Source organism: Streptomyces sp. NPDC056160 (assembly GCF_042268205.1).
GTDB lineage: Bacteria > Actinomycetota > Actinomycetes > Streptomycetales > Streptomycetaceae > Streptomyces.
This window is the reverse complement of sequence record NZ_JBHJUW010000051.1, coordinates 1-51,947: the sequence shown is the minus strand read 5'-3', so window position 1 is coordinate 51,947 and position 51,947 is coordinate 1. Positions and strand designations below refer to the sequence as shown.

At 72.0% G+C, this 51,947-nt stretch carries 52 protein-coding genes and 1 pseudogene; 32 read left to right on the top strand and 21 right to left on the bottom strand.

What is annotated here, in order from left to right; translation table 11 throughout:
• The first annotated feature begins 416 nt into the window (after positions 1 to 416).
• From gap to ACFC02_RS20405, 5 genes are all read left to right on the top strand, one after another.
• Positions 417 to 1,424 carry a type I glyceraldehyde-3-phosphate dehydrogenase gene (gap, locus tag ACFC02_RS20425; protein ID WP_376358894.1) on the top strand — a complete coding sequence of 336 codons (1,008 nt, stop codon included), beginning with the start codon at positions 417 to 419 and terminating at the stop codon, positions 1,422 to 1,424.
• 164 nt (positions 1,425 to 1,588) lie between these two features.
• Positions 1,589 to 2,800, top strand: coding sequence for a phosphoglycerate kinase (locus tag ACFC02_RS20420; RefSeq protein WP_376358891.1), 1,212 nt, complete (start codon positions 1,589 to 1,591; stop codon positions 2,798 to 2,800).
• Positions 2,801 to 2,805: 5 nt separating this feature from the next.
• On the top strand, positions 2,806 to 3,582 hold the full coding sequence (tpiA, locus tag ACFC02_RS20415) for a triose-phosphate isomerase (protein WP_376358888.1): 777 nt from the start codon (positions 2,806 to 2,808) through the stop codon (positions 3,580 to 3,582).
• A gap of 107 nt (positions 3,583 to 3,689) precedes the next feature.
• Entirely contained in the window at positions 3,690 to 3,926 is a 237-nt protein-coding gene (gene secG / locus ACFC02_RS20410; protein WP_360962631.1) for a preprotein translocase subunit SecG, read from the top strand.
• Between the two features lie 209 nt (positions 3,927 to 4,135).
• Entirely contained in the window at positions 4,136 to 4,471 is a 336-nt protein-coding gene (locus ACFC02_RS20405; protein ID WP_003957010.1) for an RNA polymerase-binding protein RbpA, read from the top strand.
• 252 nt (positions 4,472 to 4,723) lie between these two features.
• On the opposite strand, the gene pgl is transcribed toward ACFC02_RS20405, so the two are convergent.
• Genes pgl through tkt form a run of 5 tightly spaced genes read right to left on the bottom strand, consistent with a single transcriptional unit; the run spans position 4,724 to position 11,341 of the window.
• Complete coding sequence (pgl, locus tag ACFC02_RS20400; RefSeq protein WP_376358884.1) at positions 4,724 to 5,506, bottom strand: 6-phosphogluconolactonase; 783 nt, start codon at positions 5,504 to 5,506, stop codon at positions 4,724 to 4,726.
• Entirely contained in the window at positions 5,503 to 6,561 is a 1,059-nt protein-coding gene (gene opcA / locus ACFC02_RS20395) for a glucose-6-phosphate dehydrogenase assembly protein OpcA (protein WP_376358881.1), read from the bottom strand. The genes pgl and opcA overlap by 4 nt, the downstream gene beginning before the upstream one ends.
• Positions 6,558 to 8,081, bottom strand: coding sequence for a glucose-6-phosphate dehydrogenase (gene zwf, locus ACFC02_RS20390; protein ID WP_376358878.1), 1,524 nt, complete (start codon positions 8,079 to 8,081; stop codon positions 6,558 to 6,560). Before zwf ends, opcA begins: the two co-directional genes overlap by 4 nt.
• A 4-nt stretch (positions 8,082 to 8,085) precedes the next feature.
• On the bottom strand, positions 8,086 to 9,204 hold the full coding sequence (gene tal, locus ACFC02_RS20385) for a transaldolase (protein ID WP_376358875.1): 1,119 nt from the start codon (positions 9,202 to 9,204) through the stop codon (positions 8,086 to 8,088).
• Between the two features lie 34 nt (positions 9,205 to 9,238).
• On the bottom strand, positions 9,239 to 11,341 hold the full coding sequence (gene tkt, locus ACFC02_RS20380; protein ID WP_376358872.1) for a transketolase: 2,103 nt from the start codon (positions 11,339 to 11,341) through the stop codon (positions 9,239 to 9,241).
• 433 nt (positions 11,342 to 11,774) lie between these two features.
• Between tkt and ACFC02_RS20375 the strand changes: the two genes are divergently transcribed.
• From ACFC02_RS20375 to ACFC02_RS20365, 3 genes are all read left to right on the top strand, one after another.
• Positions 11,775 to 12,728, top strand: a complete 954-nt coding sequence (locus ACFC02_RS20375) for a heme o synthase (protein ID WP_376358869.1) — start codon at positions 11,775 to 11,777, stop codon at positions 12,726 to 12,728.
• Between the two features lie 122 nt (positions 12,729 to 12,850).
• Complete coding sequence (locus ACFC02_RS20370; RefSeq protein ID WP_376358866.1) at positions 12,851 to 13,183, top strand: hypothetical protein; 333 nt, start codon at positions 12,851 to 12,853, stop codon at positions 13,181 to 13,183.
• 84 nt (positions 13,184 to 13,267) lie between these two features.
• Positions 13,268 to 14,374: an amidohydrolase family protein gene (locus tag ACFC02_RS20365; protein ID WP_376358863.1), complete on the top strand. Its 1,107-nt coding sequence runs from the start codon at positions 13,268 to 13,270 to the stop codon at positions 14,372 to 14,374.
• 33 nt (positions 14,375 to 14,407) lie between these two features.
• On the opposite strand, the gene ACFC02_RS20360 is transcribed toward ACFC02_RS20365, so the two are convergent.
• The 4 genes from ACFC02_RS20360 to ACFC02_RS20345 all read right to left on the bottom strand — a co-directional run bounded on the left by ACFC02_RS20360 (position 14,408) and on the right by ACFC02_RS20345 (position 18,134).
• Positions 14,408 to 15,421 (bottom strand): heme A synthase, encoded by a 1,014-nt coding sequence (locus tag ACFC02_RS20360; RefSeq protein WP_376358860.1) that lies wholly within the window; start codon positions 15,419 to 15,421, stop codon positions 14,408 to 14,410.
• Positions 15,422 to 15,492: 71 nt separating this feature from the next.
• The gene (locus ACFC02_RS20355) at positions 15,493 to 16,278 is read right to left on the bottom strand and encodes an ABC transporter permease (RefSeq protein ID WP_376358857.1); all 786 of its coding nucleotides are present in this window, start codon (positions 16,276 to 16,278) and stop codon (positions 15,493 to 15,495) included.
• A gap of 88 nt (positions 16,279 to 16,366) precedes the next feature.
• Positions 16,367 to 17,290 carry an ABC transporter ATP-binding protein gene (locus tag ACFC02_RS20350; RefSeq protein WP_376358855.1) on the bottom strand — a complete coding sequence of 308 codons (924 nt, stop codon included), beginning with the start codon at positions 17,288 to 17,290 and terminating at the stop codon, positions 16,367 to 16,369.
• Between the two features lie 31 nt (positions 17,291 to 17,321).
• Positions 17,322 to 18,134, bottom strand: coding sequence for an aminoglycoside N(3)-acetyltransferase (locus ACFC02_RS20345; protein WP_376358852.1), 813 nt, complete (start codon positions 18,132 to 18,134; stop codon positions 17,322 to 17,324).
• A gap of 161 nt (positions 18,135 to 18,295) precedes the next feature.
• Between ACFC02_RS20345 and ACFC02_RS20340 the strand changes: the two genes are divergently transcribed.
• The 11 genes from ACFC02_RS20340 to dapD all read left to right on the top strand — a co-directional run bounded on the left by ACFC02_RS20340 (position 18,296) and on the right by dapD (position 26,908).
• Entirely contained in the window at positions 18,296 to 19,036 is a 741-nt protein-coding gene (locus ACFC02_RS20340) for a helix-turn-helix transcriptional regulator (RefSeq protein WP_376358849.1), read from the top strand.
• A complete protein-coding gene (gene sufB, locus ACFC02_RS20335; RefSeq protein WP_376358846.1) occupies positions 19,033 to 20,454 on the top strand; it encodes a Fe-S cluster assembly protein SufB in 1,422 nt (473 codons plus the stop codon). The genes ACFC02_RS20340 and sufB overlap by 4 nt, the downstream gene beginning before the upstream one ends.
• A 58-nt stretch (positions 20,455 to 20,512) precedes the next feature.
• A complete protein-coding gene (gene sufD, locus ACFC02_RS20330; protein WP_376358843.1) occupies positions 20,513 to 21,736 on the top strand; it encodes a Fe-S cluster assembly protein SufD in 1,224 nt (407 codons plus the stop codon).
• Entirely contained in the window at positions 21,733 to 22,056 is a 324-nt protein-coding gene (locus ACFC02_RS20325) for a non-heme iron oxygenase ferredoxin subunit (RefSeq protein ID WP_360962584.1), read from the top strand. The genes sufD and ACFC02_RS20325 overlap by 4 nt, the downstream gene beginning before the upstream one ends.
• A gap of 7 nt (positions 22,057 to 22,063) precedes the next feature.
• On the top strand, positions 22,064 to 22,828 hold the full coding sequence (gene sufC, locus ACFC02_RS20320) for a Fe-S cluster assembly ATPase SufC (RefSeq protein ID WP_037860799.1): 765 nt from the start codon (positions 22,064 to 22,066) through the stop codon (positions 22,826 to 22,828).
• Positions 22,825 to 24,081 carry a cysteine desulfurase gene (locus ACFC02_RS20315; RefSeq protein ID WP_376358838.1) on the top strand — a complete coding sequence of 419 codons (1,257 nt, stop codon included), beginning with the start codon at positions 22,825 to 22,827 and terminating at the stop codon, positions 24,079 to 24,081. The genes sufC and ACFC02_RS20315 overlap by 4 nt, the downstream gene beginning before the upstream one ends.
• An 11-nt stretch (positions 24,082 to 24,092) precedes the next feature.
• Positions 24,093 to 24,560, top strand: a complete 468-nt coding sequence (gene sufU / locus ACFC02_RS20310) for a Fe-S cluster assembly sulfur transfer protein SufU (protein WP_360962577.1) — start codon at positions 24,093 to 24,095, stop codon at positions 24,558 to 24,560.
• Positions 24,557 to 24,889 carry a metal-sulfur cluster assembly factor gene (locus ACFC02_RS20305; protein ID WP_102928049.1) on the top strand — a complete coding sequence of 111 codons (333 nt, stop codon included), beginning with the start codon at positions 24,557 to 24,559 and terminating at the stop codon, positions 24,887 to 24,889. Before sufU ends, ACFC02_RS20305 begins: the two co-directional genes overlap by 4 nt.
• Positions 24,890 to 25,002: 113 nt before the next feature.
• Complete coding sequence (locus ACFC02_RS20300) at positions 25,003 to 25,323, top strand: DMT family transporter (protein WP_376358833.1); 321 nt, start codon at positions 25,003 to 25,005, stop codon at positions 25,321 to 25,323.
• The gene (locus tag ACFC02_RS20295; protein WP_376358830.1) at positions 25,323 to 25,877 is read left to right on the top strand and encodes a TetR/AcrR family transcriptional regulator; all 555 of its coding nucleotides are present in this window, start codon (positions 25,323 to 25,325) and stop codon (positions 25,875 to 25,877) included. The genes ACFC02_RS20300 and ACFC02_RS20295 overlap by 1 nt, the downstream gene beginning before the upstream one ends.
• A 44-nt stretch (positions 25,878 to 25,921) precedes the next feature.
• Positions 25,922 to 26,908 (top strand): 2,3,4,5-tetrahydropyridine-2,6-dicarboxylate N-succinyltransferase, encoded by a 987-nt coding sequence (gene dapD, locus ACFC02_RS20290; RefSeq protein WP_376358827.1) that lies wholly within the window; start codon positions 25,922 to 25,924, stop codon positions 26,906 to 26,908.
• 60 nt (positions 26,909 to 26,968) lie between these two features.
• Here dapD and ACFC02_RS20285 read toward each other — a convergent pair whose 3' ends face one another.
• Positions 26,969 to 27,472 carry a hypothetical protein gene (locus ACFC02_RS20285; protein ID WP_376358824.1) on the bottom strand — a complete coding sequence of 168 codons (504 nt, stop codon included), beginning with the start codon at positions 27,470 to 27,472 and terminating at the stop codon, positions 26,969 to 26,971.
• A 16-nt stretch (positions 27,473 to 27,488) separates the two neighbouring features.
• Positions 27,489 to 28,454 carry a 4-hydroxy-tetrahydrodipicolinate synthase gene (dapA, locus tag ACFC02_RS20280; protein ID WP_376358822.1) on the bottom strand — a complete coding sequence of 322 codons (966 nt, stop codon included), beginning with the start codon at positions 28,452 to 28,454 and terminating at the stop codon, positions 27,489 to 27,491.
• A gap of 114 nt (positions 28,455 to 28,568) precedes the next feature.
• Between dapA and ACFC02_RS20275 the strand changes: the two genes are divergently transcribed.
• From ACFC02_RS20275 to ACFC02_RS20255, 5 genes are all read left to right on the top strand, one after another.
• Positions 28,569 to 28,763 carry a hypothetical protein gene (locus ACFC02_RS20275; RefSeq protein ID WP_376358820.1) on the top strand — a complete coding sequence of 65 codons (195 nt, stop codon included), beginning with the start codon at positions 28,569 to 28,571 and terminating at the stop codon, positions 28,761 to 28,763.
• Positions 28,760 to 29,491 (top strand): hypothetical protein, encoded by a 732-nt coding sequence (locus ACFC02_RS20270; protein ID WP_376358817.1) that lies wholly within the window; start codon positions 28,760 to 28,762, stop codon positions 29,489 to 29,491. Before ACFC02_RS20275 ends, ACFC02_RS20270 begins: the two co-directional genes overlap by 4 nt.
• A 54-nt stretch (positions 29,492 to 29,545) precedes the next feature.
• Complete coding sequence (locus tag ACFC02_RS20265) at positions 29,546 to 29,998, top strand: phage holin family protein (RefSeq protein ID WP_376358814.1); 453 nt, start codon at positions 29,546 to 29,548, stop codon at positions 29,996 to 29,998.
• Positions 29,995 to 30,414 (top strand): DUF3618 domain-containing protein, encoded by a 420-nt coding sequence (locus ACFC02_RS20260; protein WP_376358811.1) that lies wholly within the window; start codon positions 29,995 to 29,997, stop codon positions 30,412 to 30,414. Before ACFC02_RS20265 ends, ACFC02_RS20260 begins: the two co-directional genes overlap by 4 nt.
• A 131-nt stretch (positions 30,415 to 30,545) precedes the next feature.
• On the top strand, positions 30,546 to 31,265 hold the full coding sequence (locus ACFC02_RS20255) for an antibiotic biosynthesis monooxygenase (protein WP_376358808.1): 720 nt from the start codon (positions 30,546 to 30,548) through the stop codon (positions 31,263 to 31,265).
• A 39-nt stretch (positions 31,266 to 31,304) separates the two neighbouring features.
• Here the strand turns inward: ACFC02_RS20255 and ACFC02_RS20250 are convergent, their stop codons facing one another.
• The gene (locus ACFC02_RS20250) at positions 31,305 to 33,140 is read right to left on the bottom strand and encodes an endonuclease/exonuclease/phosphatase family protein (protein WP_376358805.1); all 1,836 of its coding nucleotides are present in this window, start codon (positions 33,138 to 33,140) and stop codon (positions 31,305 to 31,307) included.
• Between the two features lie 307 nt (positions 33,141 to 33,447).
• Here ACFC02_RS20250 and ACFC02_RS20245 point away from each other — a divergent pair, with 307 nt between their 5' ends.
• Positions 33,448 to 34,947 carry a hypothetical protein gene (locus tag ACFC02_RS20245; protein WP_376358802.1) on the top strand — a complete coding sequence of 500 codons (1,500 nt, stop codon included), beginning with the start codon at positions 33,448 to 33,450 and terminating at the stop codon, positions 34,945 to 34,947.
• Between the two features lie 157 nt (positions 34,948 to 35,104).
• Here the strand turns inward: ACFC02_RS20245 and ACFC02_RS20240 are convergent, their stop codons facing one another.
• Positions 35,105 to 35,551, bottom strand: coding sequence for a nuclear transport factor 2 family protein (locus tag ACFC02_RS20240; protein ID WP_376358799.1), 447 nt, complete (start codon positions 35,549 to 35,551; stop codon positions 35,105 to 35,107).
• A gap of 152 nt (positions 35,552 to 35,703) precedes the next feature.
• Between ACFC02_RS20240 and ACFC02_RS20235 the strand changes: the two genes are divergently transcribed.
• Positions 35,704 to 36,288 carry a TetR/AcrR family transcriptional regulator gene (locus ACFC02_RS20235; RefSeq protein ID WP_376358796.1) on the top strand — a complete coding sequence of 195 codons (585 nt, stop codon included), beginning with the start codon at positions 35,704 to 35,706 and terminating at the stop codon, positions 36,286 to 36,288.
• Positions 36,289 to 36,357: 69 nt separating this feature from the next.
• Here ACFC02_RS20235 and ACFC02_RS20230 read toward each other — a convergent pair whose 3' ends face one another.
• The 7 genes from ACFC02_RS20230 to ACFC02_RS20200 all read right to left on the bottom strand — a co-directional run bounded on the left by ACFC02_RS20230 (position 36,358) and on the right by ACFC02_RS20200 (position 43,885).
• Entirely contained in the window at positions 36,358 to 37,569 is a 1,212-nt protein-coding gene (locus ACFC02_RS20230; RefSeq protein WP_376358897.1) for a TerD family protein, read from the bottom strand.
• Positions 37,570 to 37,779: 210 nt separating this feature from the next.
• Positions 37,780 to 38,769 carry a zinc-dependent alcohol dehydrogenase family protein gene (locus ACFC02_RS20225; protein WP_376358793.1) on the bottom strand — a complete coding sequence of 330 codons (990 nt, stop codon included), beginning with the start codon at positions 38,767 to 38,769 and terminating at the stop codon, positions 37,780 to 37,782.
• Positions 38,766 to 39,590 carry a carbohydrate ABC transporter permease gene (locus tag ACFC02_RS20220; RefSeq protein ID WP_376358790.1) on the bottom strand — a complete coding sequence of 275 codons (825 nt, stop codon included), beginning with the start codon at positions 39,588 to 39,590 and terminating at the stop codon, positions 38,766 to 38,768. Before ACFC02_RS20220 ends, ACFC02_RS20225 begins: the two co-directional genes overlap by 4 nt.
• Entirely contained in the window at positions 39,587 to 40,525 is a 939-nt protein-coding gene (locus tag ACFC02_RS20215) for a carbohydrate ABC transporter permease (RefSeq protein ID WP_376358787.1), read from the bottom strand. The genes ACFC02_RS20220 and ACFC02_RS20215 overlap by 4 nt, the downstream gene beginning before the upstream one ends.
• On the bottom strand, positions 40,522 to 41,895 hold the full coding sequence (locus ACFC02_RS20210; protein ID WP_376358783.1) for an ABC transporter substrate-binding protein: 1,374 nt from the start codon (positions 41,893 to 41,895) through the stop codon (positions 40,522 to 40,524). The genes ACFC02_RS20215 and ACFC02_RS20210 overlap by 4 nt, the downstream gene beginning before the upstream one ends.
• A gap of 112 nt (positions 41,896 to 42,007) precedes the next feature.
• Positions 42,008 to 42,778, bottom strand: a complete 771-nt coding sequence (locus ACFC02_RS20205; RefSeq protein WP_376358781.1) for a DeoR/GlpR family DNA-binding transcription regulator — start codon at positions 42,776 to 42,778, stop codon at positions 42,008 to 42,010.
• Positions 42,779 to 43,075: 297 nt separating this feature from the next.
• The gene (locus ACFC02_RS20200; protein WP_376358778.1) at positions 43,076 to 43,885 is read right to left on the bottom strand and encodes an NAD-dependent epimerase/dehydratase family protein; all 810 of its coding nucleotides are present in this window, start codon (positions 43,883 to 43,885) and stop codon (positions 43,076 to 43,078) included.
• Between the two features lie 241 nt (positions 43,886 to 44,126).
• Here ACFC02_RS20200 and ACFC02_RS20195 point away from each other — a divergent pair, with 241 nt between their 5' ends.
• A complete protein-coding gene (locus ACFC02_RS20195) occupies positions 44,127 to 45,068 on the top strand; it encodes a 5-dehydro-4-deoxyglucarate dehydratase (RefSeq protein ID WP_376358775.1) in 942 nt (313 codons plus the stop codon).
• Positions 45,065 to 46,228, top strand: a complete 1,164-nt coding sequence (locus ACFC02_RS20190; RefSeq protein WP_376358772.1) for a hypothetical protein — start codon at positions 45,065 to 45,067, stop codon at positions 46,226 to 46,228. Before ACFC02_RS20195 ends, ACFC02_RS20190 begins: the two co-directional genes overlap by 4 nt.
• Here ACFC02_RS20190 and ACFC02_RS20185 read toward each other — a convergent pair.
• Positions 46,182 to 47,435 (bottom strand): annotated as a pseudogene (locus tag ACFC02_RS20185) (MFS transporter); the annotation flags it as partial. The gene ACFC02_RS20190 and the pseudogene ACFC02_RS20185 overlap by 47 nt on opposite strands.
• Positions 47,436 to 47,683: 248 nt before the next feature.
• On the opposite strand from ACFC02_RS20185, the gene ACFC02_RS20180 reads away from it, so the two are divergent.
• The 4 genes from ACFC02_RS20180 (at position 47,684) to araD (ending at position 51,736) form a co-directional block, all read left to right on the top strand.
• Positions 47,684 to 48,280, top strand: coding sequence for a TIGR03086 family metal-binding protein (locus ACFC02_RS20180; protein WP_376358769.1), 597 nt, complete (start codon positions 47,684 to 47,686; stop codon positions 48,278 to 48,280).
• A 134-nt stretch (positions 48,281 to 48,414) separates the two neighbouring features.
• Positions 48,415 to 49,098, top strand: coding sequence for a GntR family transcriptional regulator (locus tag ACFC02_RS20175; RefSeq protein WP_376358766.1), 684 nt, complete (start codon positions 48,415 to 48,417; stop codon positions 49,096 to 49,098).
• Positions 49,095 to 50,006, top strand: a complete 912-nt coding sequence (locus tag ACFC02_RS20170) for a dihydrodipicolinate synthase family protein (RefSeq protein WP_376358763.1) — start codon at positions 49,095 to 49,097, stop codon at positions 50,004 to 50,006. The genes ACFC02_RS20175 and ACFC02_RS20170 overlap by 4 nt, the downstream gene beginning before the upstream one ends.
• Positions 50,003 to 51,736, top strand: a complete 1,734-nt coding sequence (gene araD / locus ACFC02_RS20165; protein WP_376358760.1) for an L-arabinonate dehydratase — start codon at positions 50,003 to 50,005, stop codon at positions 51,734 to 51,736. The genes ACFC02_RS20170 and araD overlap by 4 nt, the downstream gene beginning before the upstream one ends.
• Positions 51,737 to 51,947 lie beyond the last annotated feature (211 nt).

The following is a 51,947-nucleotide window of genomic DNA, read 5'->3' as shown; positions in this document are numbered from 1 at the left end:
GGGCCCGTCCCGCGCGCGGGGCGGGCCCCGCCGCACCTGCGTCCGGCCGCCGCCGGGAGCCCCACCGCCGTCTTGCGGCCGACGGCCGCTGCCGCCCCGCGTCGCCGAGGGGCGCGGCCGACCGGACGGCTTCTCCGGGGCGGGAGATCGCCGTACTCGACAAGTGAGCCGGGGGCTGCACGAAAGAGTGATGAATGCGGTCAACGCGTACGGACACTCCGTACCGAAAAGGAGTGAACCGGACGCCGGGTCGCGGGGGCCCGCACCCCTACCGACGGGTACGGGTCGCCATGCCGTTCAGGGGGTCTCCGAATGTCACTTCGAAGGCCTCAGGGAGGTAGGGTCGGGGGTGGTCGGGGACATCCCAATACAGCTCGCCGGCGTCGAAACCGGCGTACCAACGAGGAGATCGGTTCGTGACGATCCGCGTAGGCATCAACGGCTTTGGCCGCATCGGTCGTAACTACTTCCGCGCGCTGCTGGAGCAGGGTGCAGACATCGAGATCGTGGCTGTCAACGACCTGGGTGACACCGCGACCACCGCTCACCTGCTGAAGTACGACACCATCCTCGGCCGCCTCAAGCAGGAGGTCACGCACACCGAGGACACCATCAGCGTCGGCGGCAGGACCATCAAGGTCCTCTCCGAGCGCAACCCGGCCGACATCCCCTGGGGTGAGCTGGGCGTGGACATCGTCATCGAGTCCACCGGCATCTTCACCAAGAAGGAAGACGCCGAGAAGCACATCGCGGGCGGCGCCAAGAAGGTCATCATCTCCGCCCCGGCGAAGAACGAAGACGTCACCATCGTGATGGGCGTCAACCAGGACAAGTACGACGCCGCCACGGACAACGTCATCTCCAACGCCTCCTGCACCACCAACTGCGTGGCGCCGATGGCGAAGATCCTGGACGAGAACTTCGGCATCGTCCGCGGTCTGATGACGACGGTGCACGCGTACACGAACGACCAGCGGATCCTGGACTTCCCGCACAAGGACCTGCGCCGCGCCCGCGCCGCCGCCGAGAACATCATCCCGACCACCACCGGCGCGGCGAAGGCCACCGCCCTGGTGCTGCCGCAGCTCAAGGGCAAGCTGGACGGCATCGCGATGCGCGTCCCGGTCCCGACCGGCTCGGTCACCGACCTCGTCGTCGAGCTCTCCCGCGAGGTCACCAAGGAAGAGGTCAACGCCGCCTTCCAGAAGGCCGCCGAGGGCGAGCTGAAGGGCATCCTCGAGTACACCGAGGACCCGATCGTCTCCTCCGACATCGTCAACGCCCCGGCGTCCTGCACCTTCGACTCGTCCCTGACCATGGTTCAGGACGGCAAGAACGTGAAGGTCATCGGCTGGTACGACAACGAGTGGGGCTACTCCAACCGCCTCGTCGACCTCACGGTCTTCATCGGCAACCAGCTCTGATCGGCAGAGCAGGCACCTCGATGTGAGAACAGGGCTCGGGCAGCGCACCACCGCGCGGTCCGGGCCCTGACGCGCGTACGGCGGGCCGGGTCCCTCGGTCCGCCCGCGTGCGGATCGACCGGCCCTCGTACGATCAAGAGCCCCTCCTCAGGAGTCCCATTCCCATGAAGACGATCGACGAACTTCTCAGCGAAGGCGTGGACGGCAAGCGGGTCTTCGTCCGCGCCGACCTCAACGTGCCGCTGGCCGACGGTGTCATCACCGACGACGGCCGCATCCGCGCCGTGCTGCCCACCGTCAAGGCGCTCGCCGGTGCCGGCGCCAAGGTGATCGTGGCCTCGCACCTGGGCCGCCCCAAGGGCGCCCCGGACCCCGCCTTCTCGCTGCTGCCCGCCGCCGAGCGCCTCGGCGAACTGCTGGGCGCCCCCGTGGCCTTCGCCCAGGACACCGTGGGACCCGCCGCGCACGATGCCGTGGACGGCCTGGAGCCCGGCCAGGTCGCGGTCATCGAGAACCTGCGCTTCAACCCCGGCGAGACGTCCAAGGACGACACCGAGCGCGGCGAGTTCGCCGACGCCCTCGCCGCCCTCGCGGACGTCTATGTCGGCGACGGCTTCGGGGCGGTGCACCGTAAGCACGCCTCCGTGTACGACCTGCCGGCCCGCCTGCCGCACTACGCCGGATACCTCATCGCCACCGAGGTCGGTGTCCTGAAGAAGCTCACCGAGGACGTCAAGCGGCCCTACGTCGTCGCCCTCGGCGGTGCCAAGGTCTCCGACAAGCTCGCCGTCATCGACCAGCTCCTCGGCAAGGCCGACCGGCTGCTCATCGGCGGCGGCATGGCGTACACCTTCCTCAAGGCCAAGGGCTACGAGGTCGGCATCTCCCTCCTCCAGGAGGACCAGATCCCGACCGTCACCGAGTACATGGAGCGCGCCGAGAAGCAGGGCGTCGAGCTGCTGCTCCCCGTCGACGTCGTGGTCTCCCGGGAGTTCCCGGACCTGAGGACCAAGGCGCCTACGCAGAACGACACGGTCGACGCGGACAAGATCCCCGCCGACCAGGAGGGCCTGGACATCGGCCCGCGCACCCGTGAGCTGTACGCCTCGAAGCTCGCCGACGCCGCCACCGTCTTCTGGAACGGCCCGATGGGTGTCTTCGAGCACCCCGACTTCGCCGAGGGCACCAAGGCGGTCGCCCAGGCCCTCGTCGAATCCGACGGCTTCACCGTGGTCGGCGGCGGCGACTCCGCCGCGGCCGTCCGTACGCTCGGTTTCGACGAGAACGCATTCGGCCACATCTCGACCGGCGGCGGCGCCTCCCTCGAATACCTCGAGGGCAAGACGCTCCCCGGCCTCGCCGCACTGGAGGACTGACCCCAATGACCACCCGCACGCCGCTGATGGCGGGCAACTGGAAGATGAACCTCAACCACCTCGAGGCCATCGCGCACGTCCAGAAGCTCGCCTTCGCCCTGGCCGACAAGGACTACGACGCCGTCGAGGTCGCCGTCCTGCCGCCCTTCACCGACCTGCGCTCCGTGCAGACCCTGGTCGACGGCGACAAGCTCAAGATCAAGTACGGCGCCCAGGACATCTCGCAGCACGACTCCGGCGCCTACACCGGCGAGATCTCCGGCCCGATGCTGGCCAAGCTCAAGTGCACCTACGTGGTGATCGGGCACTCCGAGCGCCGGCAGTACCACGACGAGACCGACGAACTGGTCAACGCGAAGGTCAAGGCCGCCTACAAGCACGGCCTGACCCCCATCCTCTGCGTCGGCGAGGAACTGGACGTCCGCGAGGCCGGCAACCACGTCGCGCACACGCTCGCCCAGGTCGAAGGCGGCCTGAAGGACCTCCCGGCCGAGCAGGCCGAGTCCGTCGTGATCGCCTACGAGCCCGTGTGGGCCATCGGCACCGGCAAGGTCTGCGGCGCCGAGGACGCGCAGGAGGTCTGCGCCGCCGTCCGCGCCAAGCTCGCCGAGCTGTACACGCAGGACGTGGCCGACAAGATCCGCATCCAGTACGGCGGCTCGGTCAAGTCGGGCAACGTCGCCGAGATCATGGGCCAGGCCGATATCGACGGCGCCCTGGTCGGCGGCGCCTCGCTGGACGCCGACGAGTTCGTCAAGATCATCAGGTTCCGCGATCAGTGAGCCGGCCGTGAGTAGGCGGTAGCGGCGATACGTCGTACCCTGGCGGGGGCACAGCCGAGGTGCTGTGTCCCCGTCGTCCATCCGTATCCGAGGAAGTTGGTCCAGCCGTGGTTTTGGGGTTCTCGATCGCCCTGATCGTCTTCAGCCTGCTGCTGATGCTGCTGGTGCTGATGCACAAGGGGAAGGGCGGCGGCCTCTCCGACATGTTCGGCGGCGGCATGCAGTCCTCCGTCGGCGGCTCCTCCGTCGCCGAGCGCAACCTCGACCGCATCACCGTCGTGGTCGGTCTGCTGTGGATCGCCTGCATCATCGTCCTCGGCATCCTGATGAAGTCCAACAGCTGACGAGCCGGCGAACACCGTACATTCCGCACGGAAGGCCCCATGGTCGGTACGCGCTCCACAGCGCGGCCTATCATGGGGCTTGCGTCTGTGTGCGGGGGACGGTAACTCCCATCACTGGACGCGCGTTGGGCCTTACGTAGACTGAGGCGCTCGCAGCGAAGCGGTACGCCGACTCGTTTCGCGGCACCATCACGCAGGGAGTTACGACCGTGGCAAGTGGCAACGCGATCCGGGGGAGCCGGGTCGGGGCGGGGCCGATGGGCGAGGCCGAGCGCGGCGAGTCCGCGCCGCGCCTGCGCATCTCCTTCTGGTGCTCCAACGGGCACGAGACGCAGCCCAGTTTCGCCAGCGACGCACAGGTGCCCGACACCTGGGACTGCCCGCGCTGCGGCTTCCCGGCCGGTCAGGACCGGGACAACCCGCCGGACCCGCCCCGCACCGAGCCGTACAAGACGCACCTCGCCTATGTACGCGAGCGGCGCAGCGACGCGGACGGCGAGGCCATCCTCGCCGAGGCGCTCGCCAAACTGCGGGGCGAGATCTGACAGCTGACGCCCCGTCGCGTGCCGCCTCGGCACTCGCTGACGCCCCGTCGGGTGCCGCCTCGGCACTCGGGGGAGCCCGGCGTGGCTCGCTCTTCACCGGGCCGGTCGAGTGAACGGCTGACGACGCCCGGACGGCCGCGCGGCGGTCGCCTCCACGCGCCCTCACGGAAACGGGGGCGGTGCGGGCTGTGGTGCCCGCGCCGCCCCCGTCCCGTACTCGGTGATGACCGGTGATCGGTTACCGGTGGTCGGTCAGGCCGACGCCGGCGGGTACAACGACCGCGGCAGTTGCGCCGCCGCCGCCGTGTCCAGCAGCCACAGCGTGCGCGCGCGGCCGTAGGCGCCCGCGGCCGGGGCCTGGATCTCGCCCGTGCCGGACAGCGCCATCGCCACCGCGTTCGCCTTGTCCTCGCCCGCCGCGAGCAGCCACACCTCACGGGCCGAGCGGATCGCGGGCAGGGTCAGGGAGATGCGGGTGGGCGGCGGCTTCGGCGAGCCGTGGACGCCGATGACCGTGCGCTCCGTCTCCCGCACCCCAGGGTGCTCCGGGAACAGGGACGCCACGTGCGTGTCCGGGCCGACGCCCAGCATCAGCACGTCGAAGGTGGGGACCGCGCCGTGGTTGGCGGGGCCGGCGGCGTGGGCCAGCTCCTCGGCGTAGGCCTCCGCCGCCGCCTCGACATCCGTGCCCCACGGTCCGTCGGAGGCGGGCATCACGTGCACCCGCTTCGGATCCAGCGGTACGGAGTCCAGCAGCGCCTCCTTGGCCTGTGTGACGTTGCGCTCGGGATCGCCCTCCGGCAGGAACCGCTCGTCACCCCACCACAGGTCCAGGCGCCCCCAGTCGACCGCGTCGCGGGCGGGTGCCGAGGCCAGCGCGGCCATGACGCCGTTGCCGTTGCGGCCGCCGGTCAGGACCACGGACGCGGAGCCCGTGGAGGCCTGCGCGTCCACGATCTTCGTGATCAGCCGGGCCGCGGCGGCCTGCGCCATCAGCTCCTTGTCACGGTGGACGACCAGCTGCGGAGTGCTCACTTGGCCGCCGCCTTCCGGGTCGGGGACTTCCTGGCGGTCTTGGCGGCGGCACGCCGCGCGGGCGCCTTCGCCGCCTCCTCCTCCGGTGTGGCCACCGCGACCGCCGCCTCCGCGGTGGCCTGCGGCGCCGAGCCGTCCAGCCGTTCCACCCCGAAGCGCAGCGCCGACGCGTAGGTGTCGTCCGGGTCGAGCCGCCGCAGCTCCTCCGCGATCAGTTCGGCCGTCTCCCGCCGCTTCAGCGCCACCGCACGCTCCGGCTGTCCCTGGACGGACAGCGTGGCCAGCCTGCCGTCGGCCCGGTCCAGCTTGACCGGGCCGCAGCTGGTCTCCATGCGGACCGCGGTCAGCCCCGGCCCGGCGGACAGCGAGCGCTTGACCGGTACGTCCAGCCGGTCCGCGAGCCACATCGCCAGCAGCTCGCAGCTCGGGTTGAACTCCTCGCCCTCCACCTCGACGGACCGGACCTCGCAGGTCACCTGGTCGAGCGCGGCGGCCAGCATGGAACGCCACGGCGTGATCCGGGTCCACGCCAGATCCGTGTCGCCGGGGGTGTACGCCTCGGCCCGCGCGGCCAGTTCCCGCACCGGCTCCTCGCAGGCGTAGGCGTCGGTGACCCGGCGCTGCCCCAGCGCGCCGAGGGGGTCCTCGGCCGGGGCCAGCGGGCCGTTCACCGGCCACCAGACCACGACCGGCGCGTCCGGCAGCAGCAGTGGCAGCACCACGGACTGGGCGTGGTCGCAGACCTCGCCGTACAGCCGCAGCACGACCGTCTCGCCGGTGCCCGCCTCCGCGCCCAGCCGGACTTCGGCGTCCAGCCGTGAGGAGGTGCGGTCGCGCAGGGTGCGCGAGACCCGCCGGATGACGACCAGGGTGCGCGAGGGGTGCTCGCGGGAGGCGTCACCGGCGGCCTTGAGGGCGTCGTAGGCGTTCTCCTCGTCGGTGACTATGACGAGGGTGAGCACCATGCCGACGGCGGGTGTGCCGATCGCCCGGCGGCCCTGCACGAGCGCTTTGTTGATCTTCCCGGCGGTGGTGTCGGTCAGGTCCGTCTTCATGGCCGGCGCCAGCTCCGTCCGTCTCGTGCGAGCATCTCGTCCGCCTCGTCCGGCCCCCACGTCCCGGACGCGTACTGCGCGGGCCTGCCGTGGGTGTCCCAGTACTCCTCGATCGGGTCGAGGATCTTCCAGGAGAGCTCGACCTCCTCCGTGCGCGGGAAGAGGTTGGAGTCGCCGAGGAGCACGTCCAGGATGAGCCGTTCGTACGCCTCCGGGCTGGACTCCGTGAAGGACTCGCCGTAGGCGAAGTCCATCGAGACGTCCCGGATCTCCATCGACGTGCCCGGCACCTTGGAGCCGAAGCGCACGGTGACGCCCTCGTCGGGCTGTACGCGGATGACGACCGCGTTCTGTCCCAGCTCCTCCGTCGCCGTGGTGTCGAAGGGGGAGTGCGGGGCGCGCTGGAAGACCACCGCGATCTCGGTGACCCGGCGGCCGAGGCGCTTGCCGGTGCGCAGGTAGAAGGGGACGCCCGCCCAGCGGCGGTTGTCGATCTCCAGCTTGACGGCCGCGTAGGTGTCGGTCTTCGACTTCTGGTCGATGCCGTCCTCTTCGAGGTAGCCGATGACCTTCTCGCCGCCCTGCCAGCCGGCCGCGTACTGTCCACGCACGGTCGTCGCGCCGAGGTCCCCGGGCAGCCGGACGGCACCGAGGACCTTTTCCTTCTCCGCGGCCAGCGCGTCCGCGCCGAAGGAGGCGGGCTCCTCCATCGCGGTGAGCGCCATCAGCTGGAGCAGGTGGTTCTGGATGACGTCACGGGCGGCGCCGATGCCGTCGTAGTAGCCGGCCCGGCCGCCGATGCCGATGTCCTCGGCCATGGTGATCTGCACGTGGTCCACGAAGGACCGGTTCCAGATCGGCTCGAACATGGTGTTGGCGAAGCGCAGCGCCAGGATGTTCTGGACGGTCTCCTTGCCCAGGTAGTGGTCGATGCGGAAGACCTGGTCCGGGGCGAAGACCTCGTGGACGACCTTGTTCAGCTCCTCGGCGGACTCCAGGTCGTGGCCGAACGGCTTCTCGATGACCGCGCGCCGCCAGGAGCCGCCGGTCTGGTCGGCCAGGCCGTGCTTCTTCAGCTGCTGGATGACGACCGGGAAGGACTTCGGCGGGACGGACAGGTAGAAGGCGAAGTTGCCGCCCGTGCCCTGCGCCTTGTCCAGCTCCTCGATGGTGCCGCGCAGCCGTTCGAACGCCTCGTCGTCGTCGAAGGTGCCCTGCACGAACCGCATGCCCTGGCTGAGCTGCTGCCAGACCTCCTCGCGGAAGGGCGTGCGCGAGTGCTCCTTGACGGCGTCATGCACGACCTGCGCGAAGTCCTCGTGCTCCCAGTCGCGCCGGGCGAAGCCGACCAGCGAGAAGCCCGGCGGCAGCAGCCCCCGGTTGGCGAGGTCGTACACCGCGGGCATGAGCTTCTTGCGGGACAGGTCGCCCGTCACGCCGAAGATGACCAGGCCCGACGGCCCCGCGATACGCGGGAGCCGTCGGTCTGCGGGGTCACGCAGCGGGTTACCGCTGGACAAGGTGTCAGCCCTCCGCGGGGGCGAGGCGCTCCAGCTCCGCCTCGGTCGACTTCAGCAGGTCGTTCCAGGAGGACTCGAACTTCTCGACGCCCTCGTCCTCCAGGACCTGGACCACGTCGTCGTAGGAGATCCCGATCTTCTCCAGGGCGTCGAGGTCGGCACGGGCCTGCTCGTAGGTGCCGCGCACGGCGTCGCCGCGGACCTCGCCGTGGTCGTCGGTGGCCTCCAGGGTGGCCTCCGGCATGGTGTTCACCGTGTTCGGCGCCACCAGTTCCTCGACGTACATGGTGTCCTTGTACGCCTTGTCCTTCACACCGGTGGAGGCCCACAGCGGACGCTGCTTGTTGGCGCCCGCGTTCTCCAGCACGCTCCAGCGGTCCGAGGAGAAGACCTCCTCGTACGCCTGGTAGGCCAGGCGCGCGTTGGCCACGCCCGCCTTGCCGCGCAGCGCCTTGGCCTCGTCGGTGCCCATCTCGTCGATGCGCCGGTCGATCTCGGTGTCGACGCGGGAGACGAAGAAGGACGCCACCGAGTGGATCTTGGACAGGTCCAGGCCGCGCTCCTTGGCCTTCTCCAGGCCGGTCAGGAAGGCGTCCATGACCTTGCGGTAGCGCTCCAGCGAGAAGATCAGCGTGACGTTGACGCTGATGCCGTTGCCGATGGTCTCGGCGATGGCCGGCAGACCCGCCTCGGTGGCCGGGATCTTGATGAGCGTGTTCGGGCGGTCCACCAGCCAGGCCAGCTGGCGGGCCTCGGCCACCGTCGCCTTGGTGTTGTGCGCCAGGCGCGGGTCGACCTCGATAGAGACCCGGCCGTCCTGGCCGTCGGTGGCGTCGAAGACCGGGCGCAGGATGTCGGCGGCGTCGCGGACGTCCGCCGTGGTGATCATGCGGATGGCCTCTTCGACGGTGACCCGGCGGGCGGCGAGGTCCGAGACCTGCTGGTCGTAGCCGTCGCCCTGCGAGATCGCCTTCTGGAAGATCGTCGGGTTGGTGGTGACGCCGACGACGTGCTGCTGGTCGATCAGCTCGGCGAGGTTGCCGGACGTGATCCGCTTGCGCGACAGGTCGTCCAGCCAGATCGCGACGCCTTCATCGGAGAGGCGCTTGAGTGCGTCTGTCATGGAAATTGCATCTCCTACGTGTCGTATATGAGCGTCAGCGCTGGGCGGCGGCGAGGGATTCCCGGGCCTTGGCGACCACGTTCTCGGCGGTGAAACCGAATTCGCGGAACAGCACCTTGGCGTCGGCGGAAGCACCGAAGTGCTCCAGGGAGACAATGCGTCCGGCGTCCCCGACGTACTTGTGCCAGGACAGGGCGACGCCGGCCTCGACCGCGACACGCGCCCGCACGGCCGGGGGCAGCACGCTGTCCCGGTACCCCTGGTCCTGCTCCTCGAACCACTCGACGCACGGCATGGACACCACGCGCGTGGGAACACCGTCGGCCTGGAGCTGCTCGCGCGCCTCGACGGCCAGGTGCACCTCGGAGCCGGTGGCGATCAGGACGACCTGCGGCTGCGCGCTCTGCCCGTCGGACCCCTCGGCCTCGAACAGGACGTAGCCGCCACGGGCGGTGTCGTCGTTCGGCTCGTACGTCGGCACGCCCTGGCGGGTCAGCGCGAGGCCGTGCGGGGCGCCCTTGCCGAACTCCTTGGTCCAGCGGCGCTGGATCTCGGTCCAGGCGAGGGCGGTCTCGTTGGCGTCGGCGGGGCGGACGACGTTCAGGCCCGGGATGGCGCGCAGCGAGGCGAGGTGCTCGACGGGCTGGTGGGTGGGGCCGTCCTCGCCCAGGCCGATGGAGTCGTGCGTCCACACGTACGTCACCGGCAGGTGCATCAGCGCGGACAGGCGCACCGCGTTGCGCATGTAGTCGGAGAACACCAGGAAGGTGCCGCCGTACGCGCGCGTGTTGCCGTGCAGCGTGATGCCGTTCAGCTCGGCGCCCATCGAGTGCTCGCGGATGCCGAAGTGGATCGTGCGGCCGTAAGGGCTCGCCTCCGGCAGCGGGTTGCCCTCGGGCAGGAACGACGAGGTCTTGTCGATGGTGGTGTTGTTGGAGCCGGCCAGGTCGGCGGAGCCGCCCCACAGCTCGGGCAGCACCTCGCCGAGCGCCTGGAGCACCTTGCCGGAGGCGGCGCGGGTGGCCACGCTCTTGCCCGCCTCGAAGACCGGGATCTTCTCGGCCCAGCCGGCGGGCAGCTCGGCGGCGGCGATGCGGTCGAACTCGGCGGCCCGCTCCGCGTCGGCCTCGCGCCAGGCCTGGAAGGACTTCTCCCACGTGGCCTTCGCCTGCCGGCCGCGCTCCAGCGCCTGGCGGGTGTGGCCGATGACCTCGTCGGAGACGTCGAAGTGCTTGTCGGGGTCGAAGCCGAGGACGCGCTTGGTGGCCGCGACCTCGTCCTCGCCCAGCGCCGAGCCGTGCGCGGCCTCGGTGTTCTGCGCGTGCGGCGCCGGCCAGGCGATGATCGAGCGCATCGCGATGAAGGACGGCCGGTCGGTGACCGCCTTGGCCTTCTGGATCGCCGCGTAGATGGCCTGCGGGTCCAGGTCGCCGTCCGCCTTGGGCTCCACGCGCTGCACGTGCCAGCCGTAGGCCTCGTACCGCTTGGCGGTGTCCTCGGAGACGGCCGTCTCGGTGTCGCCCTCGATCGAGATGTGGTTGTCGTCCCACAGCAGGACCAGGTTGCCGAGCTTCTGGTGGCCGGCCATCGAGGACGCCTCGGCGGAGATGCCCTCCTGGAGGCAGCCGTCACCGGCGATGCAGTAGACGAAGTGGTCGAACGGGGACTCCCCGGCGGGGGCCTCCGGGTCGAACAGACCGCGCTCGTAGCGGGCGGCCATGGCCATGCCCACGGCGTTGGCGACGCCCTGGCCCAGCGGGCCGGTCGTGGTCTCCACACCGGCCGTGTGCCCGTACTCCGGGTGGCCCGGGGTCTTGGAACCCCAGGTGCGGAAGGACTCCAGGTCCTCCAGCTCCAGGCCGAACCCGGCCAGGTACAGCTGGGTGTAGAGGGTCAGGGAGGAGTGACCGGCGGACAGCACGAAGCGGTCTCGCCCCACCCACTGCGGGTCCGCCGGGTCGTGCCGCATCACCTTCTGGAACAGGGTGTAGGCGGCAGGAGCCAGGCTCATCGCCGTACCCGGATGGCCGTTGCCGACCTTCTGTACGGCATCGGCGGCCAGGACGCGCGCGGTGTCCACCGCGCGCTGGTCCAACTCGGTCCACTCGAGGTCTGTGGTGGTCGGCTTGGTGCTCACCCTGGTTCAGGGCTCCTCTCCACATGTCGGATGCCGACGCGTGTGTCCACGCACCGGCTGCCGGCGTTCTGGCGTCGGCCGGCCGTTGTTGAGCCTACCCCCGTAAAGACGTGCGTTTTTTCGAGTCATTCAAGAGTGCCGGGACTCCGGGAAATCCGCCTGCCGACCGGCTCCTTCCCCTATTCGGCAAGTGAATACGGGGGCGCTCATCCGATCGCTCATTCGAGCCGTCGTGCGCCCGTCGGAAACCCTTTCCGGACGCCGTCCCGGCGGCACCCCCGGACCGTCGCCGGGGGCCTGCCGCGCGGGCGGTGCCAACACGACCCCACCCCCGCGAATGTCCGGGTCTGGGCAACGTCTACAGTGGCGTGGTACGCGCGAGTCTTTACCCTGTGTTCACAGGGGTGGGGCTCGCTGGGAGTCTCTGTCAGGGGTGTGCGTGACGGCCGTCGAATCCCGTCCAGCGGGACTACTCGGTGCAGGCCAGAGTCCGAGCCACCGGCCGTTCGGGGCCCGTGTCAAGGCGTTCGTGGCACTGACCAAGCCGCGGATCATCGAGCTGCTGCTGATCACCACCGTTCCGGTGATGTTCCTGGCGCAGCAGGGTGTGCCCGACCTGAAGCTGGTGCTGCTCACCTGTGTCGGCGGCTACCTGTCCGCGGGCGGCGCCAACGCGCTGAACATGTACATCGACCGTGACATCGACGCGCTCATGGACCGCACCTCGCAGCGCCCGCTGGTCACCGGCATGGTCAGCCCGCGCGAGTGCCTGGCCTTCGGCATCTCCCTGGCGGTCGTCTCCACCCTGCTGTTCGGTCTCACCGTCAACTGGCTGTCGGCGTGGCTGTCGCTCGGAGCGCTCCTCTTCTACGTCGTCGTCTACACGATGATCCTCAAGCGGCGCACCTCGCAGAACATCGTCTGGGGCGGCATCGCCGGCTGCCTGCCGGTGCTCATCGGCTGGTCGTCCGTCACGGACTCGATGTCGTGGGCGCCGGTCATCCTCTTCCTCGTCATGTTCTTCTGGACGCCGCCGCACTACTGGCCGCTGTCCATGAAGGTCAAGGAGGACTACGCGCGCGTGGGCGTGCCGATGCTCCCGGTGATCGCCTCCAACAAGGTGGTCGCCCGGCAGATCGTCATCTACAGCTGGGTGATGGTCCTCGTCTCGCTGCTGTTGACCCCGCTCGGCTACACGGGCTGGTTCTACACCGTGGTCGCCCTCCTGGCCGGCGGCTTCTGGCTGTGGGAGGCGCACGGGCTGCAGAACCGCGCCAAGGCCGAGGTGACCGGCGTGAAGCTGAAGGAGATGCGCCTGTTCCACTGGTCGATCACCTATGTGTCGATCCTCTTCGTCGCGGTGGCGGTGGACCCCTTCCTGCACTGACCTCCGCACACGTCCGGTACGGGCGGCGGGGGCACCCCCTGCTCGAAGAGCTTGGGGGTGCGTGGCCAAGGCCACTACCCCGCCCGTCGCCGTAGCCACTACCCGTCGGTAGCATCCTGGCCATGGCAGACACGCAGCAGGTTGACCCCAAGGCCGAGCGCAAGGCGGCCCGCCTCGCCCAGCGGATCGGCTCCTTCTCCCGGGCGCACGGCGGTGCCGAGGGCCAGGTCGCGTACATCGGGCAGCGCGGCGCCCGGATCGTCCTCGTCGGCGAGGACGGCACGTGGGGCGACATCGTGGCCCCCACGTACGCCATCGCCGAGCAGGCCGTGGCGAAGTCCGGCATCACCGTCCACGAGTCCTTCGACGGCGAGTTCGCCGCCAAGGTGAGGACGGGCCCGTACGAGTGGTCCCGCATGGCGGGCATCCAGCTCGGTGGCCCCGCGAACGGCTGAACAAAGCCGCCGGGCGGGCAACACCTGAGAGCCGGTTCACCCGTTAGGACTCACGGAGGAAGTGGTCCAGCCGGGGGAGACCGGATGATCGAAACGCCGTCCCTCGTGGACCAGTACTGCCACGGCGTGCTGCGGACGGAACTGGGCCTCGGCACCTTCGAGGCCCAGCTGGCCCGGACCGAGGGCCCGCCCGCGCCGGGCACCACCCTCTTCGACACCCAGACCGGTTTCGCCGTACGCCGCTGGTGCCCCCCGCTGCTCGGCCTGGAGCCGCACTGCCCGCCCGCCCGCTATCTGGCCCGGCGCCGCGAGCTGGGTGTCCTGGAGGCCGGCCGCAGGCTGCTGCGCGGCAGCGGCATCACCGACTACCTCGTGGACACGGGGCTGCCCGGGGACCTCACGGGGCCGGGCGAGATGGCCTCGGCGGGGGCCGCCGCCGCCCACGAGGTGGTCCGCCTGGAACTCCTGGCCGAGCAGGTCGCCGACACCTCGGGAACCGTCGAGGCCTTCCTGTCCAACCTCGCCGAGTCGGTGCACGGTGCCGCCGCGGACGCGGTCGCCTTCACCTCCGTGGCGGGTCTGCGGCACGGTCTGGCGCTTGCGCCCGAGCCACCGGGGCCGGGGGAGGTGCGGGGCGCCGCGGGACGCTGGCTGGCGCGGCGGGGCGTCGGCGGTGAGCTGAGCGATCCGGTGCTGCTGCGCCACCTGCTGTGGATCGCGGTGGCCTCCGGGCGCCCGCTCCAGCTGCACGCCGGGCTGGGCGAGCCTGGGCTGCGCACCGACCGCACCGACCCGGTGCTGCTGACGGACTTCGTCCGGGCGACCGCCGGCCTGGGCACGGACCTGGTGCTGCTGCACGGGTACCCGTACCACCGCAACGCCGCGCACCTCGCCGCGGTCTTCCCGCACGTGTACACCGACTCGGGGGCCGCGCTGGCGCGCACGGGCGCACGGGCCGCCACCGTGCTCGCCGAGGTCCTGGAGCTGGCCCCCTTCGGCAAGATCCTCTTCTCCAGCGGCGCCCGCGGGCTGCCCGAGCTGCACGTGGTGGGGGCCCGGCTGTTCCGGGAGGCGCTGGGCCGGGTGCTCGGCGCCTGGGTGGCCCAGGACGCCTGGTCACCGCAGGACGCGCAGCGGGTGGCAGGGATGGTCGCGGCGGGCAACGCCCGGCGGGTGTACGGGCTGGGGTGACCGCCTCCGCGGGCTGCGTCGACCCGGGGGGCGCTACGCCTTGGTCAGCGCGCCCGTCTCGACGGACGCCGCCGGCAGCCCGTCGCCCGCCGCCTCGGGCCGCTCGCGCAGCGACAGCAGCACCCGCAGCACGCCGATCCACATCAGGCACGACCCCAGCATGTGGACGCCCACCAGGACCTCGGGCAGGTGCGTGAAGTACTGGACATAGCCCACCACACCCTGGGCGAGCAGGACCAGGAACAGGTCGCGTGTGCGGTCCAGGGGCCCCTTGGGGGCGTCGACGGCCTTCAGGACGAACCACAGGGCGAACGTCAGCGTCACCACGATCCATGCCAGCACCGCGTGCGCCTTGGCGACCGTCTCCCAGTCGAGCGGGATCCGCTCGACCTCCGCGGAGTCGCCGGCGTGCGGGCCCGCGCCGGTCACCACCGTGCCCGCCGCGATCAGCAGCACGCTCGCGACGACCAGGAACCACACCAGCTGCTGCACCGCCTTGCCCACCAGCGGACGCGGCTCCCCGTCACCCTCCCGGGTGCGCTGCCACATCACCGTCGCGACCGCGATCAGCGCCGTGGTCAGCAGGAAGTGCGCGGCGACCGTGTACGGGTTCAGGCCGACGAGGACCACGATGCCGCCGAGCACCGCGTTGCCCATGACGATCCAGAACTGCGCCCAGCCCAGCCGGGTCAGGCCGCGCCGCCACGGCTTTTCCGAGCGGGCGGCGATGATCGCCCAGCCGACCGCGGCACACAGCACGTACGTCAGCATGCGGTTGCCGAACTCGATCACGCCGTGGAAGCCCATCGCGCGGGTCGTGGTCAGCGAGTTCTCGGTGCAGGTCGGCCAGGTGGGGCAGCCCAGGCCCGAGCCGGTCAGCCGCACGGCACCGCCGGTGACGACGATGACCACCGCCATGACGAGCGCGGCGAGGGCCGCCCGCCGGACGGTCCGGGGCTGCGGGGTCCAGCGTTCGGCGATGAAGGCGAGCGGGTTGCGCACGGCGGATACGGCGTCGTCGCGGGTCAGGTTCGGCACGCGTTCCATCGTAGGCCGCCGCTTGTGCACGCTTTCACGAGGGTCCGTCTCACGAGGGTCCACGGGATGTCGGCGGGCCCCTACTCCCAGCGGAAGAACTTCCCCGCCGCGGCCAGCGCCACGACCGCCCACACGGCGAGGATCCCGGCGTCGCCCCACGGCATGCCGGCGCCGTGCTGGAGCACGTCCCGCAGCCCGTCGGACAGCGCCGAGATCGGCAGCAGGCCCAGCACGTCCTGCGCGCCGGAGGGGAACTTGTCCAGCGGGACGATCACGCCGCCGCCGACCAGCAGCAGCAGGAAGACCAGGTTCGCGGCGGCCAGCGTCGCCTCGGCCTTCAGCGTGCCGGCCATCAGCAGGCCGAGCCCGGAGAAGGCGGCCGTGCCGAGCACCAGCAGCACCAGCACGGCCAGGGGGTTGCCGTGCGGGGACCAGCCGAGCGCGAAGGCGATCACCGTCAGCAGGATCACCTGGAGCACCTCGGTGACCAGCACCGAGACCGTCTTGGCGGTCATCAGGGCCCAGCGCGGCAGCGGTGAGGACGCCAGCCGCTTCAGCACGCCGTAGCGGCGCTCGAAGCCGGTGGCGATGGCCTGCCCGGTGAACGCCGTCGACATCACGGCGAGCGCCAGCACGCCCGGTGTGAGGAAGTCCACGGCCTTGCCCGCGCCGGTGTCCACGATGTCCACGGAGCTGAACAGCACCAGCAGCAGGGTGGGGATGACGACGGTGAGCAGCAGCTGCTCGCCGTTGCGCAGCAGCATCTTCGTCTCCAGCGCCGCCTGCGCCGCGATCATGCGGGTCAGCGGGGCCGCGCCGGGCTTGGGTGAGTACGTACCGGTGGATGAGCCGGTGGCGGTGGTCATGAGCGCAGCTCCTTGCCGGTCAGCTCCGAGCTGTGTGCTCCCGGGGGGCGATCCCCGGACCCCCGGCCAGGCTCCGTGCAGGGCGAATTCATGAACGCAGCTCCTTGCCGGTCAACTCCAGAAAGACGTCCTCCAGGGTGTGCCGCTCCACCGAGATCCGCTCTGGCATCACGCCGTGCTGCGCGCACCAGGACGTCACCGTGGCGAGCAGTTGCGGGTCGACCTCGCCGGCCACGCGGTACGCGCCGGGCGTCAGCTCGGCGGCGGAGGATTCGGGGGGCAGGGCCTTGAGCAGGGAGCCGACGTCGAGGCCGGGTCGGCCGGTGAAGCGCAGGGTGTTCTCCGCGCCGCCGCGGCACAGCTCCTCCGGGGAGCCCTGGGCGATGACCCGGCCGGCGTCGATGATCGCGACGTCGTCGGCGAGTTGTTCGGCCTCGTCCATGTGGTGCGTGGTGAGGATCACGGAGACCCCGTCGGCGCGCAGGTCGCGGACCAGGTCCCAGGTGGCCCGGCGGGCCTGCGGGTCGAGCCCCGCGGTCGGCTCGTCGAGGAAGACCAGCTCGGGGCGGCCGACGACGGCCATGGCGAGCGCGAGGCGCTGCTGCTGGCCGCCGGACAGTCGCCGGTAGCCGGTCCGGCCGCAGCCGGCGAGCCCGAGCCGTTCTGTCAGGGCGTCCACGTCCAGGGGGTGGGCGTGCAGCTTGGCGACGTGCCGCAGCATCTCGTCGGCCCTGGCCCCGGAGTAGACGCCGCCGGACTGGAGCATGACGCCGATACGGGGGCGCAGCGCTGCGGACTGGGCGACCGGGTCGAGGCCCAGGACGCGCACCGTGCCGGAATCCGGCTTCCGGTACCCCTCACAGGTCTCGACCGTGGTCGTCTTGCCCGCGCCGTTGGGGCCCAGCACGGCGGTCACGCCCGCCCGGGCCACCAGGTCGAGGCCGTCCACCGCGGTCTTGGTGCCGTACCGCTGCACCAGGGACTGGACCTGGACCACTGGCTCACTTCGCATGGGTCCAGAGTCTAGGGACGCGCCGGGCGGTTCAGGCGGGCGGGTGCGTGAAGTCCTCCTCGCGGGGACGGTGCAGGGCGAGCCAGTGCTCGGCATAGGCCACGGCGTCGGCCAGGGGGAACAGCCGCGCGTCGGCCGCGCCGACCTTTCCCCTGGCGACGGGCCGGTCCCGTTCGAAGTCGTGCCCGAGCTCGTCGAACCGCTCGGAGGTGATGGACACCTCGGTCACGGTCTCCCAGCCGTGCGGTCCGGGCCTGCCCTCGCGCACGCGGGGCGCGGGGATGCGGTACTCGGCGAGGTGGAAGCAGGTGCAGGCGTCGTATCCGGCGCCGAGGAGCAGCACGCGGGCGCCGGCGGCCTCCAGCCGGGCCAGCGGGCTGCGCTCGCCGAGCCGGCAGTCGGTGGCGTGGGCGTCGGTGATCTCCCGCGCGCGCGGGCCGATCGCGGCGAACGACGTCTGGGGGTGGGCGCTGCGGTGGGCGCCCGGCCAGGTGCGGACGGTCTCCGGGACGACGCCGACCCCGCGCGTGGGGGTGGTCGGCGGGTCGTAGGCGGGCATGGTGGCCCGGATGGTGTCCCACCATTGCGCGGGGACCGGCGGGTCGCCCCACAGCGCCGGGTCGGAGAGGTCGCCGCTGTGGGCGGGGACGACGAGCGTGCCGTCCGGGCCCAGGGCGTCCAGCAACCCCCGCACGACGGCGACGGGGCCCCCGCAGACCCAGCCCAGGGACTTCAGGGAGGAGTGCGCCAGCAGGGTCTCGCCGGGCCGGACGCCGAGCCGGCGCAGGGCGCCCGCGACTGTGCCACGGGTCACGAGTGGGCCGGTCGGAGGGGGTGTGGGCATGGCTTGGGAGTCTGGCACACCGGGCCGGAGGGTGCCACCCGTTTGATCGATCAGAGATCGTTTCCGCAGGTCGGATTAGGTCTACCTAAGTGACGCAGGGCACCGGCCGCCCCGAGCGGCGGCGCTTGTCAGGGTCCGATGAATTACGCAACAATGGCGTTGTGAAAAACGTCGGCGAGGCTCGGGAGACCCCCACGGGGGCCCCGCAGGAGGAGTTCGCGACCGGGGAGCGTTCCACGCGCAACCGGGTCGCGCGGTCCGTCCTGGACCACGGTCCTTCGACCGTCGCCGAACTGGCGGGGCGGCTGGGGCTCACCCAGGCGGCCGTGCGGCGCCACCTGGACGCGCTGGTCGCCGACGACGTCGTGGAAGCACGCGAACGGCGGGTGTACGGCGCGCGGACGCGCGGCCGGCCCGCCAAGGTCTTCGCGCTCACCGACTGCGGCCGGGACGCCTTCGACCAGTCCTACGACAAGCTCGCCGCGGACGCCATGCGCTGGATCGCCGAGCAGGAGGGCGGCCAGGAGGCGGTCGCCGCCTTCGCCCGGGCCCGCATCGCCGCGCAGGCGCGCGCGTACCGCCGGGCGATCGAGGCGGCCGGCCCCGACGAACGCGCCGAAGCGCTCGCCAAGGCGCTGAGCCTGGACGGGTACGCTGCTACGGCGCGCAGCGCACCGGTCGGTGAGCAGCTCTGCCAGCACCACTGCCCGGTCGCCCATGTCGCGGAACAGTTCCCCCAGCTGTGCGAGGCGGAGACGGAGATCTTCGCCGAGCTGCTGGGTACCCATGTCCAGCGACTGGCGACCATCGCCCACGGCGACGGCGTCTGCACGACGTTCATCCCCAGGATTTCCCAGACAGACAACGCATCCGCAAGCACGGCCGGGAGGAACCCCGCATGACTCTCCCCACGGAGACTGCCCACCCCGAACTCGAGGGCCTGGGCAAGTACGAATACGGCTGGGCCGACTCCGACGCGGCCGGTGCCTCCGCACGGCGCGGTCTGAACGAGGACGTCGTCAAGGACATCTCCGCGAAGAAGTCCGAGCCGGAGTGGATGACCAAGCTCCGCCTCAAGGGCCTGAGGCTCTTCGAGAAGAAGCCCATGCCGAACTGGGGCTCGGACCTCTCGGGGATCGACTTCGACAACATCAAGTACTTCGTGCGCTCCACGGAGAAGCAGGCGGAGTCCTGGGAGGACCTGCCCGAGGACATCAAGAACACCTACGACAAGCTGGGCATCCCGGAGGCCGAGAAGCAGCGCCTGGTCGCCGGCGTGGCCGCCCAGTACGAGTCGGAGGTCGTCTACCACCAGATCCGCGAGGACCTGGAGGAGCAGGGCGTCATCTTCCTGGACACCGACACCGCGCTGAGGGAGCACCCGGAGCTCTTCAAGGAGTACTTCGGCACCGTCATCCCGGTCGGCGACAACAAGTTCGCCTCGCTGAACAGCGCCGTGTGGTCCGGCGGCTCCTTCATCTACGTGCCGAAGGGCGTGCACGTGGAGATCCCGCTCCAGGCCTACTTCCGCATCAACACGGAGAACATGGGCCAGTTCGAGCGGACCCTGATCATCGTCGACGAGGGTGCCTACGTGCACTACGTCGAGGGCTGCACCGCCCCGATCTACAAGTCGGACTCGCTGCACTCCGCGGTCGTCGAGATCATCGTCAAGAAGAACGCCCGCTGCCGTTACACGACCATCCAGAACTGGTCGAACAACGTCTACAACCTGGTCACCAAGCGCGCCGTCGCCTACGAGGGCGCGACCATGGAGTGGATCGACGGCAACATCGGCTCCAAGGTGACGATGAAGTACCCGGCCGTCTACCTGATGGGCGAGCACGCCAAGGGCGAGACCCTGTCCATCGCCTTCGCGGGCGAGGGCCAGCACCAGGACGCCGGTTCCAAGATGGTCCACATGGCGCCGAACACCTCCTCCAACATCGTCTCCAAGTCGGTGGCGCGCGGCGGCGGCCGCACCTCCTACCGCGGTCTGGTGGAGATCGGCGAGGGCGCCGCGGGCTCCAAGTCCAACGTGCTGTGCGACGCGCTGCTCGTCGACACCATCTCCCGCTCCGACACCTACCCCTACGTGGACGTCCGCGAGGACGACGTGTCCATGGGCCACGAGGCGACCGTCTCCAAGGTCTCCGAGGACCAGCTCTTCTACCTGATGAGCCGCGGTCTGACCGAGTTCGAGGCGATGGCGATGATCGTGCGCGGCTTCGTCGAGCCGATCGCCAAGGAACTCCCCATGGAGTACGCGCTGGAGCTGAACCGGCTGATCGAGCTGCAGATGGAAGGCGCGGTCGGCTGACGACCGCCGCCGAGACAGCCAGCGAACACTGACGTAGGAAGAGAGCAGACCGACAGCCATGGCTGAGGCCCAGAACTCCCCCCAGTCCTCGACTCCGCTCGGACAGGGGGCGCCCCCACCTGTGGGCTCCACCACCGCAGGCCAGATCGCGGTGGCCGCGGAGTCGACCGTCGCCACGCGCATGAGCGCGCCCCCCTCCTTCGACGTGACGGACTTCCCGGTCCCGCACGGCCGCGAGGAGGAATGGCGGTTCACCCCGCTGGAGCGGCTGCGCGGCCTGCACGACGGCACCGCGACCGCCACCGGCACCGGCGTGAAGGTGGACGTCCAGGCCCCCGAGGGCGTGACCGTGGAGAGCGTCGGCCGCGACGACGCGCGGCTCGGCAAGGCCGGCACCCCGGTCGACCGCGTCGCCGCCCAGGCCTACTCCGCCTTCGAGCAGGCCTCGGTCGTGACCGTCCCCAAGGAGACCGTCCTGACCGAGCCGATCCGCATCGCGGTGCACGGCGAGGGCGGGGTCGCCTACGGCCACCAGGTCGTCGAGCTGGGCGCCTTCGCCGAGGCCGTCGTCGTCATCGACCACACCGGTGACGCGGTGCTCGCCGCCAACGTCGACTACCTCCTGGGCGACGGCGCCAAGCTCACCGTCGTCTCCGTCCAGGACTGGGACGACAAGGCCGTCCACGTCGGCCAGCACAACGCGCTGGTCGGCCGGGACGCCTCCTTCAAGTCGGTCGTCGTCACCTTCGGCGGCGACGTCGTCCGGCTGCACCCGCGTGTGACGTACGCCGGCGCCGGCGGCGAGGTCGAGATGCTCGGCCTGTACTTCACCGACACGGGCCAGCACCAGGAGCACCGCCTCTTCGTCGACCACGACGCCCCGCACTGCAAGTCGAACGTCGTCTACAAGGGCGCGCTCCAGGGCGAGGAAGCGCACGCCGTGTGGATCGGTGACGTGCTCATCGAGGCCAGGGCCGAGGGCACCGACACCTACGAGATGAACCGCAACCTGGTCCTCACGGACGGCGCCCGCGTCGACTCCGTGCCGAACCTGGAGATCGAGACCGGCGAGATCGTCGGCGCCGGCCACGCCTCCGCCACCGGCCGCTTCGACGACGAGCAGCTCTTCTACCTGATGGCCCGCGGCATCCCGGAGCACGAGGCCCGCCGCCTCGTCGTCCGTGGCTTCTTCGCCGAACTGGTCCAGCAGATCGGTGTCACCGACATCGAGGAGCGCCTGCTCGCCAAGATCGAGGAGGAGCTGGAGGCGTCCGTCGCATGAGCGGTGCCTTTGTACGCGTGTGCGCGCTGAGCGAGCTGGAGGAGGACACCCCCAAGCGGGTGGAACTCGACGGCACGCCCATCTCCGTGGTGCACACCGAGGGCGAGGTGTTCGCGATCCACGACATCTGCTCGCACGCGAACGTCTCGCTCGCCGAGGGCGAGGTCGACGACTGCCACATCGAGTGCTGGCTGCACGGCTCGCGCTTCGACCTGCGCTCCGGCAAGCCCGACAGTCTTCCGGCGACGCGTCCCGTCCCCGTATACCCCGTAAAGATCGAAGGGGACGACGTGCTCGTCTCCCTCTCCCAGGAGTCCTGAGGCACCCATGGCAACGCTTGAAATCCGAGACCTGCACGTCACCGTCGAGGCCGACAACGCCACGAAGGAGATCCTCAAGGGCGTCGACCTCACCGTGAAGCAGGGCGAGACGCACGCCATCATGGGCCCCAACGGCTCCGGCAAGTCGACCCTCGCCTACTCGCTCGCGGGTCACCCGAAGTACACGATCACCGGCGGCACCGTCACCCTCGACGGCGAGGACGTCCTGGAGATGTCCGTCGACGAGCGCGCCCGCGCCGGCCTGTTCCTGGCGATGCAGTACCCGGTCGAGGTCCCCGGCGTCTCGGTCTCCAACTTCCTGCGCACCTCCGCCACCGCGATCCGCGGCGAGGCCCCCAAGCTGCGCACCTGGGTGAAGGAGGTCAAGGAGACCATGGAGCGGCTCCACATGGACCCCTCCTTCGCCGAGCGCAACGTCAACGAGGGCTTCTCCGGCGGTGAGAAGAAGCGCCACGAGATCCTCCAGCTCGAACTGCTCAAGCCGAAGGTCGCGATCCTCGACGAGACCGACTCCGGCCTGGACGTCGACGCGCTGCGGATCGTCTCCGAGGGCGTGAACCGCGTCCGCGAGACCGGCGAGGTCGGCACCCTGCTGATCACGCACTACACGCGCATCCTGCGCTACATCAAGCCCGACTTCGTCCACGTGTTCGCCGACGGCCGCATCGCCGAGTCCGGCGGCGCCGAGCTGGCGGACAAGCTGGAGAACGAGGGCTACGAGGCATACGTGAAGGGTGGCGCATCCGCGTGACACAGCTGCCGGGCCTCCTCGACACCGAGGCGATCCGCAAGGACTTCCCCGTGCTGGACCGACTGGTCCACGACGGCAAGAAGCTCGTGTACCTGGACAACGCGGCGACCTCGCAGACCCCGCGCCAGGTGCTCGACGTGCTGTCCGAGTACTACGAACAGCACAACGCCAACGTGCACCGCGGTGTGCACGTGCTCGCCGAGGAGGCCACGGCGCTGTACGAGGGCGCCCGCGACAAGGTCGCGGCGTTCATCAACGCGCCGAGCCGCGACGAGGTGGTCTTCACGAAGAACGCCTCCGAGTCGCTCAACCTCGTGGCGAACATGCTCGGCTGGGCCGACGAGCCCTACCGGGTGGACCACGACACCGAGATCGTCATCACGGAGATGGAGCACCACTCCAACATCGTGCCGTGGCAGCTGCTGGCGCAGCGCACGGGCGCGAAGCTGAAGTGGTTCGGCCTGACCGACGACGGCCGCCTGGACCTGTCGAACATCGAGGAGGTCATCACGGAGAAGACGAAGATCGTCTCCTTCGTGCTGGTCTCCAACATCCTCGGCACCCTCAACCCGGTCGAGGCGATAGTGCGCCGCGCCCAGGAGGTCGGCGCCCTGGTCTGCATCGACGCCTCGCAGGCCGCCCCGCACATGCCGCTGGACGTACAGGCCCTGCAGGCCGACTTCGTGGCCTTCACCGGCCACAAGATGTGCGGCCCGACCGGCATCGGCGTGCTCTGGGGCCGCCAGGAACTGCTGGAGGACCTGCCTCCGTTCCTCGGCGGCGGCGAGATGATCGAGACGGTGTCGATGCACTCCTCGACCTACGCCCCCGCCCCGCACAAGTTCGAGGCGGGCACCCCGCCGATCTCGCAGGCCATCGGCCTGGGCGCGGCGATCGACTACCTGAACGCGATCGGCATGGACAAGGTCCTCGCCCACGAGCACGCGCTCACCGAGTACGCGGTGAAGCGGCTCGCGGACGTCCCCGGCCTGCGCATCATCGGCCCGACCACGGCCGAGGACCGCGGCGCCGCGATCTCCTTCACGCTCGGCGACATCCACCCGCACGACGTGGGCCAGGTCCTCGACGAGCAGGGCATCGCCGTCCGGGTCGGCCACCACTGCGCGCGGCCGGTCTGCCTGCGCTACGGAATTCCTGCGACCACGCGAGCGTCGTTCTATCTGTACTCCACGCCGGCCGAGATCGACGCCCTGGTCGACGGCCTGGAGCACGTACGGAACTTCTTCGGATGAGGGGCTGAGGCGTGAAGCTGGACTCCATGTACCAGGACGTCATCCTGGACCACTACAAGCACCCGCACGGGCGTGGTCTGAGGGACGGCGACGCCGAGGTGCACCACGTGAACCCGACGTGCGGCGACGAGATCACCCTGCGTGTGAAGTACGACGGCACCACGATCGAGGACGTCAGCTACGAGGGGCAGGGCTGCTCCATCAGCCAGGCCTCGGCCTCCGTGCTGAACGACCTCCTGGTCGGCAAGGAGCTGGCCGACGCGCAGAAGATCCAGGAGACCTTCCTGGAGCTGATGCAGTCCAAGGGGAAGATCGAGCCGGACGACGCGATGGAGGAGGTCCTGGAGGACGCCGTGGCGTTCGCCGGGGTGTCCAAGTATCCGGCCCGGGTCAAGTGCGCCCTGCTGAGCTGGATGGCCTGGAAGGACGCGACGGCCCAGGCGCTGGACGGCGCCGACGCCGAAAGGAAGACCGCATGAGCGAGACCGTGGAGATGAAGCCGGCCTCCGAGGAGGAACTCCGCGAGGCCCTGATGGACGTCGTCGACCCCGAACTGGGCATCGACGTCGTCAACCTGGGCCTGATCTACGGCATCCACGTCGACGAGGCGAACATCGCGACCGTCGACATGACCCTGACGTCGGCGGCCTGCCCGCTCACCGATGTCATCGAGGACCAGGCCAAGTCCGCCACGGACGGTCTCGTCAACGAGCTGCGCATCAACTGGGTCTGGATGCCGCCGTGGGGCCCGGACAAGATCACGGACGACGGCCGCGAGCAGCTGAGGGCGCTCGGCTTCAACGTCTGAGAGACCCTGCTTCCGGAACGGCGGAACGGAACGGCGGCACCCCCGGGTGCCGCCGTTCGGCTGTCCGGGCACGACCCTGTTTTCGCACACCCTCGTTATGTACGCTCGTACACATGGGATACCTGTTCCTGGCCGGAGCCATCGCCGCCGAAGTCGCCGGGACCACCGCCATGAAGTACAGCGAGGGCTTCAGCAGGCCGGTCCCCTCGGTGCTGACCGCGCTCGGCTACCTGATCTCCTTCGCGCTGCTCGCCCAGACCCTCAAGACCCTCAACGTCGGCACCGCGTACGCCATCTGGTCCGGCATCGGCACCGCGGCCATCGCCGTCATCGGCGTGGCCTTCCTGGGCGAGGGGATGACCCTCACCAAGGTCGCCGGAATAGCGCTGATCATCGTCGGCGTGGTGGTGCTCAACCTGGGCGGCGCGCACTGATGCCCCGGCGCTACGACCCCGGCCGGCGGCAGCGGATCATCGACGCCGCGATCCGGGTCGTGGGGGAGAAGGGCATCGCCGGGCTCAGCCACCGCACGGTCGCCGCCGAGGCCGATGTGCCGCTCGGCTCCACGACGTACCACTTCGCCACCCTCGACGACCTGCTGGTCGCCGCGCTGCGCCAGGCCAACGAGGGTTTCGCCGAGGCGGTCGCCGCACACGGCGCGCTGGCCGGCCCGGACCCCGACCTGGCGCGGGAACTCGCGGCCGCGATGGGGGAGTGGCTCGCCGGCGACCGCACCGGGGTCGAGCTGGAGTACGAGCTGTACCTGGCCGCGCTGCGCCGCCCCGCCCTGCGTCCCGTCGCCGCCGAGTGGGCCGACGGCCTCGCCGCCCTCCTGGCCCGCCACACCGACCCCGTCACCGCGCGCGCCCTGGTCGCCCTGGTGGACGGCATCTGCCTCCAGGTGCTGCTGACGGGCGGTTCGTACGACGAGGAGTACGCCCGCGAGGTGCTGGCTCGGGTGATCCCACCGAGGTCGCCCGGCACGTGAGACAGGGTTCGCTCCCGCACCCGCTGCCACGTTAGGTTTTCCCCATGACCGACACTGCTCCCCGCACCACCGGCGCCGTCGCCGCCGGACTCGCCACGATCGCCGCCGACGGCACCGTCCTCGACACCTGGTTCCCCGCACCCGAGCTGACGGACGAGCCCGGCCCGGCCGGTACCGAGCGGCTGTCCGCCGAGCGCGCCGCCGAACTGCTCGGCGGCGGCGCGATCGCGGCGACCGGTCCGGACGCCCGCCGGGGCGTCGAGGTGGTCGCGGTCCGCACGGTCATCGCCTCGCTCGACGAGAAGCCGGTCGACGCGCACGACGTCTACCTGCGCCTGCACCTGCTCTCCCACCGCCTGGTCAAGCCCCACGGCGTGAACCTGGAGGGCCAGTTCGGCTTCCTCGCCAACGTCGCCTGGACCTCGCTCGGCCCGGTCGCCGTCGACGACGTCGAGAAGGTGCGGCTCAACGCCCGCGCCGAGGGCCTGCACCTCCAGGTGACCTCCATCGACAAGTTCCCGCGCATGACGGACTACGTGGCCCCCAAGGGCGTCCGCATCGCCGACGCCGACCGGGTCCGGCTCGGCGCGCACCTCGCCGAGGGCACCACCGTGATGCACGAGGGCTTCGTGAACTTCAACGCGGGCACCCTGGGCACCTCCATGGTCGAGGGCCGCATCTCCGCGGGTGTCGTGATCGGCGACGGTTCGGACATCGGCGGCGGCGCCTCCACCATGGGCACGCTCTCCGGCGGCGGCAACGTGATCATCTCCATCGGCGAGCGCTGCCTGATCGGCGCGGAGGCGGGCGTGGGCATCGCGCTCGGCGACGAGTGCGTCGTGGAGGCCGGCCTGTACGTCACCGCCGGCACCCGTGTCAGCATGCCCGACGGGCAGATCGTCAAGGCCCGCGAACTCTCCGGCGCCTCCAACATCCTCTTCCGCCGCAACTCGGTCACCGGCGCCGTCGAGGCCCGCCCGAACAACGCGGTCTGGGGCGGCCTCAACGAGGTTCTGCACAGCCACAACTGACGCGGCGAGCGCCGGATCGCGCGAGGCGCCCTCCCCACGCCGGGGGGCGCCTCGCCCCGTCTACGGCGCCACCGAGCCCGCGAACCGCGCGAGGGCCGCGAAGTCGCTCTCGCGCAGGCCCACGCGGGGATCGACGTGGTGCAGGAGAGCCGGGCCGGGGTGTTCGGCCCTCACGTACTCCGTGTCGGCCTCGCTCTGCTCGTCGTCCACCCAGGCGAACGGGCGGCCCGCCGCGTACGCCACGATCGCCTCGGTCTTCCAGTGGACCCCGTCGGGGCGCAGGGCGAACAGGCCCGCGCCGAAGTCGACGTACGGCAGCTCGGGCAGTCCGACGACCGGGGCGATCCAGCGGTTCGCCGCGTCCATCCAGGTGGTGGCCCAGCACAGCTCGTAGCCGAGACCCAGCAGTGCCGGGCCGTGCGCAGGGTTCAGCCAGACGCGCAGCGCCCGGCCCGGGTGCGGGGACGCCCGGATCGTGGTGTAGCCCCCGGGCCGCCGTTCCGGCTGCGCGGCCCAGGGGTTGAGGGGGCCGTCGACATCGAGGAAGAGCAGGGGGCGGCTCACAGGGCCAGCGTACGGCTCAGGGCGCCGAGGACGTGAGCCGTTCGTAGGCCGCCAGCAGGCCGTCGACCGTCTCGCGGGCGGCGGGCCGCAGCGGCGCGCGGACCGGGCCCGCGGGCAGACCGAGCGCGCCGAGCAGGCCTTTGACGGTGACCGCGCCGGGCAGCCCCGAGGCCATCGTCGACTCGATCAGCTCCGTGGCCTGTTGCTGTGCCCGGGCCGCCCGCGAGGTGTCGCCCGCGTCGAACGCGTCCAGGACGGCGCGCAGCCGGCCGGGGACGAGGTTCGCGACCGTGCTGACGTATCCGGCGCCGCCGACCGCGTACAGGGCGAGGTTGTGCTCGTCGCAGCCCGCGTAGAACGACAGGTCCGTGCGCGCCAGCAGCTTCTGGACGCCGAGGAAGTCGTAGGAGCAGTCCTTGACCGCGACGATCCGGGGGTGCTCGGCCAGCCGCAACAGGGTGCCGGGCTCGATGCGGGTGCCGGTGCGGGCCGGGATGTCGTAGAGCACGAGCGGCAGCCCGGAGCTGTCCGCGACCGTGCGGAAGTGCGCCTCGACCGCGTCCTGCGGGGGTCTGCTGTAGTACGGCGTCACGACCAGCACGGCGTCGGCGCCGGCCTTCTCGGCGGCCAGGGCGAGTTCGACGGTGTGCCGCGTGTCGGACGTGCCCACGCCCGCGACGATCGCGGCGCGGTCCCCGGCGGCCTCCCGGACGGCCCGTACGAGTTCCGCCTTCTCGGCGTCCGTGGTGGTCGGGGACTCGCCGGTGGTGCCGTTCAGCACGAGGCCGTCGCATCCGCCGCTCACCAGGTGGTCCGCCAGGCGCTGGGCGCCGTCGAGGTCGAGGGCGCCGGCCGGGGTGAAGGGCGTGACCATGGCGCACAGGGCGCGGCCGAAGGGGCGGCCGGGACGGTCGGCGCTCGCCGCGCTCGCCGTGCCCTGCGCGTTCTCCGCGCTCTCTTCGCTCGGGGAGGTCGTCGTCATGGAGACAGTTTCGGCAGCCCTTCGATGAAGCACCACTTAATTCTTCTACCCGGTATTTATAAGCGATGCTGGAAAGACAGTGTGCTGTGTCCAAAGTCGGCGGGATGGGTCACCATGGGGGAGAAGGTCACTGACGGGCAGCTCATGGGAGGCGTCATGAAGCTCGGCAAGGCACTGGCCACCGGAGTCGCGCAGGAGGAGGAGCAGCCGCGGGCCGCCGAGGAGGAGACTCCCGTACGGATCGTGGCCGTGGAGGTCCCTGAGGAGTCGCAGACCACCGCGTCCGAAGAGGTCCCGGCCGCCCGATGAGGCTGCGGCTGCCGACGGAACGTCCGACGGAGCCGCCGACCGGTTACAAGATCGCCCACCCGGTGCTGTCGCAGGACGGCACCCGGGCCGGGTTCACCGGAGTGTCGCTCGGCGGCGCGCTGCCGTACGGCGTCGTCGCGGACGCCGGCTGCGTCTACGGACGCCGCCACCGGCCGCCCGCCCGCCTGTGCGACTGCGGCTTCCACTGCGTGCACGAACGTGTCGTGGCCGAGGAGCTGTTGTGCACGGCCGAGCACCGGGCCGCCGTCCTCCTGGAGGTCTCGGTCCTCGGTTCCTACATCCGTTTCGAACGCGGCTACCGCTACGCCCGCCAGCGGGTGCGGACCATGACGGTCGGGCCGTGCGCGTGCGGCGCGCCCGCCGTCGCACTGGCCGACGCGGGCTGGGGCAGGCCCGGCCGGCGCGCGCTGGCCGCCGCCTGCGGGGGCTGCGCGAGCGGCCGTACGGCCGTGACCCTCGCCGGGTTCGCCCGGCTGGCCGGAGACGGACTGCGGGTGGTGGCCGGGGCTCCGCCGGCCGGTGCGCCCCCGGTGGCCGCCGTCACCGGGGGCGCACCCGCGCCGCCGTCCGCTCCCGCGGGGGCCGGTGAACTCGGCCTGCCCGAACTCGCCGCGGAAGCCGCCCTGTTGCAGGCCCGGCTCGACTGGTTCCAGACCCAGCTGGCCCTGCTCGGCGAGCGCGGGCCCGGCGGCACGGGCGAGGGGTAGCCCAGGCGCCCGAGGGGTACCCGGTCGTCCCGGACCGAGAGGAGGCGGGACACCGTGACCGGGACCATCGATGCCAGACCCGTCCGAACGCAGCATGCCGTGGCGGCCGTCCGCCCCGAGAGCGACCGGTCGGTGGGCGAACTCGTCCATGACGCCACGGAACAGCTCTCCCTGCTGGCACGGCAGGAAGTGGCCCTCGCCAAGGAGGAACTGGCCGCGAAAGGCCGGCGCATGGGGCGGGGCGGCGGACTGCTGGGCGCCGCGGGTGCCGTCGCGTACGTCGGAGTGTTCGCGCTCGCCGGTACGGCCGTCGCCGCGCTCGCGCTGGTGCTGCCCGTGTGGGCCGCCGCGCTGATCGTGACCGGCGCGCTGTTCGCGATCGCGGGCGTCCTGGCCCTCACCGGGCGCGCTCAGTTGCGCCGCGCCGGGCCGCCCAAGCCGCAGGAGGCGCTCGGCAGCGTCAAGGCGGACGTCGAGGAACTCAAGGAAAGGGCACACCACCGATGACCGACAGCAGGCAGGGGGCGGGCGGCGGGGCCGCACGGGCCCTCGGCGCGAAGGGGCCGGACGAGTTGCGGGAGCAGATCGAGCGGACCAGGAGCCGCCTCGGCGACACAGTCGAGGAACTGGCGGCGAAGGCCGACGTGAAGGGCCGTACCAGGGCCCGGGCAGCCGATCTGCGGGACCGGGCCGGGGCGATGGGCGTCCAGTTGCGCAGCGGCGCCGCCCAGGCCGGTCACCGCGCGGAGGAACGGGCCGCCCGCGCCCTGCGGCACACCCGGCACTCCGCCTCAGGGCCGGTGAGCGACGCGGCGCGGGCCTGCCGGCGCCATCCCCGGCCGTTGCTGCTCGTGGGCGCGGCGGGAGTGGCGGTGCTGACGGCGGGGCTGCTGAGGCGGCGGCGCCGGGCACACATCTGCTGACGGGGCGGTGGGCGTACCGGGCCGGCCCCGGGCGGGGCGGCTTCCTTCGTCCCGGCCTTGACCTCAACCTTGGTCGAGGTCAGAGAGTGGGGGCGTCCGCGTCAGACGCCGATCAGCGAAGGGCCGCCCCGATGAGTCCCGTACCCCGTACGCCCCGCCGCACCAGCACCCACCCCGACCTCGGCGATCCGCGGGTCGGCGCGCCCTTCTTCAGCACCTGGCGCGTGGGGACGCCCGACCGGCAGCGGCAGACCGTCGACGCCGTCGCCGAGGCCTGGGGCCGGCGGCCCTGGCCGGCGGACGGCCTGCTCTCCTACCACGTCTACGCGGGCGAGGACGGCTCGACGCTGCTCCACCACTCGCAGTGGGCGAGCGAGCAGGCGTACGAGGCGTTCGTACGGACCCTGCGGCAGGAACGGGTCGACGAGATCGACACCGCCGTGCCCGGGATCGAGCGCCTCGGCCTCGGCCGCTACCGCTACTACCGCGGCGCCTCGGCCGGACCGGACGAGCGGGTCCCCGGGTGTGTCGTCATCGTCGAGGTCGAGTTCGACGGCCCCGACGCGGACCGGCAGCGCGCCTGGGCCGACGCGGTCCTGGAAGCCCTGGCCGCGGAGCCGGCGCCGCACCCCGCAGGGATGGCCGCCCACTTCCACCTGAGCACCGACGGCAGGCGTGTCCTGAACTACGCACAGTGGGAGAGCGCCCAGGCGCACGCCGACGCCCTGGCGGCTCCCGGTGCGGGCGTCGGGTCGGCGAGCGCGCAGTGGCAGCGCGTACGGAACTGGCCAGGGCTGAGGAGCAGCACCGTCAGGCGCTACGAGCACGCGCTCGGCCTCGTCCCCGCCTGAAGACGGCCGGCGGGGACGAGGCCGGGCGGGCGGCGCCCGCTACGGGCAGAACCGCAGCACCTGCGGGTCGTGGTCGCTGATCTGGTCGTGGAACTCCGAGTTGATGTGCACGCTGTCGTACGCGAAGCGCCGGCCGTGCCGGATCGACGGGCTGACCAGGATCTGGTCCAGGACCTGCGCGTTGCCCTGGTAGTCGTACGTGTACCGCTCGCTCGCGGGCAGCGACTTGATCGCCGACCACAGCTCGCCGCGGCCCTCCAGAATCTTCGCGGTGCCGGAGAACTCGAAGTCGTTGATGTCGCCGAGGGCGATCACGTCCGCGTTCCGCTGGACCTTCAGGATGTCCTTGACGAAGGAGTTCACCTCGGCCGCCTGGAGGTGGCGCTGGGTCTCCGAGCTGCGCACCGGCGGCTGGTACTGCGAGGTCAGCCCCTGGTCGCCGCCCTTGGAGGCGAAGTGGTTGGCGATCACGAAGACCGTGCGGCCCCGGAAGACGAACTCGCCGGCCAGCGGCTTGCGGCTGGACTTCCACGCCTCGCTCGCCGGGTCGACGCGGCCCGGTGAGGCCGTCAGGGCGGCCCTGCCGTGCACGCGGGTGACGCCGACGGCGGTCGTGGAGGTGCCGCCGGGGCGGTCGGTGAAGGAGACCCGGGCCGGGTTGAACAGGAAGGCCTGGCGGATGTTGCCGCCGGGCTCGCCGCCGTCCTGGTCGTCCACCGGGTCGATCGAGCGCCATTCGTAGCGCGGGCCGCCCGCGGCGACGATCGCGTCGATCAGCTTGGCCATCGTCACGCCCGCGGTCACCGTGCCGTCGTCGGTGGCGCCGTTGTCGTCCTGGATCTCCTCCAGGGACACGATGTCGGGCGAGCGGAGGTTGTTCACGATCGCGGAGGCGTGCGCGGCGAAGGTGGTGTCGGACGGGTCCAGGTTCTCCACGTTGTAGGTGGCCACCGCCAGCTCGTCGCGGGACTGCGCGCGGGTCGACTCGCGCCGCAGGCCGCCGCTCTCCAGCGGGCCGAGCCGGTTCGCGACCAGCGTGTAGCCGCCGAACTGGTTGTAGTCCAGGGGGCCGGTGGTGGCGCCCGTGAGAGTGTCGCCGACGTTCGCCACCGGGAAGTCGGCGGTGGCGCCGAGCGACTGGATCTGGAGGCGGCCGGTGTTCTGGGAGTCGTAGGAGCCGTACACGGTGCCGCCGCGCCGGGTGGCGTGCTCGTGCGGCTTCACCGTGACCCACAGCTCGGTGTACGGGTCGGTGGCGGTGACCACGCGGGCGTCCGTGACCTGGACGTTCATGCCCTCCAGGGACTCGTAGTAGTCCAGGGCGTAGCGCGAGGGGCGCAGCGGCAGGGCGTTGACCGAGCCGTTGGCCGCGCTGTCGCCGGCCGGGGCGTAGGCGGCCGGGACCGCCTTCGCGTCGACGACGACCGGGGCCGGGACGGCGTTGCCGGAGGAGAGCACGGTGACGGCGGGCTTGGTGATCTCGGTGACCGACTGGTTGCCCGAGGAGGTGCCGCCGGGGACGTACTCGGAGACCGTGCCGGTGACCGTGACGGAGTCGCCCACAGCCACCTTCGGGGCGGAGCTGGTGAAGACGAACACGCCCTCGCTGGTGGCCGGGTCCGCGTCAGGGTCGGGGTCCTGCATCCAGAAGCCCTTCGAGGCGCCGTAGGGCCGGACGCCGGTGACGATTCCGGCCACGTCCGAGACCCTCTGGCCGGCGTACGGGGAGATCCGGGTGGTGCCCTGGATGTCGTGGATGCGCACGGAGTCCGCGTGCGCGGGCGCGGGCAGGACGATCATCTGGGTGAGTGCCGCCGCGGAGCAGACGGCGGCGACGGTCAGCGCGGCGAGGCGCGCGGAAGACTTGCTCGGCAACGGAATCCCTCCGGGGACGTACAGGAGCGCCGGGACGAGGGTGGAGCGTGGAACCGGGTGCCGCGACCGGTGGGCGGCGCGGCGCGCAGAGCAGTCGGTGAACAGCTGTCCCTCGAATTTCTACGCGCGTCAATCTCCTGCGCGGCCAGGGGGGTTGTCAAGGTTTCGGCCATGTACGGACGGCGTCCGGGAGATGAACCGGGCGGCATGGGTGGAAATCCGTCTAGGCTGAGCGGTTGAGTCGTCAGGCTTTTCGGCCCGGGGTGCCGAACCCCCGGGTCACCAGGTCCGCTAGGAGAACCAGCCGATGTCAGACACGTCCCCGCTGCCGCCGGTGCGGCTGGCTCTTGAACCGGAGCTGGCCCGGGACGCCCTCGCCACCCCGCTCCTGTCCCGGGCCGCTCGGCTCGCCCGCTGGGCCGGCCCCGGGACCCGGGTGGACGCGGGCGGCGCCCTGGTACCGGAGCAACTGCCCGCCGCTGCCGGGGAACTGGGGCTGAGCGGCGACGACGCGGCGGCCTGGGCGAGCGAGGCCTGGCGGACGGCCGTCGACACCGGCCTCGTCGAGATCACCGACGAGGAGGAGGGCACCGTCACGGCGGGCGCGGAACTGCGGCTGCTCACCGGCGGCTCGCCGCACGACGTCCTCACCGTCTGGCTGACCGCGCTGGAGGCCGTCCTGGCCGACGCGAGCGTGCCCGACCTGGACGGCCTGATCGACGCGATGGACGAGGGCGGCGCCGTCGACCTCTCCACGCTGGAGTGGGACCCCCAGGCCGAGGCGGAGTTCCTGGACGGTGTGCTCGCCAACCTGTACCTGCTGACCGTGGGCGAGGAGGGACCCGCCGGTGCACCGGTGCCACTGCCGGCGCTGGCCGCCTCCATGATCGTGCCCAGCGACATGGGGGAGCCCACCGACGACATACTGGAACAGGTCTCCGACGCGATGATGCGGCTGGACGACCAGTTCCGGCTGCTGGAGCCGGTCGGGCTCGTCGACTACCGGCCGGTGGACGAGGCGCTTCTGGAGGACGCCGGGGACGCCCAGGACGCCGGGGACTTCGGTGACCCCGGCGACGGCGGGAGTGCCGGGGGCGCCGGGGAGCCGGCCGCCGGGACGACGGTGTCCGACGACGAGGTGGAGGTCGCCCGCTACGGCATGGTGCGGCTCACCCCGCTCGGGCTGTACGGCATGCGCGCCCGGCTCCTGGAGGCCGGCTTCGACGCCCCGGCCGTCGGCGACCTCGCGGACAAGGGAGCGGACGCGCTGCTCGACGGCACCGCCGGCTTCCCGCCCGCGGCCGCGCACGCCGAGACCGAACAGTGGCTGGCGCGCCGCGAGCCCCTGGCCGCCGCGCGCGAGCTGCTCGCCGCCGCGCGCGGCACGGACGCCGGGGCCCCGCTGCGCCGGCTCCGCTGCCAGCAGGCCCTGTCCCTGGTGGGCGCCGTGGCCGAACCGGCGCTGCGCGAGGTGCTCGACGACGCCGAACTGGGCGGGCTCGCCCGGGTCTGGCTGACCGAGCGCGGCCTTCCCGACGTGCCCCCGCCCACCCAGGACATGGTCTTCTGGCTCACCATCGACACGGTGGCCGCGCAACTGGCCGCCGAGGGCGAGTCCGACGAACTGCACGCACTGGTGCAGGGCCTGGCCGAGCAGCACAGCGGCTTCTTCGCCGCGGCCTGGCGGGTGGACCACCCGCACACGGCTGACGTGCTGGAGGCGATGGGGCGGCTGCACCCGGACAAGAAGATCGCGAAGGAGGCCCGCAAGGCGGCCTTCAAGGCGCGCTCCGCGCACGGCGGTTGACCGCACCGGGGCGCGATTGATTCGTTCGCCCCTGCCGCGGCGTCCCTCCTGGAGAGACGTACGTCCAGGTGCGACAGGCAGGACGGATGATCGGGGCGGGGCGGGGCGGGGCGGGACGCGGACTGGCCCTGGGCCGGCTGAGGGGGCGGGGCCCGTCTCACCGCACCGGTGGCCCGCCTCGCATACGGGCCACCGCGAGGCCGTCCATGTAGTCGCGGACGTGGGTGATCAGACCCTCGTGGACGCGTATGACCAGCAGGCCGGGGACCTCGAAGGGTTCCCCGGTCGTGGTCAGGGTGCCGGTGACGGTCTGCTCGACGGTGATGACTTCCGGGTCGGTGGACTCGTGGACGGCCGTCTCGTGGATGTGCTCGGGCCGTACCGGGCTCGCGCCCCACAGTGCCCTGTAGCCCGCGCGCACCTCTTCGCGCCCCTGGTAGCGGGCGGGCAGGCCGGGGAAGCGGAACGGGAACTCGTGGACGGCGTCGCCTGCGTACAGGTCGGCCAGCCGGTCCGCGGACTTGTCGAGCATGGCCCGGCGGTAGCGGTCGAGAATCGCGCGGGGGCCGCGGTGGGCCGGGGACGGTTCGGGGGCCGGGGGCATGCGGGCACACTCCTTCGGGCGGGGAAGAGGGGCCGGGGCCGGCGGGCAGGCGGGCGCCGGAGCGAGACGGGGAACGGCGTAAGTGGGGACTGTCTCCGTTTTCTCTCCGGTAAATTTACGGAGGTGGTCTCCGGTTCGCAAGGAGTATCTGGATGACGCAGGTCAGGCCCATGCGCGCGGATGCCCGGCGCAACTACGAGCGGTTGCTCCAGGTGGCGGCCCAGGCCTTCGCCGAACACGGGGAGAACGCCTCCCTCGACGACATCGCCAAGCGCGCCGGCGTCGGCTCCGGCACGCTGTACCGGCATTTTCCGAACCGGCAGGCCCTCCTGGAGGCGGCCTACGTGGACCGGATCGAGGCGATCTCCGCCCGCGCGGACGAGCTGGCCGGGCGGCTGCCGCCGGGCGAAGCGCTGACGGCGTGGCTGAACGAGCTGTGCGTCTGGACGATCCAGGCGCGCGGTCTGAAGGCGCTGCTGGGTTCGGCCGTCGCGGACGGCGGCGCGGCGGCGGTCACGGTGTGCGGTACGTCGCTCAAGGGCGCCGCGACCCGGCTGGTGGCGGCCGCGCAGCGCGAGGGGACCCTGCGGACGGACCTGGAGCCGGTCGAACTGCTGCGGCTGGCCCACGGGGTGACGACGGCCGCCGAGCTGGCCGACGGGCAGGGAGCGGGGCAGGCGGCGCACATCCGCCGCTATCTGACCCTGCTGCTGGAGGGGCTGCGGGCGGCGGCGTGAGCACGGTGACCGGCCGTCGGCGCCCCCGCACCGCCCGGTGCCGGGGCGCCCGCACCGCTGCCGCCGCGCCTACAGCGCCTGGGCCGCCGGCTTCACCATGTTCCGTACGGTGCGCGCCTTGACGAAGTCGCCCATCGCCGTCATCTCCCACTCGCCCGAGTACTGCCGGATGAGCTTGGCCATCATCACGCCGGTCTGGGCCTCGGCGTTGGTGAGGTCGAAGCGGACCAGCTCCTCCTCGGTGGCGGCGTCGAGGAGACGGCAGTAGGCCTTGGCCACCTCCGTGAACTTCTGGCCGGAGAAGGAGTTGACCGTGAAGACCAGGCCGGTGACCTCCTGGGGGATGCGCCCGAGGTCGACCACGATGACCTCGTCGTCGCCCGCGCCCTCGCCCGTGAGGTTGTCGCCGGAGTGCTTCACCGCGCCGCCGAGGATGGACAGCTTGCCGAAGTAGCAGCTGTCGATGTGGTTGCGCTGCGGGCCGTAGGCGATGACCGAGGCGTCCAGGTCGATGTCGGCGCCCCGGAAGGCGGGCTCCCAGCCCAGGCCCATCTTCACCTGGGACAGCAGGGGACGGCCGCCCTTGACCAGGGACACCGTCTGGTTCTTCTGGAGGCTGACCCGGCCCTTGTCGAGGTTGACCTTCCCGGAGCCGGGAGCGGGCGGGGCCGGGGGCGGGGGAGCGTCCGACGGGGCGACCCGGGTGTGCGGGGCGGGCGGCGGGGCCGTCGGCTGCGGTGGGGTGCCCGGGTGGGGCGGGGCCACGGGCCGCTGCGGGGCGGGTGCCGGTTCCTCCACGCTCACCCCGAAGTCGGTCGCGATGCCCGCGAGCCCGTCGGCGTACCCCTGGCCGACGGCCCGCGCCTTCCACTGGCCGCCGCGCAGGTAGATCTCCACGACCACCAGTGCCGTCTCGGTGCCGAGCCGGGGCGGGGTGAACGTGGCCAGCGGGGAGCCGTCGTCCGCGTCGCGGATGGTGGCCGTGGGCTCGATGCCCTGGAAGGACTGCCCGGCGGCGTCCGGGCTGGCGGTGACCACGATCTTCTCGATGCCCGGCGGTACGGCGGCCGTGTCGACGATGATCGCGTCCGGCGCGGTGCCGCCGCCGGAGCGGTAGGTCACGCCCGGCCCGGAGGGCTGGTTGTAGAAGATGAAGTCGTCGTCCGAGCGCACCTTGCCGTCGCCGGTGAGCAGCAGGCCCGAAACGTCCAGCCGCACGGGAGCGGCCACGTCCACCGTGACACGGGCGGTGGAGAGAGGGATGTTCGAGCCGGGGGTCATAGCTGTCATGCCGGGTGAACGAGCGAGGGCACTTTGCCGTTCCCTTACCCAGCGGGAAGAGGCCGTCCGGGTGGCGGCGGGCGCGGGACCGCAGCGGCCCGAAGGGGTTCGCCCCCGCCGCCCCTCCCGTTCCCGAGTCCCTGGGGGGCTCCGCCCCAGCCCCCAGACCCTCTGATCGGCCTTCGGTCTCGTCCCCAAGCACCGGACGGGCTACGGCACCACCACGATCTTGCGGCCCACCCCCGCCGCGAACTGCTCCAGCGCCTGCGGGTAGCTCTCCAGCGGGAGGCGGTCGCTGATGAAGACGTCCGGGTCGAGCACGCCGTTCGCGAACAGCTCGGCCGCGCGTTCGTAGCTGTGCAGGACCGCCATGGAGCCCGTGATGGTGATCTCCTGGTTGTAGATGCGGTACGGGTCGATCTCCACGCGCGTGGCGTAGTCGGCCACGCCGAACTGGAGGAACGTGCCCGCCTTGGCGACCCTGTTCAGGCCGTCCTGGATGGCCGCCGCGTTGCCCGTCGCGTCGATGACCAGGTCCCAGCCCTCGGGGCGGTCCAGTTCGTCCGGGTTGGCGGCCGACGCCGAGACACCGAGGCCGCGGGCCGTCTCCAGGCGGGCGGGGTTCAGGTCGACCACGTCCACGCTCGCCGCGCCGGTCCGCTTGGCCAGCTCCAGCATCATCAGGCCCATCGTCCCGGAACCGTAGATCAGGACGTGGGCGCCGAGCCGGGACTGCAGGACGTCGTAGCCGCGCACCGCGCAGGACAGCGGCTCGATCAGGGCCGCGTCCTCGGTGCGGACGTGCTCGGGGAGCTTGACGCAGTTGGCGACCGGGGCCACCGCGTACTGGGCCGCGCCGCCCGCGGTCGTCACGCCGATCGCCGCCCAGCGCTCGCACAGGTTGTTGTGGCCGGTGCGGCACCGGCGGCACTCGTAGCAGTACAGGGACGGGTCCACCGCCACCCGGTCGCCCGCCGCGACCTCGGTGACCTGGGTGCCGACGGCGACGACACGCCCGGCGAACTCGTGGCCCGGCACGATCGGCAGCTTGGGCGCGAACTCACCTTGGAGGATGTGCAGGTCGGTCCCGCACAGACCGCAGGCGGCGACCTCCACGACGACCTCGCGCGGCCCGGGGGTGGGGTCGGGGACCTCGGTGACGACGGCACGGCCCACGGACTCGATGACGGCGGCCTTCATTTCACGGCTCCCAACGACAGGCCCTGGACCAGTTTGTCCTGGGCGGCGAACCCCGCGGCGAGCACCGGCAGGGAGATGACGAGCGACGCGGCGCACACCTTCGCCAGGAACAGGCCCTGGCTGGTGATGAAGCCGGTCAGGAAGACGGGGGCGGTCTCGGCGACCACGCCGGTGAGCACCCGTGCGAAGAGCAGTTCGTTCCAGCTGAAGATGAAGCAGATCAGTGCCGTCGCCGCGATCCCGGGGACGGCGATGGGGGTGACCACCCGGGCCAGGATCGTGGGCAGGCGCGCGCCGTCCACCCGGGCCGCCTCGATCACCGCGACCGGCACCTCGGCGAGGAACGACTGCATCATCCACACCGCGATCGGCAGGTTCATGGAGGTGTAGAGGATGACGAGCAGCCAGATGTTGTCCAGCATCCCGGCGTTCTTCGCGAACAGGTAGATCGGCAGCAGTCCCGCCACCGCGGGCAGCATCTTGGTGGACAGGAAGAAGAACAGCACGTCCGTCCACTTCTTCACCGGCCGGATCGACAGCGCGTACGCCGCCGGGAGGGCCAGGACCAGGACGAACAGCGTCGACACCACCGAGGCGACCGCCGAGTTGACCAGCGCCGGCCAGGGGCTGGGCCCGCCGCCGCTGCCGAAGAACTCGCGGTAGCCGTCCAGGGTGAGGGAGGCGGCGAAGGAGGGCGGGTTGGTCGCCGCGTCCGCCTCCGAGTGGAAGGACGTCAGCGCCATCCAGGCGATGGGCAGGAAGAAGACGATGCCGGCCAGCCAGGCGACCAGGCCGAGACCGTTGCGCTTGAGGACGTTCATGCGCGGGACGCCTCCTCGCGGAACAGGGACGAGACCACGCGCAGGGCGAAGGTCGCGATGACGATGGAGCCGATGACGACCAGCACACCGGCGGCGGAGGCCAGGCCGTTCTCGTGGGCCTGGTAGAAGCTCTGGTAGACGGTGTACGGCAGGTTGGCGGTGCCGAGGCCCCCGGAGGTGAGGGTGAAGACCGCGTCGAAGTTCTGGACGATGTAGATCGAGCCGAGCAGCGCCCCCAGTTCGAGGTAGCGGCGCAGGTGCGGCAGCGTGAGGTGGACGAAGATCTGCCAGTCGCCGGCCCCGTCCACCCGGGCGGCCTCGATCTGCTGCTGGTCGCGGCTCTGCAGCCCGGCCAGCAGGATCAGCATCATGAACGGCGTCCACTGCCACACCAGGGAGGCCTCGACCGCGAGCAGCGGGGTGTTCGAGATCCAGTCGGGCTGGGGCCCGCCGACGTAGTGCAGCAGGCCGTTGAGCAGGCCGTACTCGGGGTTGTAGAGCACGTGTTTCCACAGCAGGGCGGCGGCGACGGGCACGACGAGGAACGGGGCGATCAGCAGGGTGCGCACGGCGCCCCGGCCGGGGAAGCGGCGGTCCAGGAGCAGGGCGAGGGCGAGCCCCAGGACCAGGCTGGCCAGGACCACCGCCACCGTCAGGAGCACCGTCGTCCACACCGAGTGGCGCAGGTCCGCGTCGGTGAGCACCTGCTGGTAGTTGTCCAGGCCGGTGAAGCGGCGGGCCTTCGGGTAGAGCGCGTTCCAGTCGAAGAAGGAGATCACCAGCGTGGCCACGAACGGGAGCTGGGTCACGGCGATCATGAAGACGAGGGCGGGCAGCAGCGGGGCGCGGGTGGCCCAGGCGCGCAGCCTGGGGGAGGGCTGCCGGGGTGCGAGCGGCTCGGTGGCGGCCACGGGGGCCGTGGTCGTGGCGGTCATCGTCCCTCGTACTCCTTGGCGATCTTCTCGGCGAGCTGCTGGGACTTCCTCAGGGCCGACTCGACGGACTGGCGTCCGGCGACGGCCGCGCTGATCTCCTGGGAGACCTTGGTGCCGAGGTCGGTGAACTCGGGGATGTCGACGAACTGGATGCCGGGCGCGGGGCGGGGCTGCACGCCCGGGTCGTTCGGGCGGGCGTTCTCGATGGCGTCCTTCGTCATCTCCTGGAAGGCGGCGGCCTCCTGGCGGTACGCGGGGTTCTCGTAGGTCGAGGCGCGCTTGCCGGCCGGGACGTTCGACCAGCCGTACGTCTTGCCCACCAGTTGCTCGTACTCCTTGCCGGACGCCCAGGAGACGAACTTCCAGGCCTTGTCGGGGTTGCGGGAGGCGTTCTGGATGCCCCAGGCCCAGGTGTAGAGCCAGCCGGACGCCTTGGTCTTCTCCACCGGAGCGGGGGCGTAGCCGACCTTGCCCTTGACGGGGGATCCCTTGGCCTCCAGGGAGCCGGCCGCGCTGGTGGCGTCGTACCACATGGCGACCTTGCCCTGGGTCATGTTGTTCAGGCACTCCGCGAAACCGGACTGCGCGGCGCCCGACTCACCGTGCTGCCGGACCAGGTCGACGTAGAACTTGGTCGCCTCGGTGAACTCGGGCGAGTCCAGGTGTGCCTTCCAGTCCTTGTCGAACCAGGTGCCGCCGAAGGTGTTCACGACCGTGGTGAGCGGTGCCATCAGCTCGCCCCAGCCGGGCAGTCCGCGCAGGCAGATGCCCTTCATCCCGGGCTGTGCGCCGTCGGCCTTCGCCGCGAGGCCGGCGATCTGCTGCCAGGTGGGGTGCGCGGGCATGGTGAGGCCCTTGGCCGCGAACACGTCCTTGCGGTACATGAGGAAGGACGACTCGCCGTAGAAGGGCTCGCCGTAGAGCTTGCCGTCGTCGGCGGTGAGGGACTGGCGCATCGGCGCGAGGACGTCGCCCTGGTCGAAGGCCCGGTCCCGGGCGACGTGGGAGTCCATGGCGTGCAGCCAGCCGTTGCGGGCGTAGATCGGGATCTCGTAGTTGGACAGGGTGGCCACGTCGTACTGGCCCGCCTGGTTGGCGAAGTCCTGGCTGATCTTGTCGCGCACGTCGTTCTCCGGCAGCACGGTGAAGTTCACCTTGATGCCGGTCTCCTTGGTGAAGTGCGCGGCGGTGAGCTTCTGCAACTCCGTCATCTGCGGGTTGTTGACCATCAGCACGTTGATGGAGTCGCCGCCGGAACCGGCTCCGCCCGCCCCGACCCAGCAGCCGGAGAGCAGCGGGGCGAGCAGCGTCCCTGCGGCGGCCAGGGCGTGTGTCGCTCGCGGTGGCCGCCGTCGGCTCTGGGTTCGCATGGATCGCTCCTGGACATAGGGAGGTGGTTTATACCCGTACATAAGGGGTTCAACAGGGTGTGCGGCAGGGGTGGCAGGGCGGTGGGGTCCGGCGGGCCGCGCCACCGGGGGCTCAGACCCGGACGACCTGCGGCCCCAGCAGGGCGTACCGGTGGGCCTCGGCCGCCGGGAGCAGGGTGCTGGTCACGATCGCCTCCACCGCGCCGACCTGGGCGAACCGGCAGAAGCTGACCGCGCCGAACTTGGTGTGCGTCCCGGCGAAGACGGTGCGCCGGGCGGCCCGCATCGCCTGTGCCTTGACCTCGCCGACCGCCGGGTCGGGCGTGGTCAGGCCGTGTTCGCGGGAGATGCCGTTGGCGCCGATGTAGGCGAGGTCGAGGACGAAGCCGGCGAGCATCTTCGTCGTCCAGTGGTCGACGGTGGCGAGCGTCCCTGCGCGGACCCGGCCGCCGAGCAGCAGCACCGAGACGTTCGCGGCCTCGGCGAGGGCGCCCGCGACCGGCAGGGACGCGGTGACCACGGTCAGCGGCCGGTCCCTGGGCAGGGCCTGGGCGATGAGCTGCGGGGTGAAGCCCTCGTCGACGAAGACCGTCTCGGCGTCCCCGATCAGTTCGGCCGCCGCGGCGGCGATCCGGCGCTTCTCGGGCACGTGGCTGGTGGCCCGGAAGGCGAGGGTCGTCTCGAAGCCCGCGCTCTCCACCGGGTAGGCCCCGCCGTGGGTGCGGCGGACGAGGCCGTGGTCCTCCAGGGCGCGCAGGTCCCTGCGGATGGTCTCCTTGGCCACGCCGAGTTCGCCGGCCAGCGCGGTGACGTCGACCTGGCCGGTGGCCCGCGCGGCCCGCACGATCTCCCGCTGCCGCTCCTCCGCCGTCCGCGCGCCCATCGCCTGCACCTGCCTTCCTGGCCTGCTGCCCGTTCGGGCCCGTTCGGGCCCGGTGGGGCCCTCGGGGCACAGTTGTACAGCGGGTGCGCGGCGCCGACCAGGTCTGTTGCGGGCTCGATGCTGCCCGGGTGCGCCCGTTTGCCCGGCCGCGTGTTTGTCGCGGACCTGCGGGGCTGTCCGGGCGGAGGTGGTTTCGGGCACGGCGGATGCCCGTACGCGGAGGCGGGCGGGCCCGTTCGGTGCCCGCCCGCCTCGCGGAGCGATGTTTTCGCGGCGGGCGGCGGGGCCGCCGGGCCGTCAGTGGGGCCAGATCGGCGGGTCGGTCACGAAGTGGCCGCCCAGGTAGGCGTGGGCCTCGTCGGCCGGGTCGAGTTCGCCCTGCTCGGCGATGAGCTTCGCGGCGTACGGCTCGGAGTCGTCCTGCGGCTCGTAGCCGAGCGCCCGCGCGCTCGACAGGTCCCACCACAGGCGGGTGTTGGCGGAGGAGCCGTGGACGACGGTGTGGCCGACGTTCTCGGCGGTGAGGGCGGCGTGGAAGAGGCGGGCGCCGTCGGCGGGGCTCATCCACACCGAGAGCATGCGCACGCTGGTCGGCTCGGGGAAGCAGGAGCCGATGCGCACCGAGACGGTCTCCAGGCCGTGCTTGTCCCAGTAGAGCTGGGCGAGGTCCTCGCCGAACGACTTCGACAGGCCGTAGAAGGTGTCAGGGCGGCGCGGGGTGTCGACGGGGATCAGCGGGTCGTCGCCGCGCGGGCGGGGCGTGTGGCCGATCGCGTGGTTGGAGGAGGCGAAGACGACGCGCCCGACGCCCTCCTCGCGGGCGGCCTCGTACAGGTTGTACGTGCCCTCGATGTTGGCCTTGAGGATCTTCTCGAAGGGGGCTTCCAGCGAGATGCCGGCGAGGTGGACGACCGCGTCGACGCCGTGGACCGCCGCCCGCAGGGCCGCCTTGTCGCCGAGGTCGGCCATGACGGCGTCCGGCTCGCCCTCGATCGGCCGCATGTCGAGGAGGCGGAGCGTGTAGCCGTACTGCGGCAGCAGGTCGCGCATCAGGGTGCCGAGTCCGCCGGCGGCGCCGGTGAGCAGAACGGTGCGGGGAGCGGGCATCCTCGGTCTCCTTGCGTCCATCAGCCGCATCCATGGCTGGAGTTCACATGCATGGACACGTTAGGGATCCCGGGTGTACGCCGTCAAGTGTGCCGCGTGCCAGGGTGGCGCACGCGGGCGGAATCCGCTGCCGCTTGCCGGTTTGCCCGCTTGACCGGCCGGGGCGGGGCCGCTTAGCGTGAGCGTGTTCATGAATATGGACACAGATCAGAAACGTGAGTGACTGCCCTAGGGAGAGCCCGTGCCGTCAGCCCCCCTCGCCGAACGCCTCAGCATCCCCAGCGGTCCGCTGTTCTTCCCCGTCACCGCCTACGGCCCCGACGGCACCCTCGACCTCGACGCCTACCGCGCCCATGTGCGCCGGGGTGTCGAGGCCGGTGCCGCCGCCGTCTTCGCCTGCTGCGGCACCGGCGAGTTCCACGCGCTGACGCCCGAGGAGTTCGAGACCTGCGTCCGCGCGGCCGTCGAGGCGACCGGGGGGCGCGTCCCGGTCGTGGCGGGCGCCGGGTACGGCACCGCGCTCGCCGTGCGCTACGCCCGCCTCGCCGAGGCCGCCGGGGCGGACGGACTGCTCGCCATGCCGCCCTACCTCGTCGTCGCCGGGCAGGAAGGGCTCCTGCGGCACTACCGCGAAGTGGCCGCCGCCACCGCCCTGCCCGTCATCGTCTACCAGCGCGACAACGCCGTGTTCACCCCCGACACCGCCGTCCGACTGGCCCGCACCGAAGGCGTCATCGGCCTCAAGGACGGGTTCGGCGACCTGGACCTCATGCAGCGCGTCGTCAGCGCCGTCCGCACCGAGGCCCCCGGCGACTTCCTGTACTTCAACGGCCTGCCCACCGCCGAGCAGACCCAGCTCGCCTACCGGGGCCTGGGCATCACCCTCTACTCCTCCGCCGTCTTCTGCTTCGTCCCCGAGATCGCCCTCGCCTTCCACCGGGCGCTGCGCGACGGCGACGACACGACGGCGCACCGGCTCCTGGACGGCTTCTACCGTCCGTTCGTCGATCTGCGCGACCAGGGCAGGGGGTACGCCGTCTCCCTGGTCAAGGCGGGCGTACGGCTGCGCGGACTCGACGTCGGCGAGGTGCGCCCGCCGCTGCACGAACCGGCCGAGGACCACGTCAAGCAGCTCGCCCGGCTGATCGAGCGCGGGTACGCGCTGCTGGAGGGGGACGCGTGAGGGCGTCGGCGTTCGTCTACCCCTGGGACGTCAACGGCGACCCCGCAGCAGCCGGGCGCGTCGCCGCGCTCGGCGTGGCGCAGGCGACCCTCGCCGCCGCCTACCACTCCACGCGGGCGCTGACCCCCCGTCACCCGCGCCACCGCGTGGTCACCGCCGAGTACGCGGCCGTCCTCTACCCGCCCGGCAGCCGCTGGCAGGGGCGGACCCCGCGGCCCCACCCCGCCGGTGACTGGGCGCCCGGGGACGCGTACGGCGAGGCGGCCGAGGCGCTGAGCGCGGCCGGTCTGGAGGTGCACACCTGGGTGGTCCTCGCGCACAACTCCCGGCTCGGCGCCGAACACCCGGACACCTCCGTCGTCAACGCCTACGGCGACCGCTACCCGTGGGCCCCGTGCATCGCCCAGCCCGCCACGCGCGCCTACCTCGTCGACCTCGCCGCCGAGGCCGCCGTACGGCCCGGCGCCCGCGGCACCGAACTGGAGTCCCTCGGCTGGTACGGCCTCGCCCACCTGCACGCCCACGACAAGACCGCCGGGGTCGGCCTCGGCGACGCCGGGCAGTACCTGATGTCCCTGTGCTTCTGCCCCACCTGCCGGGCGGGCTACGGGCAACAGGACCTGGACGCCGACGCGCTGGCGGACGCCGTACGCACCGCGCTGGAGCCGGTGTGGCGGGGGGCGCCCTCCACCGGCGGCTGGCCGGCGGTCGAGAAGCTGCTCGGCGCGCGCGAGGCGGCGGGCACGCGCGCGTGGCGCGACGACAGGGCGCGCACCCTCCAGGAGGAGGCCGTCGCGGCGGTCCGGGCGGCGGCACCCGAGGGCTTCCGGGTGCTGCTGCACGCCGACCCGGTCTCCTACCACTGCGGCGCCAACGCCGGTGTCGACCCCGCGCACGTCCTGGCCGTGGCGGACGGTGTCGTGGTGCCCTGCACGGGCGGCGCGGATCTCCTCACGCCCTTCGCCGGACAGGGCCGCGCGGACGCCGTCCTGGCCGCCAACCTCACGATCGTCTCCGGCCTGGGCGGCGACCCGGCCGGCCTCGCCACGGCCGCCACCCACGCCCGGCACCTGGGCGCGACCGAACTGAGGCTGTACCACGCCGGTCTGGCCTCGGACGCGGACCTGAGGGCGGTACGGGAGGCACTCGGGGAGTTGTGAGGGGGAGCGGGCGTGCGGGGGCGCGGGTCAGGGCCGCCGACACCGCCAGCAGGAGTGCGCCCGGGGCGGCGAGCAGGAGGCGGTAGTCGACCGTTCCGACCAGCCATGCCCCGGCCGCCAGGCCCACGGCGTTCGGGGCGAGGACGAGGGTCTGGGCGGTCGCCGTCACCCGGCCGACCAACTCGCCCGGAGTCTCGTGCTGCACGGCGGTGAACACGGCGATCAGCACGCAGGGCAGCCCTGCTCCGACGGCCGCGCCGCAGGCCAGGGCCACCGGATCGGACGGTACGGCCCGCAGGGCCACCGCGAGAGCGGTGAGGGCGATGCCGTACGCCGCGAACCGGCGCCCGCCCAGGCGGCGCAGCCAGGACCCCGAGACGAGCCCGGTCAGGACCGAACCGGCGCCTTGGACGGCGTACAGCACTCCGGCGTACGCGGGCGCGTGGCCGAGCGAGTCCACGATCGCGTAGACCAGCGCGCCGTTCACGCCCGCGCACAGCATCGTCGCCCCGCCGGCCAGCACCAGCGGGCGCAGCCGCGGGTGGGACCAGAGGCGGCGCACACCCTCGGCGGTGTGCTCCCGCCAGGATCCGGACGGCCGCTTTGGCGGCTGCTCGCGGACGCGCAGCAGCGTGTACAGGCCTGCCGCCAGGACGAAGGTGACCGCGTCCAGCAGTGCCACACAGGCGCCGCCGTACGCGGCGTACAGACCCGCGCCCGCCAGGGGGGCCAGCAGCTTCATGCCCTCCGTCGCGGTCGTGCGCAGCCCGTTGAAGTCACCGAGCAGCGCCGGGGCGACCGCCTCGGCGACCAGCGCGGACTGGGCGGCGTCGGCCACCAGGCCCAAGGCGCCGTAGAGGAACAGCACCGCGTACAGCAGCCAGAGCCGGCCGGGGGAGCCGACGGCGGGGAGGGGCAGGAGCAGCGCCGCGAGCAGCAGGTTCACGCCGATCAGCAGGGGCCCCCGGCGGGTGCGGTCGGCGAGCGTGCCCAGCAGCGGCCCGGCCAGGGTGGGCGCCCACATGGCGAGCGGGCACAGCGCGGCCTGCCCGGTGGAGCCGGTGAGGTCCTTGACCCACACACCGCACGCCAGCCACAGCGCCGATGTGCCGAACCCGGAGACCACCACGGCGGTCAGGCACAGGGCCGCCCGCCGGTCGCGCACCACCCGGAGCAGCGGCGGCACCGGCACGTCAGTCGTCGTCATGCCTGCCGAGCGTGGGGGTGAGGCCCCGCCGCGCGGATGGGGCAGGTGCCCCGGATTCCGCGCCGCCGGACGGGAATCCGGCACCCCCGGCTCGGTCATCCTCCGCAGACCCGCCTTCCGGAGACCCGCCCTCCTGAGGCGTGCGCACGCCCCCGCGGCCCCCTACGGCGCGCCCCCGATGAGTTCCGCCGCCGACGGCGGTCTGCACCTGCGAGGAAAGACGTCCGCGCGATCTCAAGGAGCATGCGATGACCGAACCGATCCTCGACCTCGGACCGCAGACCCGCATCGTGGTGCGGCTTGCGCAGGGGGTGGGCGAGGAGCACCTCGCCGCCCCGACGCCCTGCCCCGACCTGGCCACCCGGCATCTGCTCGGGCACCTGCTCGGCCTGTCCGCCGCCTTTCGCGACGCGGCCCGCAAGAACCTGGGCCCCACGACCGACACCCGCCCGAACGCCACCGTGCCCGATGTCGGCCCCGGCTGGCGCGAGGAACTGCCCCGGGTGCTCGACGACCTCGCCGAGGCCTGGCGCGACCCGGCCGCCTGGACCGGCACGACCCGCGCGGGCGGCGTCGACCTGCCGGGCGGGGTCGCCGGTGCCGTCGTCGCGGACGAACTGGTGGTCCACGGCTGGGACCTGGCCCGCGCCACCGGCCAGGCCTACGAGCCGGACCCGGCCGCGCTGCGGGCGGCGCACGGATTCCTGCGCGCCGCCGCGGACCAAAACGCCGGGCAGGGCGGCGGCATCTTCGGCCCCGTCGTCCCCGTCCCCGAGGACGCCCCGCTCCTCGACCGCGTGGTGGGCCTGAGCGGCCGCGACCCGCACTGGCGGCCGCGCCCCTGAGCGACCGACCCGGCAGAACCCGCGGGTTTTCTCTGTCAGAAGCGTTGACGAAACCCAGCGCCCCTCTTACCTTCATCGCGTCGTACTTCGTACGTCATATATGAGACGCGATACGCGAGATCCGAGAGGCGCTCATGACCTCCGTGCCCACGCCGATCCCCTCCCGCACGCAGTTCGTGCTGGAGGGGATCAAACACCGCATCCTCACCGGGCAGCTGACGCCCGGCCAGGCCCTGGTCGAGACCGAACTCGCCGCACAGTTCGGGGTGTCGAAGACCCCCGTGCGCGAAGCGCTCAAGACCCTGGCCGGCACCGGACTGGTGGTGATGAACCAGTACAAGGGCGTCACCGTGCGCATGGTGGACGCGGACATGGCGCGCGAGGTCTACGACGTACGGCTGCTGCTGGAGCCCGAGGCGCTGCGGCGCTCGGTACGCCGTACCGCCTCCCTCGACGCCGCCCAGGACGCGCTGCGGCGCGCCGACGCGGCCGCGGACACCGCCGAACGCTCCCTGGCCAACCGCGAGTTCCACCGCGCCCTGTACCTGCCCTGCGGCAACCCGCTGCTCGGCCGGATGCTCGACGAGGTCCGCGACCAGGCCGCCCTCGTCTCCGCCGTGGCCTGGTCCGCCGACCCCTCCTGGGAACAGGAGGCCGCCGAGCACCGGGAGATCCTGCGGCTCGCCCTGGCCGGCGACGCGGACGGCGCCGCCCGCGCCCTCCACGCCCACATCGCCTCCTTCGTGCACCGGGCCTTCCCCGGGGTCCTCGACACCCGGGACCCGCTCGGCACCCCCGCCGAGGAGGGCCGGAAATGAGCGGCGCGACCTTCGAGACCCAGCGGGCGGCCCTCGCCGACGTGGTGGCGATCCCGGTGACCCCGTTCGCCGCGGACGGCTCCGTCGACCGGCCCACCCACCGGGCCCTGCTGCGCCGCCTGCTCGACGGCGGCATCACCACCCTCACGCCGTGCGGCAACACCGGCGAGTTCTACGCCCTCACGCCCGAGGAGCGCCGGCTGGTCACCGAACTGACCGTCGAGGAGAGCGCCGGCCGGGCCAGCGTCCTGGTCGGCGTCGGTCACGACATCCCCACCGCCGTCGCCTGCGCCCGGCACGCCCGCGAGCTGGGCGCGCAGATGGTCATGGTCCACCAGCCCGTCCACCCCTACGTCTCCCAGGGCGGCTGGGTCGACTACCACCGCGCCATCGCAGAGGCCGTGCCCGAACTGGGCGTCGTGCCCTACCTGCGCAACGCCCAGCTGCCCGGCGCCCGCCTCGCCGAACTCGCCGACGCCTGCCCCAACGTCGTCGGCGTCAAGTACGCCGTCCCGGACGCGGCCCGCTTCGCCGCGTTCGCCCGGGACGCGGGTCTCGACCGCTTCGTCTGGGTGGCCGGCCTCGCCGAGCCGTACGCCCCCTCGTACTTCTCCGCCGGCGCCACCGGCTTCACCTCCGGCCTGGTCAACGTGGCCCCCGCAGTCTCCCTGAACATGCTGGAGTCGCTGCGGGCCGGTGACTACCCGGCGGCGATGAAGGTGTGGGAGCAGATCCGCCGCTTCGAGGAACTGCGCGCCGCGGGCGGCTCCGCCGACAACGTCACCGTGGTCAAGGAGGCCCTCGCCTCGCTCGGCCTGTGCCGCCGGGACGTGCGCCCGCCGAGCAGGCCGCTGCCCGAGAGCGGGCGCGCCGAGGTCGCCGCCATCGCCGCCGGGTGGCCGATATGAGCGCGCCGCGCAAGCGTCCCGAAGACCTGCGGAGCCACCAGTGGTACGGCACGGACGGCCTGCGCTCCTTCAGCCACCGCGCCCGCACCCGCCAGCTCGGCTACCTGCCCGAGGAGCACCTGGGCAAGCCGGTCATAGCGATCCTCAACACCTGGTCCGACATCAACCCCTGCCACGTCCACCTGCGCGAGCGCGCCCAGGCGGTCAAGCGCGGAGTGTGGCAGGCGGGCGGTTTCCCGCTGGAGTTCCCGGTCGCCACGCTCAGCGAGACCTTCCAGAAGCCGACGCCGATGCTCTACCGCAACCTGCTGGCGATGGAGACCGAGGAACTGCTGCGCTCCTACCCGGTCGACGGCGCCGTGCTGATGGGCGGCTGCGACAAGACCACGCCCGCCCTGCTCATGGGAGCGGCCTCCGCCGGACTGCCCGCCGTCTTCGTGCCCGCCGGGCCGATGCTGCCGGGGCACTGGCGCGGCGAGGTCCTCGGCTCGGGCACCGACATGTGGAAGTACTGGGACGACCGGCGGGCCGGTCTCATCGGCGACTGCGAGATGGCCGAACTGGAGAGCGGCCTGGCCCGCTCGCCCGGCCACTGCATGACGATGGGCACCGCCTCCACCCTCACCGCCGCCGCCGAGGCGCTGGGGGTGACCGTGCCCGGCGCCTCCAGCATCCCGGCGGTGGACTCCGGGCACGACCGGATGGCGGCCAGGGCCGGGACGACGATCGTCGAACTGGTCCACAAGGGCCGCGGTCTGGGCGACATCCTCACCCGCGAGGCCTTCGAGGACGCCGTCACCACCGTCCTCGGCCTGGGCGGCTCCACCAACGCGGTCATCCACCTGATCGCGATGGCCGGGCGGGCCGGGGTGAAGCTCACCCTCGACGACTTCGACCGCATCGCCCGCACGGTCCCGGTCCTCGCCGACGTCCGTCCCGGCGGCAGCAAGTACCTCATGGAGGACTTCCACTTCGCGGGCGGCCTGCCCGGCTTCCTCTCCCGCATCCCCGACCTGCTCCACCTGGGCCGGCCGACCGTCGCCCACGACAGCCTGCGCGAGCAGCTCGCCGGCGCCCGGGTCCACGACGACGACGTGATCAGGCCCCGCCACAACCCGGTCGCACCCGAGGGCGGGGTGGCCGTCCTGCGCGGCAACCTCTGCCCCGACGGCGCGGTCATCAAGCACATCGCCGCCGCACCGCACCTGCTGCGGCACACCGGCCCGGCCGTCGTCTTCGACGACTACCGCACCCTGCAGCGCACCATCGACGACCCGTCGCTGGGCATCACCGCCGACAGCGTGCTGGTGCTGCGCAACGCGGGCCCCCAGGGCGGCCCCGGCATGCCCGAGTACGGCATGCTCCCGATCCCCGGCCACCTCCTCAAGCAGGGCGTGCGCGACATGGTCCGCATCTCCGACGCCCGGATGAGCGGCACCAGTTACGGCGCGTGCGTGCTGCACGTGGCGCCCGAGTCGTACATCGGCGGCCCGCTCGCCCTGGTGCGCACCGGCGACCTGATCACCCTCGACGTCCGGGCGCGGACCCTGCGCCTGGACGTGGACGACGACGAACTGGCGTGCCGCCGGGCCGCGTGGACGCCGCCGCCCCGGCACTACGAACGCGGCTACGGGGCCCTCTACGCCGAGCAGATCACCCAGGCCGACACCGGCTGCGACTTCGAGTTCCTGGCCCGGCCGGGCGCCGTGCCGGATCCGTACGCGGGCTGACCCCCGGCCGCGCCCGGGGGAGCCCCTCGGGCATGTGTACACAGCAAGCGCTTCCCGCACGCACTGTATCCGCCCCACTGCGAACGGAAAACATCCATGGCCCAAGCCGCAGCCGTGGGGGGGGGGGCGGCCCCCCCCCCCCCCCGGCCGGCCCCCCCCCCCCCCCCCCCCCCCGCGGGGGGGCGGCGCCGCCGGGCCGGCGCGCCCGCGC

Coding starts and splice junctions, on each gene's coding strand:
- ACFC02_RS20420 (WP_376358891.1), top strand. CDS start 1,589: ATGAAGACGATCGACGAACTTCTCAGCGAAGGCGTGGACGGCAAGCGG.
- ACFC02_RS20360 (WP_376358860.1), bottom strand. CDS start 15,421: ATGGAACGCGTGCCGAACCTGACCCGCGACGACGCCGTATCCGCCGTG.
- ACFC02_RS20180 (WP_376358769.1), top strand. CDS start 47,684: ATGACCGAACCGATCCTCGACCTCGGACCGCAGACCCGCATCGTGGTG.
- ACFC02_RS20295 (WP_376358830.1), top strand. CDS start 25,323: ATGCCCCGGCGCTACGACCCCGGCCGGCGGCAGCGGATCATCGACGCC.
- ACFC02_RS20350 (WP_376358855.1), bottom strand. CDS start 17,290: ATGCGAAGTGAGCCAGTGGTCCAGGTCCAGTCCCTGGTGCAGCGGTAC.
- ACFC02_RS20205 (WP_376358781.1), bottom strand. CDS start 42,778: ATGGGCGCGCGGACGGCGGAGGAGCGGCAGCGGGAGATCGTGCGGGCC.
- ACFC02_RS20300 (WP_376358833.1), top strand. CDS start 25,003: ATGGGATACCTGTTCCTGGCCGGAGCCATCGCCGCCGAAGTCGCCGGG.
- ACFC02_RS20365 (WP_376358863.1), top strand. CDS start 13,268: ATGATCGAAACGCCGTCCCTCGTGGACCAGTACTGCCACGGCGTGCTG.
- ACFC02_RS20175 (WP_376358766.1), top strand. CDS start 48,415: ATGACCTCCGTGCCCACGCCGATCCCCTCCCGCACGCAGTTCGTGCTG.
- ACFC02_RS20370 (WP_376358866.1), top strand. CDS start 12,851: ATGGCAGACACGCAGCAGGTTGACCCCAAGGCCGAGCGCAAGGCGGCC.
- araD (WP_376358760.1), top strand. CDS start 50,003: ATGAGCGCGCCGCGCAAGCGTCCCGAAGACCTGCGGAGCCACCAGTGG.
- opcA (WP_376358881.1), bottom strand. CDS start 6,561: ATGAAGACGGACCTGACCGACACCACCGCCGGGAAGATCAACAAAGCG.
- ACFC02_RS20245 (WP_376358802.1), top strand. CDS start 33,448: ATGTCAGACACGTCCCCGCTGCCGCCGGTGCGGCTGGCTCTTGAACCG.
- ACFC02_RS20305 (WP_102928049.1), top strand. CDS start 24,557: ATGAGCGAGACCGTGGAGATGAAGCCGGCCTCCGAGGAGGAACTCCGC.
- ACFC02_RS20240 (WP_376358799.1), bottom strand. CDS start 35,551: ATGCCCCCGGCCCCCGAACCGTCCCCGGCCCACCGCGGCCCCCGCGCG.
- dapD (WP_376358827.1), top strand. CDS start 25,922: ATGACCGACACTGCTCCCCGCACCACCGGCGCCGTCGCCGCCGGACTC.
- ACFC02_RS20230 (WP_376358897.1), bottom strand. CDS start 37,569: ATGACCCCCGGCTCGAACATCCCTCTCTCCACCGCCCGTGTCACGGTG.
- ACFC02_RS20275 (WP_376358820.1), top strand. CDS start 28,569: ATGGGGGAGAAGGTCACTGACGGGCAGCTCATGGGAGGCGTCATGAAG.
- ACFC02_RS20235 (WP_376358796.1), top strand. CDS start 35,704: ATGACGCAGGTCAGGCCCATGCGCGCGGATGCCCGGCGCAACTACGAG.
- sufD (WP_376358843.1), top strand. CDS start 20,513: ATGGCTGAGGCCCAGAACTCCCCCCAGTCCTCGACTCCGCTCGGACAG.
- ACFC02_RS20170 (WP_376358763.1), top strand. CDS start 49,095: ATGAGCGGCGCGACCTTCGAGACCCAGCGGGCGGCCCTCGCCGACGTG.
- ACFC02_RS20325 (WP_360962584.1), top strand. CDS start 21,733: ATGAGCGGTGCCTTTGTACGCGTGTGCGCGCTGAGCGAGCTGGAGGAG.
- ACFC02_RS20270 (WP_376358817.1), top strand. CDS start 28,760: ATGAGGCTGCGGCTGCCGACGGAACGTCCGACGGAGCCGCCGACCGGT.
- ACFC02_RS20345 (WP_376358852.1), bottom strand. CDS start 18,134: ATGCCCACACCCCCTCCGACCGGCCCACTCGTGACCCGTGGCACAGTC.
- tal (WP_376358875.1), bottom strand. CDS start 9,204: ATGACAGACGCACTCAAGCGCCTCTCCGATGAAGGCGTCGCGATCTGG.
- ACFC02_RS20260 (WP_376358811.1), top strand. CDS start 29,995: ATGACCGACAGCAGGCAGGGGGCGGGCGGCGGGGCCGCACGGGCCCTC.
- ACFC02_RS20355 (WP_376358857.1), bottom strand. CDS start 16,278: ATGACCACCGCCACCGGCTCATCCACCGGTACGTACTCACCCAAGCCC.
- tpiA (WP_376358888.1), top strand. CDS start 2,806: ATGACCACCCGCACGCCGCTGATGGCGGGCAACTGGAAGATGAACCTC.
- sufC (WP_037860799.1), top strand. CDS start 22,064: ATGGCAACGCTTGAAATCCGAGACCTGCACGTCACCGTCGAGGCCGAC.
- ACFC02_RS20220 (WP_376358790.1), bottom strand. CDS start 39,590: ATGAACGTCCTCAAGCGCAACGGTCTCGGCCTGGTCGCCTGGCTGGCC.
- ACFC02_RS20255 (WP_376358808.1), top strand. CDS start 30,546: ATGAGTCCCGTACCCCGTACGCCCCGCCGCACCAGCACCCACCCCGAC.
- ACFC02_RS20215 (WP_376358787.1), bottom strand. CDS start 40,525: ATGACCGCCACGACCACGGCCCCCGTGGCCGCCACCGAGCCGCTCGCA.
- sufB (WP_376358846.1), top strand. CDS start 19,033: ATGACTCTCCCCACGGAGACTGCCCACCCCGAACTCGAGGGCCTGGGC.
- ACFC02_RS20225 (WP_376358793.1), bottom strand. CDS start 38,769: ATGAAGGCCGCCGTCATCGAGTCCGTGGGCCGTGCCGTCGTCACCGAG.
- dapA (WP_376358822.1), bottom strand. CDS start 28,454: ATGACGACGACCTCCCCGAGCGAAGAGAGCGCGGAGAACGCGCAGGGC.
- ACFC02_RS20200 (WP_376358778.1), bottom strand. CDS start 43,885: ATGCCCGCTCCCCGCACCGTTCTGCTCACCGGCGCCGCCGGCGGACTC.
- ACFC02_RS20210 (WP_376358783.1), bottom strand. CDS start 41,895: ATGCGAACCCAGAGCCGACGGCGGCCACCGCGAGCGACACACGCCCTG.